Raw genomic sequence first — 57,671 nt, 5'->3', positions numbered from 1 at the left:
CGCACGCGTTAACATCACCGTGCCGTCTTCCAAGAACCCAAGCTGATCCGCCAAATTAAACGTCCAGTTCCGCCCCATCGGACTATCCTTACCTTGCCCCATCGAATTATACGTCCGCGTAATCGTCTGCTCCTTATCAAAATCAAACCACTTCGCGTCCTCCATATCATAAAGCAAATTCCCACTATCAAAATTAATCGGCTCATATCCGAACGTACAATGCTTGCCACGCCCAACCGCCAGCGCATCAAGTCGCATCTTATCCGCCGTAGAATATGTCGCCGTCTGATACGCCTTACCCGCATTCTGTTGCGGATTCCGAATAAACACCACATTCCCCTGAACCAAGAGCTCATCCTTCATATTATTATCCAACATAAACTGCGACCGCTTGTTCGAAATCCCGTAAAACTTCAACAAACGCGGCAACGAGTCCATCCCCGTTACCCGATAAATCTGAAACGTATCATACTTCTTGCTCGCCGACTCGTTCCCGTCCTTAATCTCGGCCTCCACTTGGTATAAATGATTCTCCTTCAAAGCCCCCTTCAAAAGCATCGTATTCGTTTGCCAATTACTCATCAACTCACGATACTCCTGCGTCAAATTATTCAGCTTCGGATAATCCGGGAACAAATAATCCCGCCCAATCGACGGATCCGTCCCGCTAAACGTCACCTTATTTTTATCCGACGTATCGACAATTTTATAATTAATCTTCGCATCCGGACGACCAACCCCGTCCATACCAAGCGCCGTAAAATCAAGCATGCCATCATTATTCGCACTCACAAAAGGACGCAAATACAACGTCGTATCTTTCAGCGGCATATCCGCATCAATCGGCGGACGCTCGCGGTGCTTAAACACCACATACGGCGACTCACTCGTCACACCAGATTTCGGCGCAGCAAACACATCGGCCTGCGAATACGGCAATTCAAATCCATTCACCTTCGCCGTTTTCACCAGAATCCCATTATTTTTCCCGCCATTCACCCAGTCCTTCGCGGCCGTCGTAATATCAAACGAAACCCGACGATTCGCATCATCAATCCCGCCAATATACGTCTCATGACCATCTAGATTCGCAGGCGGACCATACGGAAAACCGAGGCTCTGAAATTTGCCATACGTCAGGTCATCAATCGCCCCAACATCCTTCGTAATCCCGTGCGCTTCGAACTGGCGCTGAATCACTTTGCCATTGCCATCTTTCGCACGATCTCCCCAAAAACCTTCCGTTCCACTTCTAAAAAGAGAAAGCTCCGCCGATTCAATTTCGCGGTTCGTCCCAATTTTTTTAATCTCACTATCCGGAACCTTCACAACACCATACGTGATAAAATGAGCCGCGCCAAGCGTTCCCGAGTTATTCCCATCATCGTATCCAATATACATATACGGCTGAAACGAGTACGCCACATCATCCCGATACTGGCGCAAACTCGTCGCCTCAATCCCATTCGTAATCTTCGTACTCACAAACGAAACCGCGACCTTCGCAAGGCTTCCCGTCACATTCGCCGTACTAAACGCCGCGACCTCGAGCTTATAGCCATCCGCCGTCTTCACCGATTTCGCCGACAACGTATCAATCACAGAACCAGTCTCGTCTTCCAAAACAGGACTTGCAATCGCGCTAATCAAGGTTTTGCCACGATAAATAAGCGTCGCCGCATGTTTCGCGTCATCTTTCAGCGTCACACCATCCGGAACCGTCAAATCAAATGATTAATATTAGTTGTACCTGCCAATATAAAATCTCAATGTAAAAAAAGCTACATATCATTGTTCGATACATAACTTCAGAAATAATTTGCATATAAAATTTTATGTTTACAAATAATTAATTACCCTTTCGTGGAAAACATTGTAGCTGAGTAGTCCCTCATCTATTAATTTATTAATCACATCCTTATCAAAACCATTGCTACTTTCACTGTATCTACTGGATACACAATTAAGCTCAATTACCATAGTTTGAAGCGTATTCTTATCAAATTTATTAACCAGCCTACTCACTTCAGAAATTAATTTATCATTTTTAGCCTGTGATGTCTGAATCATATTACTGATTAATTTATTTTTAATCAAGAGTAACAGCTGCTTATTGTCGCCAATGTTATAGTAATCTTTCAATGCCCTTATTCTCTTTATTTCTGCATCTAGATTTACAACATCGAATCGATTATTACTCAATATAGCTGATAACTCCATGGCTATTTTTAATTTTGCATAGTTAAAAGAATTAATTTTTACTGCCATTTCTAAAATAAAGATTGTACTATAGCTACTTTGAGGTTCCATACTATTTTCCTTCACCGATTCTGAGGGCTCGTATACTTCAATTAAAATATCATCAGAAAGGCTACTTAATTTATCCGTAATCACTACTTTTACATTATTCCAATCCAATCCCCCATTCCCGCTTCCCAACGGAGGAATTGCTATAGAATTGATTCCCCTAGCAACTATTTCTTTTTTTAATGTTTCTAACCCTTCCTGTATATATTCTATTTTTGATTTTTGTCGCCATTTATTTTTAGTAGGAAAATTAACAACTATTTTATCCTCTCCATAAAAAAAATGAAGTTTTCCTGGAATCAACTCACCACTTTTACACAAATCCTTATACTCGCTTTCCATGACAGGGAATTTTTTCTTAAATTGATATGCTAGCCCTTTTCCTAGATATCCTTCACAATTAACTGTATTCACGAGGGCACTTGCTGCAGAATCGAATATATTACCAGTTACGTATTTAATCACCGTCTAACCATACCCCCTTGTTAATGTGAACACCACAGTTACTATATTTTTCAGAAAGGTTTGCATGAATTTTTTCATTGCACCATATAGCAGTGAAATCATTCTTATCTACTTTGTGTTTACTGACACATTCAGCCATTTTCACGTGCTTAACATCCTCTTTTTCAAACCATTCGACCTCTTCATTTTTTACGTTCATATTCATTATATCCCATTCTATAGCTTCAATTCCAGCATCATATGTTAAAAGTTCAAACTCTCCAGATAATGGATGTTTAGGTATAATTTCAAAGCCTTTCCGCCTCGCCAACTCTCTCTTTACTGTTATATATACAAAGTTTTCAGCGCCATATTTATTTTTAACAGCTACATCAAAAGCACTGTAAGGATGGAAATGAAAAAGAACAAAATTATCAAGACTATTTTCTTTCCTTTTGGATAATATCCCCTCATCTGCCACATCTTCAAAAGAACACTGAATTTTTTTCACATCATTTCTAGATAATAGTCCATTTTTCATAATACTAGCCAAGTTATCTTTATGTGTAAGATGATATAATAGCTTTCCCGTTTTAATATCCCCCATAATTAAGCCCCCTCAATTTCTTATATCAAACATTTTTATCTTTATTATAGCATTAGAAGGATTCCATTCCAAACATTTCCACATTGTTATACATTAATTCTATTCATATAACCTTAATAAAGAATTAACTGCCTACTCCCATGATATAATAAAACAAAAAGACAAGGAGTCGAATCCGATGTTTTCTAAAATAACTATCAGCAATTTCTTTTCCATCCACGACCAAGTAAGCCTGACGCTCGATCACAGCTACAGCCCGGCCGATATTTTCAACCAAAACACCCTCTACACCTACTATGATAATCAGAAAAAGCGCAGCATTCTAAACGGAGCAGTCCTATACGGCGCCAACGCATCCGGCAAAACAAATCTACTCTACGCCTTCGAATTCATGCGCACCATGACCCAAAAAAGCCATACCTACACCGAAAAAACAGATTTTGATATCACGCCCAACGCCTTCCAATTTTCAACAGCGAAAGAAACCACCAGCCGCTTCACCATCACCTTTACAGAACCCAACTTCCAGGAAAACCAAGACATCCAATACACCTACGAACTCGCCATCGACGCGGGCACCCTAGAAATCCAAGAAGAATCCCTAACGTACAAAAAAATACTCAAAACAACATTATCCAAGCCAATTATCGTTTTTGAACGCCTAAAAAGCCAAATTCCCAAAAAATGCACCCAACTAAAAAGCCTTTTTATCAAAATCGAGCAAGAAAACATCACGTACAAATCCATCCTATCCATGCTCATCCACGACATCAATAAAGCCTATTTCAGCAAAGAAACCGCGTCTCTAGCCTATAAAATCGTCGAAAGTCTGGCAACCGAAGTTACCAAAGGCTTCCAAACCAAACAATTCGATGGCAATTCCCTAGAAGCATTCGCCGAACAAATCAACAAAGACAGCGGTTTCAAAAAAGAAATACTAGAAACCCTTTACGATTTCGATTTTGCGATTCAAGATTTTTCCGTCACCGACATGACCGATAATCTCGTCGAATCCATTGAACAAGCCACTTTTTCCGATGAGGTCAAAGCCCAACTCATCGCGACGACGAAAAAAAACCGACGCTTTGAAATCAGCACCGCGCATATCGTGGACGACGTGAAATACCCGCTAAGCATGAGCATGGAATCCGATGGCACCAAGAAATTCCTAGAAAGCTCGATCCGACTTTTCGACGCGCTGCAAAACGAAATCCTGTTTATCAGCGACGAATTCGACAACAAATACCATACGAAAATCCAAGAAGGCCTGCTAAACAAATTCATCCATCAAGAAAACGACAAAAAAGCGCAGTTTCTAATCGCTTCCCATAATCCGCTTCTGCTAAATCCCGATCGTTTCGCCAAAGAACAAGTCATTTTCATCCAGAAAGATCGCGAAACCCAGGCCAGCGAAGTTTTCAGCCTCAGCGAATTCCATGAAATCACCTACGACAACCACAATTGGACGAATCTCTATTTAGACGGTCGTTTTGGAGCCGTTCCGGAGGTGTTTTAAATGGCTCGTGAAATCAGGAAAATCGTCCACCTCTTCATACCAGAAGACAGCGGTGGCATCAAACCAAACAGCTGCGAAGCCCACTACTTCAAACTACTTTTCCAGCGCAGACTGAAAAACTACCAACTAAAAATCTACACACACGCCCAAGAAACTAAATTCAAAAAAGCGCTGAAATTCAGCGCCCATCCCGATGATAAATTTTTCATAATAACCGATCTAGATTTCACAGAAGACCGATCCAACCTCCGATACGTCAAGAAAAAGATTCGCAATCTCGCCGCTCTCGGAGAAAACGCCCAACTATTCGTCTCCGGCCGCAGTTTCGAAGTCTGGCTCTGCATGTACCACGGCGTATACACCAAACGCTTCATCTCCCAAAACGCCCTCAACAAAGCAGTCGCCCGAGACTACACAAAAAAAGAGCGCTGGTACATCAAAGAACGCGGGCGACTCTACAACAATTTGAAACCAGCCAGCGCCAACGCAAAAAAATCCCGACGCATCATCCTGTCAGGCGGCTCGCGCGACCAAAAACGCTATGTAACAGAACTTCCCGATTTCAACGATGAAGCCCTGCTCGACTATTTTATTGCTCGCGAAACCTTTACGTATGTGGATTTGTTGGTGAAGGAATTGCAGCATTTGAGTCGGTGATAGGAAAGTTAAAAGTGGAGAACCCTATACCTGGATTTCTCCACTTTTAACTTTCTGAACCATTTGAGCATTATTTATAACCGCTAAATAAGATTCATCCTTAAACCACATCAAAACTCGCTGGATAACGTACCACTCCCGACGGAATCTCTTCCGCCAATGAATACACCATAAAATTCACATCCGGAACTTCAAACGGCGCCGCGATTTGGTAGTTTTTCGCTAATTCAAAGCCGAATCGCGGATAATATGTCTCATGTCCCAAAACACTAATACAGCTATAATTCGTGTTTTTCGCCTTAGCAATCCCAGCCTCAATCAACCGTGCGCCAATGCCCCGCGACTGCCATTCGGGTTTCACGGCAACCGGAGCCAACACAAGAATTCGTTCCTCCCCGACAAAACACTCGCTCAGTAGACTGTAACCAATGACTTCCGCACCATCCTTCGCAACGAGCGCAAGTTCTGGCAAATAGTGCTTGGAAGCCACAATCGCATCCACTAAATCAGCTTCAGCAGGCGTCGGAAAACTGGCCTCCAACACGTCACGAATTCCTTTTGCATCTTCAGCTTTTGCCACCTCAATCAAAATCATGAGGCATGCATCTCCGCGCGTAGTTTTGCTATTAAAACTTCTAAATCTTTCATTGCATCGAAAACTGTCGTCGCCGTGATTTCGCCTGGCATCAAATGAATCGTCTCATCCGCTATCGTCGCGCGTTCCGCCACCTGCTTTAGCGCCTCATCCGATAAACCGTCCAGCCCCATATCAAGCAAACACGTTGGCAATCCCAATTCCTCATAAAAACCACGCAATGTCGCAATCTCGTCTGGCCGATTCTCAATCATCAACTGCACAAAAACACCATATGCCACCTTATTCCCATGCAATAAATGATGTGTCGCGTCAAGCACTGTCAACGCATCATGAATCGAATGCGCGCCAGAAGTCCGGCCGTAATCATCACCGAATCCGCCGACCATGCCACCAATCATAATATTCGTCTCAACCACCTTCACAAACGCCGCACTCAATTTCCCGTCACGCATCGCCTCAAGCGCGCCAACGCTCGATTCCAGCAGAATATCCCGACACAATTTTGCCGTATAATGTGCAATATCAATCGCAACAGACCGTTCTGTGAGCTGCGAAATAATCACGTCCGCCTCATACCATTTCGCCAGCGTATCCCCGATTCCCGCGACCATCAATTCAATTGGCGAGTCCAAAATCACCGCTGGATCAAGCAATACCAACGCATTACTCCGCGCAAAAATATCATATTGCAACATCTCGCCACGCGTATCATACATCACACTAAGCGGCGTCCAAGCAGCACATGTCGCCGCCAACGTTGGCAAAATCACGACCGGCATCGCCAAATAAACCGCCACTGCCTTCGCTAAATCCGCAATTTTCCCACCTCCAACACCAATAATCGCGTCCACATGCCCCGTCTCCGCAAGCACCGCCATCCGGTCCCGCTCCTCAAACGAACATTCTCCGCCATACTGCTCAAAAATCGCGTCCACACCAGCCAATTCAGGAAAAGATCGTCTCGCCTTCTCCCAAGACACACCACCATGAATCACCAAAACCCGCTTCAAACCGCGGCGTTCCAAATGCTCACCAAGCGCATCCCAAGCACCAACCCGACATTCAAATTCCTGCGGCGCACCGCGAACAATCAAATTTTTCTCCATAAGTCCTCAGTCCTTTGCAATTAATAAATAATCCTCTTTTTGCTGGAAGGTAAGCACGATTTCCGTACCAACACCATGCTCCGACGAAATAGCGATTTTATGTCCAAGCTTACAAGACATCTGGCGCGCTAAATAAAGCCCCATTCCCGTCGCTTTTTTCTCCATCCGCCCAATCATTCCAGTAAAACCTTGCTCAAACACACGCGGCAAGTCCTCTTCCTTAATCCCGATTCCATTGTCCTGAATATGTAGCGCCACCGTTCCGCCAGAAGCACTCACATCGCACCAAATCTTGATTTCGCCTCCCGCATCCGTATATTTCAGCGCATTCGTCATCACCTGATCCAAAATAAAACCAAGCCACTTACTATCGCTGCGAACATCCGTCTTAATCTCCGCCAAATCCAGCTTCATTTTTTTTGAAATAAACAGCTTCGAATGCCGCTTCACACACTCACGAACGACAGGTCCGAGCGCCATTTCCTGAATAAAATAGTCCTTCGCAAACGTGTCTAATCGCGAATAATAAAGCGCCTGCATCACGAGTCGATCAATCGAATCCAGCTCTGCCTCCACCCCGCGATAAATCGTCGTAGGATCATTCAAATCTGGATTATTAATCAACATTTTACTTGCCACAATCGGCGTCTTCACCTCATGCACCCAATACAAAATAAAATCATGATATTCCTGCTGCTTATCACGCAATTTCGTCAGCTCTCGTTGCTCCTCCAGATGTTTTTTACGCATCAATTCATTGAAAAAAGCCTGCTCACGCGTCCGCGGTTTTGGCAATAATTCCAGAATATTTTCCTCGATTTCGCCATCTACCAATTCCTTCATTTCATTCCAATACGTGCGTTTAAACGAATAACCGAGCACCAAATACGCGATCAAAAACAGCAACATAAAGACATACAAATAAATAATATTGCCCAGCGTCAACTGACTATTCGGATCAACCGCAAGTAACACACCAATAAAAAACATCACGACCACAAAGAACAGCAAGAAAAACTTCTTATCGCGCACATAGCTCCACCAATTCATGTTAAACCTCCACTTCAATAAATCCAAACTTGTTAAAATCAAATAACCCCTGATCCGTCAACTTCAAATTCGGAATAACTGGCAATGTCAAAAATGATAACGTCAAAAATGGATCAAAACCTTGTTTCGCACTCACATCACGGAAAGCACCATTCAAACGTCCTAACTGTTGCTGAATCTCCTCATACGGTTGCACACTCAAAAGTCCTGCAATCGGTAACGCCAGATCCGCCGCCACTTTTCCGTCCTTCACGACTGCGATGCCGCCACCAATTTTTGTAATATGTTCGATTGCCGCCAGAATATCTGCGTCCGTCGAACCTACCGCTACGATATTATGTGAATCATGCGCGACCGTCGTTGCAATCGCGCCATTTCTAATGCCAAAACCTTTCACGATTCCGACACCGACACACCCTGTGCCCTTATGCCGCTCGACAACAACCATTTTCAGCTGATCCGCTTCGACTGATGTCTGGAATTCGCCGTCCTGCACCGTAACTGTCTCTACCAAATGCTCCGTAAATAAGCTATTCGGTTGCATCCCGATCACATTCGCCGTATTTTTCACCATCTCAAGCTTCAAATCTTCACGCTTTAACGAATGCCTGATCGCTGGTGATACAAATGCACTATCTGTTTTTTGGAACAACGCTTCGACACGCAAACCATCATCCACAACAACCTGACCTCGCTTCATCACCTTCGTAATCGTCACCGTTTCCAAATCACGCAAAAATAAAATATCCGCCTGATATCCCGCTGCAACAGCACCAAGGTGTGGCAACTTATGACACGTCGCAGCATTTATCGTCGCCATCTGAATCGCCATCACCGGATCAATCTCGTTTGCAATCGCGAGCCGTATATTATAGTTAATCGAGCCCTCTTCCAACAAATCATCAATCAGTTTATCATCCGTGCAAAAACAGAAACGATGACTATTCTTCGGATTCACCGCCGGCAACGTATGTATCATATCACGACCAACCGTACCCTCACGAAGCATGACGAACATCCCAGCGCGCAACCGATCCATCGCCTCAACCGCCGTCGTACTCTCATGATCCGTCCGAATCCCGACAGCCAAATAATTGTTTAAATCCGCCTTAGAAAGTCCAGCACCATGCCCATCAATCCTACCACCATGCCGTTCCGCGTCCACAATTTTTTGTAACATATCTTTATGACCTTCCGCTACAGAAGGAAAATCCATCACTTCCGCGAGTCCAATAACTTTTTCATGCTGATAAAGCGCGCGTAAGTCACTCGCATCAAGCGTTGCACCATTATGCTCAAACGGCGTTGCAGGAACCGAAGACGGTAGCATCACATACATATCAAGCGGCGACTCTTTTGCATCATCCAACATAAACTCAATACCCTGCGCACCCGCCACGTTCGCAATTTCATGCGGGTCCGTCACAATCGTCGTCACACCGTTCGGCAATAACACACGCGCAAATTCAGAAGGAGGCACCATCGCGCTCTCCACATGCACATGCGCGTCAATGAAACCAGGCACAATAAACTGGCCCCTCGCGTCAATGATTTCCGCCGCATCATCAAAGTCACCAATCCCAACGATATAACCACTCTTAATCGCGACATCGCCCTCCATGATTTCACCCGAAAAAACATTCACAATCCGGCCATTTTTAATCACAATATCCGCTGCAGCACGCAAATCACTCACCGCAACCCTTTCTTGCAATTGCTTTACTTTCCGCATCAACGTTTCCCCCTTTCACGTCTCACTCGGCTTTACCTCACCGAAAACCTTCGTCCGCCAAATAACCATCCGCCGCTTCACGAGAAGGGAAAATTGCCTCTAAATGATCGTCCGAATAAATCGCCCACATCTTGTTCTCATAACGCAAAATCACGACCGTCCGATACGCATCACGAAACGCTTCCTCGTAACCCTCTTCGAACTCATCCCCATCCGTACTCAAAAACGCGATCGCACCCGTAATCAACTCACGAATCTCACTTTCCGTCGCCTCACGAATGTTAATAAAGCCGTTCTTGTCCGCATCATCCAAATAAGGCGCATACACAAACGCATTCCCATTCGGATGCAAATGATTGACCGCAATTCTTTTCTCACGCACACTCTCCGGGAAATGATAATTAATCCGCCCCATCGAAACGGGATGTGCCTCTAGTTCTGTATATTCATCAATAATATTCTTTTTTTCTTCAAAGGAAAGCATTCCTTCGTCACATCCTTTTTCTCATTTTTCTTCACTGCCTTATTATACACTAAATCCACTGACAAAACGCGGAAAAATAAAAACAAGCGCCTAACCATCAGACACTTGTTTTCGCATGCTCATATTTTTGCATTGATTAATTCTGGCAACCACTCGTGTAAATCTTGAAACGCAAATCCTGCTTCTTTCGCCTTCGTATTATCCAAGTAATACGTCTTTTCTACGCCAAAAGGAGAATCATCATTATCCTCAGTATTCTCTTCCACGATCGCGGTTTTTCCAGTCGTTGTCTCGATCAAGTTCATCAATTCAGACAACTGGTACACCGAATCACTCGCCGCATTAATTGGCCCAACAATATCTGACTTCGTGCCGACCCAACATAAGAAATCCGCCGCTTCATCCGATGAAATAAAGCCCATTTCAGCGTCCTCATTCGGCATGCCAATCTCTTCTCCCGCCTGCACATGCTTGATATGAAACTCGAGTCTACCCGTGTAATCATCCTCGCCAAGCACAATCGGAAAGCGTACCGCTATCACAGGAAAGTTCGCTTTTTGGAAATAAACCGCCTCCGCCAAACGTTTCCCTTCCCCATAATCAAAATCTTCGCGCGAACCCGTCACAATTTCATAATGAAACGGATCAAAATCAGCTTCCACTAGCGCTCGGTCCCGCATCCGATATACCGAAAGCGATGACGTATATACATACTTCCCAACCTTATCTCGAAAAGCAGCGATTGAATACAACGCATCTTGTGGCGAAAAACAAATATTATCATAAACAACATCCCACTGCTCCTGCGCCAAACAAAACAAAGCCTCACGCGACTCCCGATTCATCGTTACACGTTTCACCGTATCGCCAAAATCATCCGCCGTTTTGCCTCGCGTCGCAATCGTCACATCATGCCCATCCGCAAGCAATCTCGTCACCAATTTCTTACCAAAAAAACGCGTTCCACCAAAAACTAGAATTTTCAAACCAAGCACTCCCTTACTCGATCATGTATCCCTGACCTTTTTTAGTTGTAATAAAGTTTACCAAGCCGATTTCCGTCAACTTTTTGCGAATCCGAACAACATTCACCGTTAGCGTATTATCATCCACAAAACTCTCGTCCTCCCAAAGCACACGCATGATCTCATCGCGACTCACAATTCGACCTTTTTGCTTCAATAACTCATATAAAATCAAGAATTCATTTTTCGTCAATTCCACTTTTTCATCGAGATAAGTCAGTGTATTGGTGTCGATATGCAGGAAAACATTATTATGCTCCATCACGTTCGGCTCCTCAAGCTCCACATACGAATACGTGCGACGAATCAGCGCATTAATCCGCGCCATCAGTACATCCAAATCGACCGGTTTTTCAATATAATAATCCGCGCCCATGTTCATGCCCATAATCTGATCCATCCGCGAATCCCGCGACGACAAGAAAATAATCGGCACATTCGACACCTCGCGAATCTGATTACACCAATAAAACCCATCAAAATACGGCAAATTCACATCTAAAATCACCAACTGCGGCTCCACTTCCAAGAACTCATTTAAAATATTATTATAATCAGCCACAACCGCGACCTCAAATCCCCATTTTGACAAGTGTTTCTGAATCGTATCACGAATAACGATGTCATCCTCAACTATATAAACCTTTACCATGCTCATCTCTCCTTCGCCTCACTCCATTGTACAGAAAATTCGGCCACCATTCAAACGTTAATCATCACCACTTGCCACCATCTTCGTATACGTATTCACACAAACAAAATAGTAAACAATGAAAAACACCGTATAAATCGTCGTACTAATCATAACCGGCGCGCCAACACTATATAGTAGATTCACCGACAGACCAATCAACGCCGCGACACTATGACAAATCCCCAAAATAAGCGGAATCAAGAACACCGGCAACACCTGTTTCGCGATAACAGAACGAACCTCTTTCTGGCTCATTCCCAACTTCTGCAATACCTCGAACCGTGGTTTCTCATCCACTGCCTCTGTAATCTGTTTGAAGTAAATAATACTGCCTGTCGCCGCAAAAAATACAATCCCAATAAACATTCCAATATACAAAATAACACCGATAAGCGTACTCATCATATGATAATTTGAATAAAAGCTCGACATGCTAAGGTTATACATATAAGGATTCCCGCCGATTATTTTTTGGATCCTGTGATCTAAAACCTCCGCCCTATCCTCATTTGTCACCTGGAAAATATCAATATGCTTTGGCATCGTTTTCTGACTTATTTCCCGATAAATCCTGTCATTCACGACCAAAGTGGAAGAAACCATGTCCGTATTAAACACCTCATGATTATAAACAGCCTTTATTTCCAAGCTATATTTAACTGGGTTATTCTTAAAAGTCACCATATAAGGGTCCTTCATCCACAAATCGGCGCGCTGCTTATTTTCAAATCCACCAACCGGACTAAGAAAAATAGCCTTCCCATCCGCTAAATACTTTATTCGCTTCGAATCATTGTCTAATTTCGTCGCCAATCGATTGTAATCCGACAAGCCCATCACCGAAAATTGAGACATCCGTTGATCCCTATAAGGAATGCTTTCATCAACTTTATCAATCACTTCCCCCTTAAAAACATCAACTGCTTCATGATACACCAACGTATGCGACTTACTTTCTCGAATAGCCTCCAAAATTTCCTCTCGCTCCGTCTCCGTACTCCAAGCCGTCTGATAACTATTGGGATTCGAGCTCTCCGCAAAAGAAATAATATTCGTATAAAAGGAACTCAGCGTGCCAATAATCGTTAACGTCGTCGCGCTTAGTACCGCAATCATCGTCAATGTCCCCGCCGTTTTTTTCATGCGATACCGTAGCCAAGTAAGCGTTAAAATATTCGTCCCGCTATAGAAAAAGGACTTACGCAAAAATAATTTATAAACAATATATGGAAACAAAAAGCGCAATACTAGCCACGTTCCCAAAATCACGCCAAATAGGACAAACAACATCGACGCAAAGAAAAAATTTTCCGTCCAAAAAATAGAATCTTCAATAGGCCTCGTCGCTAAAAAATAACCAAATCCAATCAAAAGGACACCAACAATCGATAACGTAAGCGAGCCCTTCGCAGGATTTTTTTCCCGAACATCCGCTTTAAAAAGTTCGACCATACTATGCCGGTATACAATCCAGTACCCATTTGCCGTCGTCACAATCAAAATAATTCCGAATACGAGCATGGTAGACAAAATCGCAGACACCGAAAACGTGAAACCACTATCAATCGACAAATCCATAATCCGAAATAACAACATCGAAAAGAATTTAGAAAAGAAGACCCCGATCACAATACCCGAAACGACAGCCACAACATGCATCATTAGGTTCTCATAAAAAATAATCCGCCCAATCTGCGCTTTACGCAAACCAAGCAACGAATAAAGTCCCAACTCCCGCTTCCTGCTTCGCGTAAAATAATTACTAGAATAAAAAACAAAAAAGGCCACAAATAAAATCAACACAATTGCAGCGGCCATAAATACGCCCTGACCACCGATTTGCCATTTGTCAAAAATCACACCGATACTTTTCGTGTACGCCAAAGAAACGAATGTAAAATAAATCAACACGCTCAAAATCAAAGATCCTAGATACATCGAAAACTGGCCGAAATTTTTGCGCATATTCGTAAAAGCAATATTAAATAGTGTCATTCAAACCACCACCAAGCATTGCCAACACATCCAAAATCTTCTGGAAAAACTGCTTCCGAGTCGCCGTCCCGCGATAAATCTCCGTGAACAACTCCCCATCCTTAATAAACAAAATTCGCTCACAAAAACTCGCCGCAAACGCATCATGTGTCACCATCATAATCGTCGCATTCCGCGCTTCCTTCGCCTGCACCAAACCCTCCAACAAATTCGTCGCAGCCTTCGAATCAAGCGCCCCAGTTGGCTCATCCGCAAAAATCAGCGCAGGATTCGTCACCATCGCCCGACTCACCGCCGTCCGCTGCTTCTGTCCACCAGAAACCTGATTCGGATATTTCGCCGCCAAATCTGAAATTCCAAACTGACGCATCACCTCAGCAACACGCGTCTCCACCTCACTCGGCTTCACTTTTGAAAGCGACAACGGCAATGCGATATTATCCTTAATCGTCATCGTATCCAACAAATTATAATCTTGAAAAATAAAGCCCAATTTATCCCGTCTAAAAATCGCCATCTCTTTCGCACGCATATCCTCAAACGATTTTCCAGCGATTTCAATACTACCAGAAGTCGCTTTATCAATCGTTGACAGCACGTTCAATAACGTCGATTTTCCAGCACCACTCGGGCCCATCACCCCGACAAATTCACCCTCATGAACCTCTAAACTCACACTATTTAAAGCAGGAAAAAGCGTACTTTTCGAGCCATATACTTTTCTCACATTTTTTGCTTGTAAAATAACACCCATCCACTGAAACCTCCGCTCCAAAATCTCTCTTCATCCATTGTACACTAAAAGCCATTCTATGCCACCTGACCCTGAGACGTAGTTAGAAAAAAGCCTTTCCTGATGATACTACATCCATCAAAAAAGGCTCTACTTCCTTTATCCCTTTGTTTTATACAATTCCATGCATTCTTTAATCAATATTTCCAAATCTACAAGTGGCATATTCACATCCGCGGCTACGATATCCCACGCCATTTCCTGCTGATCCTTGATTTTCGTATAAACCAACATTCTACCTTGTGAAAAAAGTTTAAACGAAGGTATTGTAACCCGAACTTCTTCCACCCGATTCCAAGCTTGAAAATCCCCACGATAAGCCATTCCTTCTACGGAAAGTTCTAGCGTCGGCGATAGATTAAGCAATCGAAATAATGGCCGCAAAACAATAAACCCAATAAAAATCAGTAAAATCAGTTTTTCAGTTCCATTCACTGCCTTCACATGATCAAAAATAACATATAATAATAATCCAATCGCAATCCACAACAGACTGCTCGAAATAACTAACGTATGATTCACCTTAAACTGTGCTTTTCCCCCACTTGCAATCTTCTCTGCAAAATTTTCTGTCAACATCAAAACCTCATTTAAATTTAGACTTATCTTTATTGTACCTTGAATAAAACAAGAAAGATAGGGCTAATCTAGACAATTTTTCGATTTTTGCGTTAAAATAGACCTATACGGAAGGTGGTTTAAATATGGCTCGAGAAGATTTTTATGAAACAAAGAACGGAAGAACTTCTTTTTTTGACGGCGGCTTACTGCAATTTATAGGTTGGAGTATCCTTGGAATCCTTGTGACTGTCGTAACGCTGGGCATTTGTTATCCCTGGGCGTTGACGATGATTTACGGTTGGAAAATCAATCATACCGTCATCGAAGGCCGCCGGATGCAATTCAACGGCTCCGCATTTGGCTTATTTGGAAATTGGATTAAATGGCTGCTACTTATTATTATCACGCTTGGCATCTACTCCTTCTGGGTCTTCATTAAGCTAGAAGATTGGAAAGCACGGAATACAACGTTTGCAAATTAATTTATGCATTAAGAAAGGCCTCGAGTTTATACTGAACTCGAGGCCTTTCTTAATGCATAATCGCTTCATTTTCTATCGTGAGCTCACCCATAAATACTTCTGGATTCGCGTCAATTAACTGCAAAAGGCGTGATGCTGAGCCATTTGGATTATTTCGACCGCTCTCCCACGCTTCCACCGTTTTGACAGAGATACCCATCAATTCAGCAAAAGCGCTTTGCGTAAGCTCCACTTTTTGACGAAATGCCTTGATGTCTTTCGCTGTATAGGTTGGAAGTTCGGTAATCATGATTTTCTTAGTACGTGCTTTCTTCGTATTGTCCGCGTGAGCAACTGCCTGTTTCAGCCCTTTTTCTAGAGAATCAAATAGTTCCGTCATGTCCATCACTCCTCATGCAAGATATAATTCCTTCAATTGAGATACAAACTTACCGAGATACTTGAGCTGTGCGTCGGTAAGGTTATCCGCCTCGCGCTTATTGATCAACGTTATCAGCAAAATCAAATGATGGCTCTCGATATCCACATAAAAAATCCGAAATCCTCCACTTTTCCCACCTTTTGCATCTATCTTAGAATAGCGCAACTTTCTAAGTCCATTCGTATACTTGAGAACAACGCCTTTCTTAGGTTCTGACAGCAATATTTGCTCGACATTGTAGTAATCTTCGCTCGTAAATCCTACCTTCTTGGTGCTAGTATCAAACTCATCAACATAAACAAATTCTCTGGTTAGATGCATATTCTTCGTCTCGCTTTCTTTTAGTATACCCTACCTAATAGGGTAAGTCAATTTTTTGTGTTTCCTAACTATACTAAAGAAGCTCCCCCAGAAATCTTGTCATTCCCCGCTTACATCTGACATCTCTTACACCAAAGATCTGGCAATACAGATACATATGTCTTATCAAATGTCATCAAATCATACAACATTTTGTCATAATAGCCGAATTCGTCCTCATGTCCTAAAAGATCATTCGTCGCTTTCATCCGACCAAGAGCATCATGCGCCATGTCTTTGAGCGCCGGAATAATATACCCTGTGATTTTAATTTGTCCAAATGCACTTGCCAGAACAACCTGATCCGACTGCCAAACATCGTGCTCACTCGCCGCAACCAATTTAGCAAGTGAACCTTCATCCATGTCTTTCGGAGGGAAATACGTCATGCCCCACTGATCCTCCACAATATGCCGTGGAAAATCGGATAAACTGATTCCCTCAACCTCCTTATCTTGAAAAAATTCCTCCAACGCAATCAATACATCAGCGCCCTCATCACTTCCAAACGGCGCTTCCTCGTCCCCACAATCGAAATAAAAGTCTGATTTAAAATGCGCCACAAAATGCGGATGGCTCGTCTTACGGTCTGGCCCAACTTCTGGATCATCAAAATACATATCAATTGCCATTCTATTCGTCTCCTCTTCACGCTTCTTTTGTGATTCTTTATACAATCCTATTCTATCAAAGCTAACCGAAAAACAAAAGCGTTTCCTCATTGAAAAAAACGGCACAGTATTGTAAGATGAAAGCAGTTTTCAATTAGGAAAGAGGGATTGTCATGGTCAAATTGCTACTCATTATTCCATTTATTTTTATACTAGCCGGAATGCCCTTTGCCAACCGAATCCAGCCGATGGTTCTTGGCATGCCATTCAATCTATTCTGGGTTGCCGCGGGAATACTGCTCTCCACATGCATCCTAGGCATCGTCTACCATTTCGATAAACAAAATAAGGGGGAAGAACAATGATTGCACTCCTCATTCTAACGGCCTTTTTCCTACTCACCTTAGTCATCGGAATCAGAGCGCGCCAAAAACAGAAAATGAACCTAGAAAACTGGGCAGTCGGCGGACGTAGTTTCAACACCGTCTTCGTATTCCTACTCACGGCAGGCGAAGTATACACTACCTTCTCCTTTCTCGGAGGAAGCGGCTGGGCCTACTCCAAAGGGATATCCGCTGTCTACGTCATGGTTTACATCGCGCTATCTTACGTGACATCCTACTTTCTATTACCACTTATATGGAAATACGCACACGAACACCGACTCGTTTCCCAGTCCGACTTTTTCGCGAAAAAATACAATAGTAACTTGCTCGGCGTAGTGGTCGCAGTCGTTGGTGTCATTGCTATCATCCCAATCGTGGTCATCCAATTAAAAGGGCTCGGCATCATTGTTTCCTTGACATCTTATGGCGCAATTCCAATGAAAGTTGCCGTTGTGGTTGGGACCATTGCTATCATTATTTATTCCGTCATCTCTGGTATTCGCGGCATCGCTTGGATTGCGGTCCTGAAAGACTTCATGATTCTGGCGGTTATCGTCTTCATGGGTATCTACTTGCCGATTCATTATTACGGTGGTATCGGCCAAATGTTCGACCAAATTGCAGCGGTAAAACCCGAATTACTAACGTTTCCACATACGACGTACACCGTGACTTGGTTCATTTCGACCGTCCTATTTTACGTGCTCGGTTTCTACATGTGGCCACAAGTTTTCGCGTCGACATTCACGGCCAAAAACGCCCGAACCTTTCGTAAAAATGCGATTATCAGTCCAATCTATACATTAATGCTCTTATTTGTTATTTTTATCGGACTTACCGCTGTTTTGCAGGTTCCAGGGCTCGAAGGTGACGCAAGCGATCTTGCCCTGTTGCAGCTCGCGATGAAGACATTCGATCCATGGTTTGTGGGTATCATTGGCGCAGCAGGCATGCTCACCGCTCTCGTTCCAGGCTCGATGCTCCTCATGAGCGCGGCGACCTTGCTGACCAAAAACATCATTTACAGCTATAAACCCGACACTCCCGACGCAAAAATTGCGAACCTATCCAAGTTTTGCGTCCCAGTCCTTGCGATTATTTCCTGTCTATTCGTTTTTCAAGGTGGAAATGCCCTCGCTGCGATCCTGCAAGTCGGCTATAGCTTGATTGTGCAACTTTGCCCGTCATTATTCGCCAGTCTAATGAAGCATAATCCAGTAACAAAGCAAGGCGCGCTCGCTGGAATTATCGTCGGTATCTTGATTACAATCTTCATCAGTAACTACAGCATGACACTGGCGACACTACTTCCAGGCGTACCAACTGCGATTAGCGATATCAACATTGGCTTCCTGCCTCTAGCCGCAAATATTATTGTGACGCTGGTTGTAAGCCTCCTATCACGCAAAAAACTCGGAACAGACACCATTTGATGTCTGCTCCGAGTTTTTATTTCTTCCTTCGTTTCGTCTCTAAGCGTGATAATCTCTCTGCTTCTTTTAGATGAAGTGGCGTGTCTACGCTCTCATGCACCTTATCATGACTTGGGGCTGTTGCGCTCCATGTGACTGTTTTATTCGAATCTGGTATCTTTTGTTCAACAACAGCCGCATGGACAACTTGTTGCGTATTTAAGAGCATCTCACTCGTCGTACCAAATCCTGAGAAGAAGCTAAGAGCCAGCATGATAGCAGCGCTGAATTTTAAAATCGAGTTTTTCTTCATGACTACCTCCTATTATGTTGTGAAGTTACAGAGCAAGTATAACAGATAGGAGTCTGTTGTATCATGAATAAATGATAATATTTGTGCCATTTTTCTTTCATAATTAATCCCATTCTATAAGCACGTAGAGCATATAGACGAATATCGTCGGTAATATGGATAAAGACTGCTTTTTTCATTATTGATTGAGAATGCATACTTCATTATCGAGTTCCTCCAATGGTATAGCAATTAAGAAATCAGTCTACTAAATCCATGTAATACGTATCATTCACTGCTATCTTTTGCAGAAATTCGGTTAAAGAATCAGCTATCTTAAATTCATCATAATAAATGGGACTTAATTCACTATCCGTCAACTTTATAGATAGCATGGCTGTTTCATTTGCCTCAAAGAAAATTAATTCATCCTCTAAATCATCATATACTTCTATATCAGGGAAAAATTCAAAATCATTTTGCTTGAGTCGAAAATCCCTAACAGATAGCGGGTCCATCAATCGATTGACGTTCTGCCTCGAACCCTTGATGAAACCATAGCCTATTTCTAAATAAAATTGTTTCAATTCCACTGGAAAAGTCAAATTCAATTCCTTTTCAACTTGTTCAATTTCTTCTAAACCAAGCGAATAAAAGCTACTTCTCAAATTATTTCTAACAAAACCAAACTGCATTTTTTTCGCTCCTGCAAATAAAAGTATTTTGGCTTACAGATGAATTACTCATTTTTTATACTTACTGAAACAATTCCAAATAATATTTGTCGTCTTCCATCATTTTAACTAAAAAATCGACCAAGGAGTCGGCAATTGGCACATCATAATAGTAGATTCGATTGTCATCCGCTGTTGTTCCAATCGACATAAGTGCTGTCTCACTTGCTTCAAAAAATATAAGCTTATTTTCTTCATATTCATCATAGATTTCAATGTCTGGAAAATATTCGTAATCATTCACTCTTAAACGAAAATCTCTCACTGACTCTGGGTCCATTAATCTGTTCACGTTATACTCTGAGCTTTTTAGAAAACCATACCCTATTTCATTGTAAAAATCTTTTAATGGCTTTGGCAATGTCATACTTAATTCTGACTCAACTTTTACAATTTCATCTTCATTCAGAGGGAAAAACTCATTCTTCTTGTCTTCATTAATAAAGTTGTATGTCATCACTTGGTCTCTCCTTTAAATAATTCTCTCGCCGGCGAGCCAGCTCCGTGGATACCAGCTTGGTGTTCATTTGGAAATTTTGCTGGATGGATATTCCACCATTCATGTTCTCCACCAAACGTATTTTCAATTAGATGATGCGCATCATACTTTTCTCCAGGACGCCTTATAATTTTCCCTGATTTCTCTGAGTATACATTTTCAGAATACGTTGGCCATTTCTGTTCTAACTTTGCTTCCCATTCAGTTATTAGTTTATTTTTCACTCCATCAAACTTCACTCTATGCTTGACTGTTTCAGCAGGAGTCAATTTCGTATATTCTTTTGTTCTAAGCGCATCTTTCAAAGCATCAATCTGTACTTTGGCTATTTTTCTACTTGTTTGTTGTTCTACATCTCGAACGTAACTTCGCACTAACCCACTATTAATGGATTTTTTGATAACAATTCGTTCACCGTATTCTTTGATTTTCAGTTCGGACTCTACTTTATTGATATTACTTTTTTTATATACTACGCTACGACCCTTCATCGCGACCATTCCAGTCATCACGCCTGCAATAATGGAGAAACTTTGCATCTTGGTTAATGGTTGATCTGGGTTCAGCATATTAATACCTTTTACAGCATTAATCATATACTCCGTCATGAAGTCGCCTGATTCTTCATCCTCTATTTTAATTGTACCATCTTTTAAAACGTCGTTGTAGGCGATCGTTGCTTTGGCACTTTCTTGGTCGGTGATGCCATTTTTACTGAGAACCCAGTAGTTTCCTTCTAACGTTTTCGTATAATCATCGAAGTTATACTGCTTTGTCTTTTTCTCAGGTACCAAACCATCTAGCCAACCCATGCTCATATTTTTAGTATTAAAGGTGTGACTCACTGTGTTGAATGCTTTACTACTCTGAATTTCAGTTAGTCCTTGTTTCACTTGATGTAGCTTTGCTGCCACATCATACATCACATTTTGATGACTGGAATCAAATTCTAAATAACGTTCAATAATTTGCATTTCCTGCTGTAATTGCCCCATTGCTGTTTGCATTCCTAATTGCATCCCGATTTGTTGTCCTAGCGAGGAACCGCCTGCCATCGATTTCATTTTGACTAGCAAGTCTTCATATCGATTTTGACACTTCCTTATCTCTCCTTGGAGCGCCTGTAATTCATCGGAATCAATTCGCGCATTCATGGATGGATCAACCTGATCGTGAAAATCATTCGTGTATTTTTTAAGAATCTCTTCGGCATCTGTCATACATGCCTTGGTGGTGTCCACAATCGGATAATGCACCGTTTGATAGTACTTCTTCGCGCTGTCTGCGATTTCACCCTTTATTTCATCGTCGGCTATAATCTTCGCGACTGCTTTTCGATAATTTGTCAATGCTTCTTTCAGTTGTTGCGACTCTCGTAAAAATTGTTCCACAAAATAACGTACTTCACCAATATCAATGCGTGGCATCTGCTTTCGCCTCTTCCGCTCGTTCGACGTCGACTTTTGCTTGTTTATGTTCTGCTTGTAGTTGGTCATCTAAGTTGTAGAGGCGTTTTTGCGTCATACGTTGTTCCTGCGTCAAATCTAACGCTATCGCACCTAATTTGTTCTCAGAGTGGTTTCCACGCCATGCATTCCCAACTTGTGCGAGTAAATCCTCTTGTTGGCGTTTTAATTGCCGAAACTCGCGCTCTACTTCTTCTAATTCCCGTTGTTTCTCCAAACTCTTTCTAACTGCTTCCTCCTGCTGATTCATCCCTTCTATTCACTCCTCATGTCCTGTTATTTGTCTAAATGGAGCGCTTTACTCCACATATCCGCCATTTCTTTCTCAGAGGCGACAAATGCTTGTTCCACATTTTTTAAGTTCTGTACATCTTTGTTAAAGGCTTCTGGCATCGTTTTTAGCATGTGTGCGACATCCATACTGCTTTGTACGAGTTGGCGCGCGGAACTCGTGGAATAGGACATTGTCGGTTGTAAATGAAATGAAATATCATTTGCGCTGCTGCCTATTTCTTTTGCATGTTCCGATAAGCGTCCACTTGGTAATTGGATTTTCTTTGACATCACTTTGCTTCCTTTCCAGTTGGATTTTCTGTGTAATAATTGGATCATATTCTCATACATATCCTTAATTATATCATTAGGTTTATCAAAAAGAAAAGAAGCGATATATACAATGGTACCTATAAAATGGACACTTCAAAAAAAGAAGTGCATTCTATAGGTACCATTGTAACTACCAAGACTTTTTATTTCCATTTGGCTACTATTTATGACTGATATGCGAAAAGGTTTTTCAACTCATCTCTCTCTATTCCATATCAATCGTCGTTTTCTTTTTCGTCAAGCGCAGAATCGTGTAGTACACAACCCCAATCGCAAGCCATGAAATACCGATGATTTTAGCCAAGTTATCCAGATTAACCATCACATATAGAATAATCAAGAAGCCAATCACGGGCACCACCAAATGTAGCAGATAGTTTTTCGATTTCATTTTGATGATGTAATGGTACACCACCGAAACGTGAATCACTAGAAATGCCGTCAACGCCCCGCAGTTCACAATCGATGACAGAATCCCGATGTCATTTACGAACACAAGTCCAACAACCAACGACACAAAACCAACCATCAATGTACTCAAATAGGGCGTCTGGAAACGAGGATGCACTTTTGCGAGGAACTTAGGTAAATTCTGGTCGCGCGCCATTCCGAACAGAATACGTGAAATAGCGGCCTGTGCTGCAAGTGCGTTCGCGAAGCCCCACGAAAGAATCGTCGCAATAATCGTTACATTTTTCAAAAAAGGTCCGCCAGCTTCTCCCGCAATTTGATAAAACGCGGTGTCAATATTATCAAAATTAAGATAATCCGGATGAATCAACGCCGCAATGTACGTTTGAATGATAAACAAGAATCCGACCAGCATCAACGCCCACAAAATCGCTTTTCCGACCGTCTTATTGCCACCTTTCGTCTCCTCAGCAAGCGTACTAATCCCGTCAAACCCTAGGAAACTAAGCACCGCAACCGAAACCGCAGTCATCACAAATGGCAAATTAAAATCTGCAGCGTTATAAATTGGCTTCATCGTCACACCGTCACCCGCACCATTCGAAATCGCGACAACGCCTACAGCAATGAAAATCGCCAAAACAATCAATTCACCGACAAGGAAAATAATGTTCGCCCGCGCCGTAAACGCAATCCCACGAATATTAATCCAACTGTTCACCAAAATAAAGACCACCAGCCAAATCCAAACCGGCACATCTGGGACAATCGCTTTTAACGAATTTGCCGAAACCACATAGAGTAGCGCTGGAACAAAAACGTAATCCAGCAAAATCATCCAACCTGCGAGAAATCCGACTGTTTTGTTAATGCCACGTTGCGCATAGGCGTAAACCGAACCAGCGATTGGAAAAGCCCGCGACATTGAGCCGTAGCTAAGCGCCGTAAACAGCATCGCGACCATACCAATCATATATGTAAGTACGATCATTCCCTTCGATGCTGTTACCACTTCCCCGTAAATTCCGAACGGGGCAATCGGGACCATAAAAATCAGGCCGTATATCACTAAATCTTTCAACGTTAACGTTCTCTTTAATTCCTGCTTGTAGCCAAAAGACTCCAAACTCCCTTTTTCTGGTTGTGTCATGTTAGTTCAGCTCCTCTGTGCTCCAATTTGTAAGATAAGTAAGTGGTAATTCCATTCGCGCCGTTTTATTCGGATCGACAATTTGACACACCCGCAGATCCGCTGCAAGAGATAATAAATGCGCGGCGTTTCCTTTTGACAAATTCGTGTATTGTTCCACAAAATGAACCATCTGCTTCGTTGCCATCACGCTTGCCTCGTCTAACGTTTTCGCAGAAGCAATCGTCGCGAGCTTCCCATCACGAATTAAAAATGGGGTCGGCCAATCCTTATTTTTGATAACATTCACCGTCACCGTGATGTCACAAGGCACTTCCGCTCCACAAACCGAAACCTCACCGTCTCCCATCGCCGCATGACAATCACCCATCGCAAGCAAAGCACCCGCCACATTTACCGGTAAAAATAGCGTCGTTCCTTCACCAATCTCCTTACAATCCATGTTTCCACCATGCGCATCTGGCGTTCCACACGAAACCGCACCCCCAGCTGGCGCCGTTCCAATCACACCAATCATCGTATTAAGCGGTATATCTATCTTTTCTGAAAACTTAATCGTGCCATTCTCAATCGGAAGACGGCGAATCGTATTTTCCGTCAACTCATCGCCCATCACGCCCGAATCAGGTCCCGTAAATAATGTCGCCGTATCACCGATATCCAGTTTCTCAATCGTCACCGCGAGAATATCGCCAACCTCCGCGCCTTCCACATAAACCGGCCCAGTCGCAGGGTTAATCCGATTCCAGTCCAATTTTTCAAATGCGCCATGTTCGTCTGTAATTTGATCCTCAAAACAGTCATAAGCTTCAAAAATCAGCCGGTCGCCATCTTTTGCCGTTGCGATTGCTTGATTCGCTTTGTCCATCGCATAAATCGGCGCGCCTTTTTTAATTATCTGTACCATTTCTATGTCACCCTCTCCACTTGAATGCATCTATCTTATAGCTAAAATCAGCGTTTGTCAATGTAGATTTTTGACAATTGCGAACATAAAAACTAGACACAGAATACACGCATCCATGTCTAGCCTCTTATTTTATGGTATCACTTCTAAACTCAGCGTACTGTCATTCCAATATAATATCCGCTTTCCTTGTCCAATCAAACGTGATGCCATATGGATTTTTACGATTAAACGTCTTTGTAGCACGCCCAAGCATTACCTCTGGATGCAAAAAGAAGGTGAGATATTTGCTGCTATGTTCAAAACCTTCGCCAACATCATTTCTAGCAATGATTGTAATGTGCGTGTACATCTTCGTACTGTCGGACACTAATCGAATTTGAAAACCATCCATCTTGTCTTGAAAATGAAGTTCCCGCATAGTCCCATCGCCCCTCGCTAAATTATAGGTATATAAGCCTTCTATCACAAAAATTAACATACCAAACAAAAAACACCATACAGAATTCCGTACGATGTCACATTCCTTATTTTTTTGAAAAATATGCACCTTTTTTATCCGTTTATTTGCTTATCTAACTTCTCTTTAAAAGCCATAATCATATCAAAGGCAATCACAAAATCAAAATCACTCATACTGTAATTGCTTACAAATTCGCCGTCACGATAACGAATCATCAACGAAGGCCGAACCGTATCGCCAATCGCATCCTTACTCGTAGCGCCACCATAAAACACCCAATGCGTCGCAGTTGGTGCATTCTCCGATTTCTGAGCCAAATCCGTTTGAACCGTCGACACAATGGATTCTCGCAACGCCGCATCGAGATCCCCTTCTACATAACCATACCAAACTGTACGATAGTATCGAGCCTCCGATTCATGCGTTTCATCGAATAACTTTTTCATTTTTGTAGCCTCCTCAAGTATCTATTAAAAGCGATCGTTCAACCCAATGCCATCCATAATCCGGTCAACATTCTTCTCAATCCGCGACTCCCGCGTTTTCGCTTGTTTCGGCGTTGCAAAAAATAAAATATACGCCCGCTGACGTCCCGGTGTCAATCCCTCAAAAGCCTCTTTAAAAGCCGGCATTTCCTCGAATTTCCGCTGTAACTCTTCCGGAATGCCTACTTCCTCCTGTTTCTTAAATTCCACTTCTGCCCCCGATTTCTCGACGGCAATCGCTTCCTCCATGTAAGCCTTAATAATCGGCTCCATTTCCACAACCTGCTCCAAACTCGTGAACCGGATCTGACGCGCTGACTGCACATTGGGCGTTTGCTGAATTAGAATACCATTCGGATCCTTAAACAGCACACCTTTCATAAATAAAATCGCGAAATACTCTTTAAAACCATGAATCAAAAAAACATTCTTGCCCTCCGACATGAAACAAATATTTTTCCATTTAATATCTTCTGTTACGCCACATTCCAGCGCTATTCTTCTCAATTCCGTAAATTCGTCCTTATACCTCTTCGCCTTGCCTAAATATTCATCTACTTTAGGCGTCATTTCACCTGCTGCCATCCAAGAACACCTCACTCTAAAATTCTATACTATATCAAGTGTTATTTTAACTTAATTTAGGAGGAGTTGCAAATTACGCGTGCCTTTCTAGAACTGTTACACACTCTACATGTGTCGTATGAGGAAACATGTCTACAGGCTGAACAACTTTCGCCATATAACCACCATCCGTCAGCACCAACATATCCCGCGCTAACGTCGATGGATTACACGACACATACACGACCCGCTTCGGTTTCATTTTTAAAATCGTCTCAAGTAGCGCCTCGTCACAGCCTTTACGCGGAGGATCAACGACAAGCACATCCGCCACGACACCATCTTTAAACCAAGCCGGAATCACCTCTTCCGCTTTCCCAACTTCAAACGTGACATTATCCATCTTGTTCAATTTGGCATTCGCGCGCGCATCCTCAATCGCTTGCGGCACAATTTCCACGCCATATACCCGTTTCGCCTCTTTCGCCAAGCACAGCGATATCGAGCCAATCCCGCAATACGCGTCAATCACTGTTTCCTCGCACGTAAGCTCCGCCAAACGCAGCGCCTCTGCATACAAAACTTCCGTCTGCTCCGGATTCACCTGATAAAATGACCGCGCCGAAATCGCAAAAGAAATCCCGTGAATCGTGTCCATAATATACTCATGACCCCACAAAACATCTGTACGGTCACCAAAAATCACATTTGTGTTCGCCGCATTCACATTTTGAACAAGCGATGTCAAACCAGGTATCGCCGTCTGCAACTCCGCCACAATCTGCTCCTTATTCGGAAAATTCGGCTTCGTTGTCACTATCACAAGCATCAATTCACCCGTTGTCGTCGCAAAACGCGTCATCAAATGGCGCAACACACCTTTTCGCGTCGTTTCATCATACGGTTCAATATGGTACTTCGCAAAAACACCACGCGCAATCTGAATCGCCTCGTCATTTTGCGCGTGTTGAATCAAACACGTATCCATATCAATAATCTGATGCGAGCGCTGCTGATAAAATCCCGCGACCAATTTCCCGTTCACAAACCCAACTGGAACTTGCGCCTTATTCCGGTAACGCCAAGGCTCCGCCATACCAAGCGTCGGCAATACCTCGACGTCCTGCTTCCCAATCCGCTTCATCACTTGCGCCACTTGCTTCTGCTTCACGCGCAGTTGCCCGTCATAGCTCAAATGCTGCAACTGACAACCCCCACATTGCGAATAAACAACACAAGACGGCCTCACCCGATCCGCGCTTTCCTTCGTCAACTCAATAATTTTGCCAAATCCGTAGTTCTTATTCGTCTTAATAACCTTAATCCGCGCCGTCTCTTCCGGCAAACCCTGCGGCACAAAAATTGGATAACCATTTATCTTCGCAACAGCATTGCCATCATGCGTTAAATCCTCAAAAACAACATCCATACACTCATTCTTACTCACTGGAGTACCCATATTTGCCCTCCCTTTCCTATCTAGACTCCTCACATTATACCAAAAAAAAGATAGGCGCACACCTATCTTTTTTCCTTAATCACATATTCCAATCCAACTGGTTGCGTAATCTCCTCGTCGCTATCCCCTTTAAAAAAGACAAGCGATGTTTTCTCAGCACTAAACTGATATTCCATCTGTCTAGGATAGGCGGTCACTTTTTCTCCAGCCTTAATATTGAATTCATCTTCTAAATATTGACTCGATATCTTCGGATTGATGCCTAAAACTGGCGCAACTTTTGAAGCAAGGTTACTAGAATACACCGTCTCTAACTTCTCATTAACTTGCATCGTTGTTCCTGATTTTGCGGTAAGCCCAAAGCTTTTCCCCGCCGTTTTATCCAAGGTTCCATTCAAAATCGAATAGCTTGTCAAAAAGCCATCCACTTTGTCATGCGTATATTGGAATGTCGCTGGGTTCATCACTGTTGATACCTTGTTCGCAAAAATCCTAACTCGAAAACGACCCATCGCTTGATATTTCGAATCTACTTTGGCCATTTTGGTTAAAACGGCTTCATTCGTTGTGTCGAGAATTAAATCGCCATTGCTTGCGATGCTCGTTACTGTACTGTCCCCTTTAATAGGAATGACCAGATTCGGTCCAATCGCTATACTTGTGTTCGTTTTAATCCACGTTCTATTACTATCCATTAATTTCGCTTGATCCACCTCAGGCAATACTTCTTCTGCCTGCACATTCCAAAATATAAGAAAGGCTGCACCCCCGATGGCTATGCATGCCAACAAACCAATAATAAAACGGCTTACACGACTGCTTTTCAAGTCGCAAACACCCTCTTCCTTGTTTCTAACTGTGTCATAACAGCTTCCACCATTATATCGCATTTTACGGATTAATACAAGTTCTTTACAAAAATTACATTTATAGCGAAATATATTACACAAGCCGCATGATTTCTTTCCTATCTAGAAGTCATTTGGCTTACCTATTCATGTGCTAGTCAATCATTTCCATTTGTTTATTATTTAGGTCCGACGCTGGAATATCTGCCACATTTGCAAAGAAGGAAATATGTTGTTGCAAGTTTTGGAAGGTCATCGGTGTTTCGCCACCAAGTTCCCCGTCCAAATTGATTAGCATCTGTTCGTCCGAGTGCACAATGACCTTTTCCGACTTCACATAGATTACGTTCGGCTCCTTGATATGATCGCCGCGCAAAGCCAATGTCACCAATCGAATAAACTCCGCTAAGTTCACTTTTTTCACGATAATCAGTGAGAATTTGCCATCATCTAATTTTGCATCTGGCGCAATTTTCTCAAAACCGCCAATTGAATTCGTAAGCCCCAGCAAGAAAAACATCGCTTCGCCTTCAAAAATTCCATCATCATATGCCACTTTCACCTGGGTCGGCTTAAGTGACGGCAACATTTCAATGCCTTTCAGATAGTACGCCAACTGGCCAAGCATCGTTTTCAAACGGCTCGGGACATCATACGTTAGCTCGGTAATCCGTCCGCCGCCGCCAATATTAATAAAATACGTGTCATTCGCTTTTCCAATATCCATCGCGACACTGGCACCGTTCGCAATGATTTCTGTTGCCTTAATCACATCTCGTGGAATTTTAAGCGCCCGTGCAAAATCATTTGTCGTACCAGTCGGAATAATCCCCACTTTCGGTCGATAATCCTGCTCTGCGATGCCATTAATAACCTCGTTAATCGTACCGTCGCCGCCCGCCGCAACAACTAAGTCATAGCGATCTTCCACCGCTTTTCGTGCCTCATTTTTTGCGTCATTTTCCGCTGGTGTCGTCGCATGGGAGCTCGTTATATATCCTGCATTCTCCAATATTGTCAGCACATCGGCCAGGTTTTTCTTGATAATCTCTCGCCCTGATGTTGGGTTGTAAATCACCCGTGCTCGTTTTTGCATAGTATATTCTCCGTCCTCTCAAATCTGAATACAAACGCCTAATCCATATCTTCAGACTATTTTTTACGTTTGTCACAGCCCCGAATACTTACCATTATACCAAATTACTACTCAAAAACCCATTTTGAAGATAAGCAACATGCAAAAAAAGTTACTAGGAGCTGCATCGATACCCCCAGTAACTCTGTATATTATTTAACGTTTGTTCATTTCATCCACTAAAATCTCGTTTACCATCGTTGGATTTGCTTGGCCTTTTGTGGCTTTCATAACTTGTCCAACTAGGAAACCAACCGCGCGATCTTTTCCGTTTTTGAAATCAGTCACGGATTGCTCGTTTTGGTCAAGGATACCAGAAATGATACCTCTTAGTTCGCCAGCGTCGGAAATTTGAATGAGACCTTTCGCTTTTACAACTTCTTCCGCGTCGCCACCGTTCATAATCAACTCACGGAAAACTTTCTTCGCGATTTTAGATGAAATGGTACCTTTTTCAATCAGCCCAATCATGCCCGCTAGATTGTCAGGTGTTAATTTCGTATCTTCAAGCTCTTGTTGCTCTGCGTTTAGATACGCCGAAACTTCACCCATTAACCAGTTAGAAACTTGTTTGGCATCGGCACCTTTTGCGATCGTTGCTTCAAAGAAATCGGACATCTCTTTTGTAAGCGTAAGTACCATTGCGTCATATGCTGGAAGTCCCAAATCAGCAACGTAGCGTGCTTGGCGTTTATCTGGAAGCTCTGGAATTTCAGCACGAATGCGTTCTTTCCAAGCGTCATCAATATATAAATCTACCAAATCCGGTTCTGGGAAATAGCGATAATCATCCGAACCTTCTTTAATGCGCATCAACGTCGTTTTCCCAGTTGCTTCTTCAAAGCGGCGTGTTTCTTGTTCAATAATGCCACCCGCCATCAGAACCTCTGCTTGACGCTTGATTTCATATTCGATACCTTTACGTACATTGGTGAATGAATTCAAGTTTTTAAGCTCGGTCTTCACGCCAAATTCTTCTTGTCCAACTGGACGAATCGAGATATTCGCATCGCAACGCATCGAACCCTCTTCCATTTTTACGTCAGAAACGCCTGTGTATTGGATGATCGATTTGATTTTTTCAAGGTAAGCATATGCCTCGTCAGCTGTACGCATATCTGGTTCAGAAACGATTTCAACAAGCGGTGTACCTTGACGATTAAGGTCAACAAGTGAGTAACCATGCGATGTATGCGTGTTTTTACCAGCATCTTCTTCTAAATGAAGGCGTGTGACACCGATACGTTTCTTCTCGCCATTTACTTCCACGTCAATCCAGCCATGCTCGCCGATTGGTTTATCGAATTGAGAGATTTGGTACGCTTTCGGATTATCTGGATAGAAATAGTTTTTACGGTCGAATTTCGTATGTTCTGCGATTTCACAGTTGATTGCCATCGCTGCTTTCATACCGTATTCCACTGCTTTTTTATTCAAAACTGGTAAGACGCCTGGCATTCCAAGGTCGACCACATGTGTGTTTGTATTCGGTTCAGCGCCAAAATGAGCAGGTGCCGGCGAAAAGATTTTGGATTCTGTTTTCAATTCTACATGGACCTCAAGTCCGATTACTGTTTCAAAATTCATATGTCTCGCCCTCCCTTATAAACTTGGTTTTTCTTTATGGAATTCTGTAGCTTGTTCAAACGCATGTGCGACACGGTAAATTGTTTTTTCATCAAAGTAGTTACCAATCACTTGCAAACCAACTGGCATACCTTCTGAAAGCCCACAAGGAACCGAAATCGCTGGAAGTCCAGCCAAGTTAATCGGAATCGTCAACAAATCGTTCAGATACATCGTGATTGGGTCGTGAATCAATCCACCGATATCAAACGCGACAGTTGGCGCACTTGGACCGATAATAACATCATAATCTTTAAACACATTCGCAAAATCTTGCTTAATCAGCGTACGTGCTTGTTGCCCTTTTTTGTAGTAAGCATCGTAATAACCCGAGCTAAGCGCAAAAGTTCCAAGCATAATACGGCGTTTTACCTCATCGCCAAAACCTTCTGCACGTGATTTTTTGTAAAGTTCTTCTAATGTGTGCGCGTTTGGTGAACGATAGCCGTAACGTACGCCGTCAAAGCGTGCCAAATTCGAAGATGCTTCACTCGATGCTAAAATATAATAACTCGCAACGCCATATTCGGAGTGAGGTAATGACACTTCATCCCAAGTCGCGCCTAAGTCTTCTAATGTTTTCAATGCTTTTAGAACCGCTTCTTTCACGCCAGGTTCCACGCCTTCACCAATATATTCTTTCGGCACGCCAATTCGCAGACCTTTAATGTCCCCTGTCAAATGGGCAGCGAAATTCTCGACTGGTTGATCGATAGACGTTGAGTCATAAGGATCCACACCAGAAATAGCTTCTAACAAATACGCATTATCTTCCACCGTACGCGTAATTGGTCCAATTTGATCAAGCGACGAAGCAAAGGCGATTAAACCGTAACGGGAAACGCGGCCATATGTAGGTTTCATCCCAACAACACCACAGAATGCGGCAGGTTGACGAATCGAACCACCTGTATCTGATCCCAATGAAAATAATACTTCACCAGCGGCAACACTTGCAGCACTACCACCCGAAGAGCCACCAGGTACTTTATTTAAATTCCACGGATTCGTTGTTGTGTGGAAATAAGAGTTCTCCGTTGATGAACCCATTGCAAACTCATCCAAGTTCACTTTTCCGATATTGATTGTTTGTGCCGCTTTCAATTTTTGCATAACCGTTGCATCATAAATTGGATCAAAGTTCTCCAAAATTTTACTTGCAGCAGTTGTACGCAGATTTTTCGTCACGATATTATCTTTAATCCCGATTGGAAGTCCAGCTAACATATTCTTGGGATCGATTCCAGCATCCCCAAGTTCTTCCGCAACATCTAGCGCTTTCTCGCGATTTAATGTAATGAACGATTTGACTTTATCTTCAACAGCATCAATACGGTCAAACGATTCCTTCACAAGATCGTATGGCGCGATTTCTTTTTTCACAAGCTTTTCATGTAAGTCTTTTACCGAATGCTCAAATAATCCCAAATTAATTCCCTCCTGATTTGTCTAAAATTAGTCTTCCATAATTGTCGGTACTTTAAACATGCCATCTTGTTTATCTGGCGCATTCTTCAGTACTTCTTCACGCGGTAAGCCTGCAATCGATGTATCTTCACGTAACACGTTTGATACGTCAATCGCGTGCGACGTTGGCTCAACATTTGCCGTATCTAGCTCATCTAATTTCTCCACCATATGAATAATGTTCCCTAATTGTTTTGCAAAGTTTTCAGCCTCTTGGTCACTCACTTCTAAACGCGCCAAGTTCGCCACTCGCTCTACTGTCTCTTTTGAAATAGTTGTCAAAATTTTTCCTCCTTTAATAAATCGGAAGGAAGCACCGAATTACTCAGTGCTCACCTTCTAAAAATATTTAGTCAAAGATGTGTGCTGTTGGCGTATCATCATTTGCTTTACGTGTGATTAAAGCCGCAGTACCATCAGTTGTAGTAATATTAACCTGAATTGCTGCATTTGTCGAGAGATGTTTTCCGAGTAAATCGGTCACATACTGTGTAAACCCAATAATTTCAGCTTCCCCATAAAATTGTAACGGGATATCAATATTTAAATCTGCCATCTCACCGTCTTCATAGCGAGCACGCCCAACGACGCCTGTATAGTTTGGATAATATTTCTCAATATCCGCTTTAAAATCTTCAAATGATGTGTTATCCGTCTTATGATCCGATTTCGCATCCGCTGACGGCAAGACATAACTTTTCTCGTCGATTGTTTTCCATTTGCCAAGACTCGCGCCATCCGCGTTCGCCGAAGCAATAAAGTTCCCCGGAACAACGCCATCACGCTTCCCTTGCTTATAAATCGCAAATGTGACTGGTACAGAATCCAAGCCTTTTGTCGCCCGAATTCGGTTCAAGACAGTAGCTGCCATTTCTTTACCTTGCGAAAGCAACTGGCTGTCCGAAATATTTTGCTCAAATGTAGCGCCATATTTCTCCTTCTGATAGTAATCCACCGAATTCATCGCCAAAGCAATCGAAATACCGCCAAGTCCTACCGTATTCTTATCTGTTTTCTTCAAATAATCTTGTTCTAAAATATGCGCCAAATAAATCGGTGCGCGCTGCTCGCCATCTTTACCATTATCTTTCGGATTCAGACCGTCTTTATTCTTATCACTCGAACGATCCAGCCACTTCGTTAATGTCTCTGTCGTCAAATATTGCCCTTCTTGAAAAAGATAATCATCTGGGGAATAACTTTGTTGAGAAACCCGCATCAAGCCTGACTCCAACTCGTTGATGTCATAGCGCGAGTTAATATTCGAAACGACTAATCCACGTGATTTACTGGCCTTATACGGCAAAACCGTTTTATAATAATCCGCAGAAATCTGATTTTTTGTCATGATACCTGTTTCCGCTTGCTTCGTGTCTTTTTTCTGCACAACCTGTTCATCCGAATTGAGGCTCGGGGCACATCCTGCAAGTAAAAGAGCGGCGCTAAGGGAAACGACTAGTAATTTTTTCATTTCTTTTGACCACCTTCATCTGGTAAATATTCCATTAATTTTTGCTCACTCCATATGGCTATCCCTAATTCTTCAGCTTTCGCCAGTTTGGAGCCCGCATCACTTCCTGCTACAACAACATCTGTGTTCTTACTTACACTCCCCGTTACATTTCCGCCTAAACTTTCAATCAAGGCCTTCGCTTCCTCACGCTTCAAATGTTCTAATTTCCCTGTCAAAACAACTTTCTGATTCGCAAAAACAAGCGCCTCTTCTGGCATCAATTCCAATTTTGGACCTGTATACATCATGTTCACTTCGGCTTTCTCCAACTTCGCTAACAACTCATGCACTTCTTCATTCTCAAAATAAGCAACAATCGAGTCTGCCATTTTCTCGCCAATATCAGGCACCTCAATCAGCGCCTCTTTTTCAGCGACACGAAGCGCGTCCATCGTCTCAAAATACTGCGCTAAAACCTTCGCTGCCTTCGCACCAACATGCCGAATACCAAGTCCAAATAGCAGTTTTTCCAAAGAATTCTCGCGGCTTTTATCAATAGAAGCCAATAAATTCTGAACGGACTTCTCGCCCATCCTCTCTAATTCTACCAGTTTTTCACCCGAAAGGAAAAACAAATCTGCCACATCCGTAATTAATTCTTGTTCGAAAAGCTGAACGACTACTTTTTCACCTAAACCGTCAATGTTCATCGCATTACGTGAAACGAAATGAATCAAGCCTTCTTTTAGCTGAGCAGGGCACTTTGGATTAATGCAACGCAAAGCTACCTCGCCTTCCAAGCGAACCAGCTCACTCTCGCACGTTGGACAATGTGTTGGCATGCGATATGGAACTTGCTCCTCCGTCCGGTCTTCCTCCACCACCCGAATCACCTCAGGAATGATGTCACCCGCTTTTTTAATCAAAACGGTGTCACCAATCCGAATATCACGGTCGCGAATCAAATCTTCATTATGAAGCGATGCCCGGCCAACCGTTGTTCCAGCTACACGAACCGGTTCTAGAATCGCGGTCGGTGTCACAACGCCAGTGCGCCCGATGCCAAGCTCGATATCTAACAGTTTTGTAGCAACTTCCTCAGCTGGGAATTTATAAGCAATCGACCAGCGCGGTGATTTCGCGGTGAAGCCTAGCGTCCGTTGCTGTTCCAAGCTGTCCACCTTGATGACAATGCCATCAATATCATAGGCTAATCCAGAACGAGCTGCCGTCCATTCCGCAATATACGCAAAAATTTCTTCAAGAGACTGGCACAATCGACGTTCTTTATTCACCTTCAAGCCTAGTTTCTCTAAGTGCGCCAACCCTTCACTATGTGTCGCGACACCCATATCACCGAAATCGGCAACTGCATATAAGAAAATATCTAAGTTTCGTGATGCCGCAATTTTTGTATCTAATTGACGCAAAGATCCCGCTGCCGCATTTCGCGGGTTAGCAAAGACCTCCAAGCCATCTTCTTCTCGTTTTTCATTCAGTTTTTGAAATGACTGCTTTGGCATGAACGCTTCTCCGCGGACTTCAATCGTGAACGGCTCTTGTAGCGTCATCGGAATCGATCGAATCGTTCTTAAATTCGACGTGATATCCTCGCCAACCGTCCCGTCACCACGTGTTGCACCGCGCTTATACTTCCCTGCTTCATATTGCAAAGAAACCGCTAAACCATCAATTTTGAGTTCGCACATGTAAGCTACGTCCTCGCCAACTTTCTCACGCACGCGACGGTCAAAGTCTTGTAAATCCTCATGATTGAACGCATTGCCAAGACTTAGCATCGGCGTTTCGTGCGCCACTTTCTGAAAACCAGCAAGCACTTCCCCACCAACACGCTGCGACGGCGATTCTGGTGTCACCCAATCCGGATTTTTTTCCTCCAAAGCAATCAATTCATGCAAAAGTTGGTCATAGAGGGAATCCGGAGATGTTGGGTTATCCGCGACATAGTATTCGTAACTAAGCCGCTCCAGTTCCTTTATTAATTCTTCATAACGTTTTCTTTCAGCCATTTCGCTTCACCTACTTATACTTTTTCAACAGGCGCAAATTCCGCCAGCAATCGTTTTACCCCAGTTGGACTCGGGAAGGCAATATCAAGTTCCATGTTGCTTCCAGTTCCTTTCACACTGACAACCGTTCCGACGCCCCATTTCTTATGACTCGCCTTGTCGCCAACCGTCCACGCCTCTTTCTCCGCACCAGACGCACTATAACCAACCACCGATTTACTATGCATCGATGACTTAGCAAATGGCACTTCTGTCAAACTATTTTCATGCGCCATTTCAATCAAATCATCTGGAATCTCATCGATAAAACGCGATTCCTTATTCGCCGTTGAACGACCATATAACATCCGCGAATACGCACTCGTAATATACAACTCCTGTTCAGCACGCGTAATACCAACATACGCCAATCGACGTTCCTCTTCCATCTCATCTTCTTCCATAAGCGCTCGACTATGCGGGAAAATCCCTTCCTCAAGCCCCACTAAAAAGACAACCGGAAACTCCAAACCTTTCGCCGAGTGTAGCGTCATAAGCGTCACCGCACCACGAGATCTGTCCTCTTCATCCAGTTTATCAATATCAGACACAAGCGCTAAATCTTGTAAAAAGGTAACCAAAGATTTGTCCTCGTTTTCCTTTTCAAAATTTTGCGTGACAGATAAGAACTCATCAATATTCTCCAAGCGCGTCTGCGCCTCAATCGTCCGCTCATTTTCTAACATTGCTCGGTACCCAGTTTTCTCAAGCACTTGCTCCACAATCTCCGTCACCGACAAATAATCTTGCATCTGCGTAAAGCCTCTAATCAAGTCGTGGAATTCCACCAATTGTTTCGAAATCTTCGCCGATAACCCGACCATTTCAATCCTGTCTAACACTTCAAAAACCGTCAAATCATAAGCCGCCGCCATGTTCGCCACCTTGTCCATCGAACCCGCACCGACACCACGTTTTGGCACATTAATAATCCGCGATAAACTAATATCATCATCGTTGTTCGAAATCAGACGCAAGTAAGCCAGCACATCCTTGATCTCCTTACGATCATAGAACTTCGTGCCGCCAACCATTTGGTACGCCATATTCGACTTCATGAAAAATTCCTCCATGACACGCGACTGCGCATTCGTCCGGTACAAAATCGCAAAATCCGAAAGCGGACGACTCGTCTCCTTCACGATCTCTTGAATTTTACCAACAACGTACGAAGCTTCTTCCTTCTCCGTCAACGCCTTGTGGTAGAAAATTTTCTTACCTTCATCATTATTCGTCCAGAGATTTTTCGGTTTCCGATTACTATTGTTCTCAATCACACGGTTCGCTGCTGCCAAAATCCGCTTCGTTGACCGATAATTCTCCTCCAACAAAATCGTCTGCGCATTCGGATAATCCTTCTCAAACGTCATAATGTTCGTGATATCCGCACCACGCCAACCATAAATCGACTGATCCGAATCCCCAACAACACACAAATTACGGAATCGTGCCGCCAGCAACTTCACTAAAATATATTGCGAATGGTTCGTATCTTGATACTCATCCACGTGAATATACTGAAACTTCCGCTGATAAAACTCCAACACGTCCGGCACGCGCTCAAACAACTGAATCGTGACCATAATCAAATCATCGAAATCAAGCGACTGATTCTTTTTCAGCTTCTTCTCATATTCCACGTACACATCCGCAACCATCTGATCAAAAAAGCCAAACGCTTCCTTCTTGTACTCCTCGGCGTTCATCAGCTCGTTCTTCGCATTGCTAATCGCTGCCAAAATCCCGCGCGGCTCGAACTTCTTCGTATCGACATTCTTATCTTTCAAAATGCCCTTAATAACTGAAATCTGGTCCCCGCCATCCAAAATCGTAAAATTACGGTTAAATCCAATCCGTTCAATATCGCGACGCAAAATTCGCACACACATCGAGTGAAACGTCGAAATCCAAATCGATTCCGCTTCTGGACCAAGCAAATTACCAACACGCTCTTTCATCTCACGCGCCGCCTTATTCGTAAACGTAATCGCCAAAATATTATAAGGATTCACGCCACGCTCTTTCATCATATACGCGATACGGTGCGTCAAAACACGCGTCTTCCCGCTTCCTGCCCCAGCCATAATCAAAAGAGGTCCTTCCGTCGCTTCAACCGCCTTCTTCTGTTGTGGATTCAAACCTTTTACTAAATCTTCCGCATTTAATTGCATTTTATCCTCACACCGCCAATACAAACATTTGTTCTTATTTTAACTTTTTAAACAACCGAAAGCAAGTGATATTATAAAACCGCACTCACCGTTTCCAACGCCTGCTCAAAATCTTCATACAAAATATTACCGACGATAATCACATCCGCGATTTCACTCATTTCACGCGCCTCGTCAATCGTCCTGATGCCACCACCGTACCAAAGCTTCGTGTTCACAAGCTCATCCCGCGCGGCTTGAACCATTCGACTATCACCAAAAACACCACTATATTCGATATAAAAAATCGGCAATCGCAGCATATTTTCCGCAATACTCGCATAAGCCGCAACATCACTTTCCGTCAAATCCGTATTCGCCTTCGCCAGTTGCGCCGCCTTTGCATCCGGATTTAAAATACAATACCCTTCCACCAAAACATGCGGCCACGGAATAAAGTCACCATACCGCTTGACAATCCCATGATGCGCGCCAAGTAACCACTTCACATCCGTCGTATTCAGCACCACCGGAATCAAATATTGACTCGCACCAGGCACAATCATCGCCTCATCGCTAACCTCCATAAAAACCGGCAACCCCCGACTCGCAAAATCCCGAAACAAGTCCTGCACCGCATCCATCTGCAAACCATCCGATCCCCCGATAATAAAACCATCCGTACCAGACCGAACCAACCGATCCACAGCCCCCTCCGGCAAAACCTTCGCAGGATCCAACTTAAATAAATGTCTCACTAATAGCCCCTCCACCATGAACTCCCTACGAACTAGCGTGACGCGACAAATGCTCAGATTCTAGGCAAAGCCGAGCACCGAAACGGAGCGTACGACTGTACAAGAGTATCGGAGCACAGGTTTTAACGACGAAGATGAGCGTTTGTCGCGTCACGCACCACCTATAAGTATACCATTTTTGAGTTGTTCCCGCACCACTTCCTAGACGCTTTTATGAAAATCTTTAACTTTTCCCAAAAAGAGGGATGCAATCAGAAAAATTCTGTGCTATGATAAACCTATAAAATCAGATTCTATAGCGATAGGAGTCTGGCGCATAGCTCAGATAAATCGACAATACGTGTTCGATTTGTATCAAGTGACGTTTTCATCCCTTCCCTCAGCAAAGAGGTAGGCGTTTTCTCCTTAGTTAGAGTTGTGTCCCAGTCTTTTTTGATATGAAAGGAAGTCGGCGATGAATAGAAATAGAGAACAATGGAGTTCGAAATGGGGATTCGTTTTAGCTTCTGCTGGTTCCGCCATCGGAATCGGTGCTATTTGGAAGTTGCCGTACATCGCTTCTACTGCTGGCGGCGGCGCATTCTTTCTTTTATTTACAGCACTTACTTTTTTAGTCGTTCTGCCAATCTTGATCGGTGAATTTATTATTGGACGCAGCTCACAAAGCGATGCTATCAATGCTTACAAAGTCCTTGCACCTAATACGCATTGGAATTTACTTGGAAAAATGGGCGTTTTTGGCTCTATTCTAGTTCTTGCTTTTTACGGTGTCGTAGGCGGTTGGATTCTGGGTTACATTGTAAAAGCAATTAGTGGCTCCGTCAGTCACGGCAATCAAGCACAACTAGCCCTTCAATTTGATTTAGTAACAGCCAATACGGCCATCGCCATCGCAGGAACTGGTATCTTTCTTCTATTAGTTGTACTCGTTGTAACACAAGGCATTCAGGCTGGAATTGAGCGCATAAGTAAATTTATTCTTCCAGCGCTATTCATTCTTTTTATTATTCTAATTATTCGGTCCTTAACGCTACCTAACGCATTGGATGGTCTTCACTATTTCCTAAGTCCCGACTTCTCAAAAATCGATAGCAAGACCATCATTATTATTCTAGGCCAGGCTTTCTTCTCGTTAAGTGTAGGAATTTCTCTCATGGTTACTTACGGCTCTTACCTGAATCGCAAAACAAGTATTCCTGGTTCTTCGGCTGTTGTTGCCATTTTAAGTCTCATTATATCTCTTTTCGTCGGGTTAGCCATCTTTCCAGCCGTATTTTCATTTGGCATTGTCCCAAATATGGGGCCAGGTATCCTGTTCGTGATATTGCCTTCTATTTTCAACCAACTACCATTCGGGACATTCTTTTTTATCGTCTTCCTGATTCTATTCTTTTTCGCGGCTCTGTCATCTAGCTTTTCCTTACTCGAAACAGCAACGGCGCCATTTATGAAGCGACTCGGGGGAAGAAAAATAGCGACTTGGGTGATGGGCGGAATCATCTTCTTGCTTACTATTCCAGCAGCGCTAAGCTTTGGAATTTGGAGTCATATCACCATTTTCGGCATGACAATATTCGGAGCCTCAGATTATTTAGCATCCAACATCATTCTACCATTAGGGGCCCTGTTCACAGCCATTTTCGTCGGATTCCGCTTACCTCGCCAACTACTATGGGACGAATTTACAGCAAACAGCCGATTTGGTAAGAAGTTTTTCTTCATCTGGCTATTACTCCTAAAATACGTAGCGCCACTCGCGATTATACTCGTTTTCCTGTATGCGATTGGCATCTTACCTTTTTAATTTAATAACAAAAAGCGTTCCATTTCGGGACGCTTTTGATTTCACCTAAAAACATAATTTTCGATACCAATTTATCTTAGTTATCCTTCATCCGATCAAAAACTACTTCATACATATCGTTTCCATAATTTAAAGAACGTTTTACGCGAGAAATCGTTGCCGTGCTGGCACCGGTTTCTGCTTCAATAACATTATATGTCTTGCCGTCGTGTAGCATTCTAGCCACTTGAAAGCGTTGCGACATTGATTGAATTTCATTTACTGTGCATACATCATCAAAGAAAGCATAACATTCTTCTAAATTCTCCAGTGCCAAGATCCCTTTAAAAAACGTGTCTAGACCTTCACCACGCAGTTTTTCTATTTGCATGCGTATACCTCCATTTTACTCAGACTCTTCTTTACCATTTTAACGTACTAGTGTGAATAACACAACAAGAAGGTTCAAAAAGGAACGCGAACATGCTATACTAATTCTATAAAAAGGGAGGTCCAGCATGAAAGCAAAAATTATCTTATTTTTCTCACTCTTATTCATCATTCTCATAACATTCCATCTGCCAGTATCGGCGGATCGTTCTTTTACAATACCAAAATATGAAAACTATGTCCAGATTCAGCAAAACGGAACAGCAAGAATCACTGAAAATGTCCGCTATGATTTCGATGGTGCATTTAATGGCGCCACGATGGACATTGATACGTCAGGGTTGCCACAGATTACAGACCTGCAAGTAGCAGTAGATGGTCAAGCCTTTGTTAGCAGTAACTCCGAACAAACTGGCACTTTTAACGCAAATTATGTTGGCGATACATTGAAAATTCGCGTTTACTCCCCAACAGATACAGCAAAAAAAGATTTTACCTATACGTATACGCTAAAAAATGCGATTACCAATTATAATGATACCGCAGAATTCAATCGTAAACTAGTCGGAAGTAATTGGCAAGAGTCGCTAGATCATGTCGCGATCACCATTATGCTTCCTAAAGCAACACAAAATGGAGAACTTCAAGCATGGGCGCATGGACCGCTAGACGGAGAGGTTTCACTACAAGATAATAAAACCGTGAAGCTAACCGCCGATAATGTCAAAGCTGGACAATTTGTTGAAGCTCACGTTATTTTTCCAAATAATATTGTACCTTTCAATCAAAATATCCAAGCAGTCGATAAAAAGGCCGCCATTCAAGCGCAAGAAGCCAAGTTGGCGGATCAAGCTAATTTTAAACGAACAGTCGCAAAAACCGTTTTTTATGGTGGCAGTTTGCTTATTTTATTAATTATTCTCACCACCGTTATTGTGACGTATGTGAAGTACACGAAATCAAAAACAGCTGTTTTCAAGGATAAGTATTTCCATGATATTCCGCTTGACATGTCGCCTGCTGTTATGAATAAGCTCATTTTCATGCAGACAGGAGCTAACGATCTCGTGGCGACCATCATGGATTTAGTTCGCAAAAGACAGCTCACCATCGAAGAACTTCCACACCCTTCTGGCAACAAGAAAAAAGCAACATACACCATCACAAAATTACCAGTTCCCGCTCCAATAGAGCTTTTATCACACGAAACCAGACTCATTACATGGCTCATAGATAAAATTGGGGACGGCGAAAAAGTCACGCTAAAAGAAATAAACGCCTACGCAAAAAAAAATACGACTACTTTCCGAAGCACTTTTACCAGCTGGAAAAACAGTGTAAGTAACGAAGCAAATAAATATGACTACTTCGATAAGGAAGCAAGTTCCAAAGCAACGAAACTACTAATTGGTGCTTTGACAGCTAGTATTTTGATTGGCATCGCTATCATTATTTTCAGCATTTTTGCGAGTATTTTCTCCCTATTTGCTTGTATTGTTAGCATTGTCGCTTTCGTTATTCTGATTATTTTTTGGGTTACTCAGTTTCCTATTAAAAACCAAGAAGGGACAGAGGAGTTTGCGAAATGGCACGCATTTAGACACTACATGAAAGATGTTGCGAATATGGATATCGCAGACGTTGGTTCCATCGCAATTTGGGATCATTACCTTTCCTACTCCATTTCACTAGGGCTAACAAAAGAAGTCCTAAAAGCAGCATCGATTCACTTCACATCGGAGCAAGTACAACAGCATTCTGGACTACTTTACTATTACTATGGTGGCGCAATGCTGGGCAGTGTAAATCACGCCAATATGGACACAGCGTTTGCAGAAAGCTTCCAAAACTCTTTCGAAAGCTCCTTTAGCGGCGCATTGGCAAGTAGCGCATCGTCTAGCAGCGGTAGCGGCGGTGGATTCAGCGGAGGCTCCAGTGGTGGTGGCGGTGGCGGTTCAGGCGGCGGCGCTTTCTAAGCTATACAAAAAAACGTGCAGTACATCTCAAAAGCTTTGAGGTATACTGCACGGTTTTCCTATTTTACAGCTTTCGTCCCAATATCCATCCGATAAAAGAAATCTGGGTTATCAAGCTTCTTCATTTCTTTATAAAGCTGCGTCTGGGCTTCTGTCATCGATTCAGCGGTTGCCGAAACAAGCAACACGCGCCCACCGTTTGATAGAAAAACATCGCCTTCTTTTGCTCGCTTCGTTCCCGCATGAAAAACCTCAGCCTCCACATCTGAAAGCCCAGTTATCACGTTGCCTTTCGCATAATCCTCAGGATATCCAGCACTCGCCAAGACGACACCAAGCGTAACCCCTTCCGATTCCCATTCAAGCACTGGTTCCCGGTCGTGCAACAAAGCATCGATAACCTTCGCAAAATCAGATTTTAAGCGAGGCAACACCACTTGCGTTTCAGGATCTCCAAAGCGCGCGTTAAACTCAATCACTTTTGGCCCATCTTCGGTCACAATTAAGCCTGCATACAAAATGCCAGAAAACGAACGATCTTCTGCAACCATCCCTTTTGCCGCTGGAAATAAAATTTTCTGAATCGCTTCATCGACAATGGTTTGCGCTATGTGCGGTACAGGCGAATAGGCTCCCATTCCACCCGTATTTGGCCCTTTATCGCCTTCATATGCCCGTTTATGATCTTGCGCAATCGCCATCGGGTACACTTTTTCACCGCGTACGAAAGCCATCAGTGAAAATTCCTCCCCAGCTAAAAAGTCCTCAATCACCACTTTCGCCGATGCCTCGCCAAACTTACTGTCCAGCATCATATCTTTTAAAGCAAGTACCGCTTCTTCCATATCAAAAGCGACCACAACACCTTTTCCAGCCGCCAAACCATCCGCTTTTATCACGATTGGCACACCTTTTTCTTGTAGGTATAGATACGCTTTCTCGTAATCCGTAAATGACTCCGAATCAGCTGTCGGAATCGCGTATTTTTTCATGAACTGCTTCGCGAAATCCTTGCTTCCCTCAATCAAAGCCGCTTTTTTCGATGGTCCGAAAGCTTTGATCCCAGCTTCTTCAAACTCATCCACCAAACCGTTTAGCAGTGGCACTTCTGGACCGACAATGACCCAATCGACAGCCTGCTCTTTCGCAAAAAGAATCAAAGCCGTCGCGTCTGTCTCTGAAATAGCGTGCGTTTCAATACCATCGCCCAACATCCCGTCATTTCCAGGCGCGCAAAATACCGTTTCTACATCGTTACTTTCAAGCAATTTCTTACTGATCGCATGCTCACGACCACCGCTTCCAACAACTAAAATTTTCATCGCATTGACACGCTCCTTTAATGTTTGAAATGGCGGACATGTGTGAGAACCATTGCAATACCATACTTATTCGCCATCGCAATCGAATCTTTATCCTTGATCGAGCCACCTGGTTGGATAATCGCTTTAATCCCAGCTTTAGCCGCAGCTTCCACCGTATCGTCCATCGGGAAGAAGGCATCCGAAGCCAGAACTGCTCCCTGCGCCTTATCTCCCGCTTGATTCAAGGCAATCAGCGCCGAACCAATCCGATTCATCTGACCCGCGCCAATGCCAAGCGTTTGTGAAGCATTCCCAACAACAATCGCATTCGACTTCACGTGCTTCACAATTTTCCATTGGGCAACGAGAGCTTTCCACTCACTTTCTGTCGGTTGCGCATCTGTCACGACTTCATACGTCGCCACATCCTCTGCCACCGCGTCGCCATCTTGCAACAACAATCCACCAATCACCGACGTTTTTTCCACCGCATTCACAGGACCCGCAAAAGGAACTGTCAACAAGCGAATATTCTTCTTCTGCGCTAAAATCGCGAATGCTTCCTCCGAAAAACTCGGCGCAATAATGATTTCCAGGAAAATCTGACTCATATGTGTCGCCGTCGCCGCATCGACTTCCCGATTAATCGCAACAATGCCACCAAAAATCGAAGTCTCATCCGCTTCATAGGCCTTCAAATACGCTTCTTCTGACGTTTCACCAACACCGACACCGCACGGATTCATATGTTTTACAGCCACCGCTACAGGTTCCGTAAATTCTGATGCAATTCGAAGCGCCGCATCCGTATCACGAATATTATTATACGACAACTCCTTGCCGTGCAGTTGTTTCGCCTCACTAATCGAGTTTTGCGTACCCAATGGTTCTGTATAAAAAGCCGCCTCCTGATGCGGATTCTCGCCATATCGCAAATCTTGTTTCTTATTATAAGTCAATGTTAATTTTTCAGGGAATTCCTCACCGACAATCTCCGTTAAATAACCCGCAATCAACGCATCATAAGCCGCCGTATGACGGAAAACCTTCGCGGCCAAACGCTGATTCGTTTCAAAAGTGACCGCGCCATGATCGCCAAGTTCCGCTAAAACAGGCGCATAATCCGTGCTATCAACTACGACTGTCACCGCCGCATAGTTTTTCGCCGCCGAACGTAACATCGAAGGACCGCCAATATCGATATTTTCAATCGCCTCACCCAGCTTCACGCCAGGCTTCGCAATCGTTTCTTGGAACGGATATAAATTCACACAAACGAGATCAATTTTAGCAATATCATGATCCGCGATCGCCTGCATGTGCGCCGCATCATCGCGACGAGCAAGCAAACCCCCATGAATCGCCGGATGTAGCGTCTTTACACGCCCGTCCAACATCTCCGGAAAATCAGTCACTTCCTCAATTCCAATCACTGGAACCGCACTATCCTCAAGCGCCTTCTTCGTTCCACCCGTTGAAATAATCTCAAAACCAAGCCCCACAAGCGATTTCGCGAACTCCACGACACCAGTTTTATCTGACACACTAATTAACGCTCTTTTCATGATTGTCCCCCTATTATTTTTTTGACCACTTCTGGATAAAACGCATGCTCAACCTTATGTATTCTCGTCGCAAGCGATTCCACCGTATCATCTGGCAAAATAGCAACCGACTGCTGTGCGATAATCGGCCCCGTGTCCATTCCAGCATCTACAAAATGCGCGGTGACACCCGTTTCCGTTACACCCGCGACAACCGCCTGTCCCATCGCATCTTTTCCAGGAAACGACGGAAGTAACGACGGATGCAAATTGACAATCTTGTTTTCATACGCTCCCAATAACGTCGGCCCAATCAAGCGCATATATCCCGCCAAAACGAGAAATTCTACCTCTGATTCCTGCAATTTAGCCACGATTTCCCGTTCAAAAGCCGCTTTATCCGCGAAAGCCTTCGGAGCAAAGACAAACACTGGAATTCCAGCTGCCTCTGCCCGTTCCAACACATACGCGCCCGGTTTATCACAAACAAGCAACGCCACCGATTCTTTAATCATCGCATCGTCCACAAGCGCCTGAAAATTACTACCCGATCCCGAAGCAAAAATCGCTATTTTCATCCTAGTTGCCCCCTGTAAAAACGACTTGTGCGCTAGCTTCTTTCGGTGTCACTTTTCCAATCGTATACGCTTTTTCACCTTGTTCTGCTAAAATAGCAAGCGTCTGTTCCGCATCGTCTGCCGCAACGACAAGCACCATGCCGATTCCCATGTTAAAAATGCCATACATCTCGTCCGCATCAATTTCACCATAACTTTGCAACGCATCAAAAATCGGCAAAACCGGCCATGCATCACGCGTAATCGACACCGCCAAATCCTCTGGCAATACCCGTGGCAAATTCTCGATAAAACCGCCACCCGTAACATGCGAAATCCCGTGCACCGTTACATTTTTAATCACTTCCAAAACAGGCTTCACATAAATCCGCGTCGGCGTCAACAACTCATCACGAAGCGTCTTGCCCCCAAGCTCCGGCAAAACCGTATCCAGCGCAAAGTCATGCTCCTTAAAGAAAATTTTGCGTACCAATGAGTATCCATTGCTATGAATCCCAGAAGAAGGCAAGCCAATCAAAACATCACCAGCCGCCACCTTTTCGCCCGTAATCACATCCGCCTTCTCGACCGCACCGACCGTGAATCCAGCCAAGTCATAATCATCCGCACCATACATGTCCGGCATCTCCGCCGTCTCACCGCCAACAAGCGCGCACCCAGCCAACTCGCAGCCATCCGCAACCCCTTTGACAATCTGCTCCATCTTGCCCGGAATCGTTTTTCCCGTCGCAATATAATCCAAGAAAAACAGCGGTTCCGCGCCCTGCGCCAAGATATCATTCACACACATCGCGACACAATCCACGCCGATCGTATCATGCTTATCCGCCTCAATCGCAAGCAGCAACTTCGTACCAACGCCATCCGTCCCCGAAACGAGCACCGGTTCACGCAAGCCCAGCCCGCTAAGATCAAACATCCCGCCAAACGAACCAATCGCGCCCATCACACCGTTACGCTTCGTGCGAGCCACATGCTTTCGAATCCGCTCCACAACCTCATAACCCGCCTCTACATCAACGCCAGCCTTACTATACGCATTCTCTGCCATCTGCAAAATTCCCCTCTCAACGTGACTCAGCTTCTAAACTCGCCAAATATTCTTTTTCATAATCAAATAATTCCGTCGGGTAATCCCCGTTAAAATACGCCATACAAAGTCCGCCATAAGGCTCATCCGGATACGGCTTACCAACCGCCTCAACTAGGCCGTCCTCCGACAAATACGTCAGCGAATCCGCACCGATAATCCGGCAGATCTCATCCACCGAATAATTCGCCGCAATCAACTCACTCCGCGTCTGAATATCAATCCCGTAAAAACACGGAAAAGCAAGCGGTGGAGAAGCAATTCGGACATGAACTTCCGCAGCACCTGCCTCACGCAACAACTGCACAATCCGGCGACTCGTCGTTCCGCGCACAATCGAATCATCAATCATGACCACCCGTTTGCCCTCGACAACACCGCGCACCGCCGACAATTTCATTTTCACACCTTGTTCCCGTAATTCCTGCGAAGGTTCAATAAACGTCCGCGCCACATACCGGTTCTTAATCAAGCCCAGCTCATACGGAATACCCGTTTCCTCCGCATAACCAATCGCCGCCGAGATACTCGAATCAGGAACACCCGTCACCACATCCGCCTCAATAAAAGCCTCCTTGGCCAACCGTTTCCCCATCCGTTTTCGCGCCGAATGGACATTAATTCCCGCAATATTCGAGTCAGGACGCGCAAAATACACATATTCCATACTACAAATCGAATGCTTCACGTCTTCCGTAAATTTCTCAATATGCAAGCCATCATCATCAATAATAATCAGCTCACCCGGCTCCACATCACGCACAAACTCCGCGCCAACCGTATCAAACGCACATGTCTCTGAAGCAATCACATACGAATCCCCAATTTTCCCAATCGAAAGCGGCCTAAAACCATTCGGATCAAGCGCTGCAATCAACTCATTCTCCGTCAAAAGCATATACGCAAAACCGCCCTTGACCTTGTTCAGCGCCACCTTCAAATCCTCCACAAACGATCCCGTCTGGCTACGTTTGAGCAAATGCGCCAGCACCTCCGTATCCGAACTCGTCTGAAAAATCGCGCCTTCTTCTTCCAACTCCTGACGTAGCGTCTGCGCATTAATCAAATTCCCATTATGCGCCAGCGCCAGACTCGAATTATGGAAGTGGAATAAAAACGGTTGAACATTACTCAAACTCTTGCCACCAGCCGTCGCATAACGCACATGCCCAATCGCCGACTTCCCAACAAGGTCATCCAGTTCCCCATGCTTAAACACATCCGCAAGTAAGCCTAAGTTACGATGCCCTTTTAGCGTCACGCCATCCGTCGACACAATTCCAGCACCCTCTTGCCCACGATGCTGCAAACTATGCAAACCATAATACGTAATATGCGCCGCACTCGGATGATTCCAAATCCCGAAAATACCACATTCCTCGTTCAATCCTCTTATTTCAGTAGACATGGAATAGCCCCTTCCCAAACTTGTTTTAACTCACTAAGTTCGGCTGTAATTGCTGATTTTTCCGTTTGCACCACCAATTGCGGCACCTCTGTGACCTCGCCTAAACGCACCACTTTTTCCGTTTCAAACAACTGCTCGAATTTCGCAGCATCATCCGCTTTCACCGATACCAAGAAACGCGATTGCGATTCACTAAACAGCAATTCCTCCGCAAAAGGCACTTGGATCGCCGCGCCCAAATCGTTCGCAAAACCTGCCTCAGCAAGCGCTACCGCAAGTCCGCCTTCCGCCAAATCATGCGCCGAAGCAACAAGACCTTCGCGAATCGCCGTCAACAAGAACTGCTGATAACGTTTCTCCACTTGCAAATCAAGCTCAGGCGCGCGTCCACTAATTTTGCCTTGCTCCAGTTTTTGCAATTCCGAACCACTAAATTCCGGCTTCGTTTCGCCGATTAAATAAATCACATCGCCCGCCGCTTTGAAACCTTGCGTCGTAATATGCGCCACATCCTCGACCAAACCAACCATTCCAATCACCGGCGTTGGATAAATTCCTTCGCCATCCGTCTCATTATACATCGAAACATTCCCCGAAATAACTGGCGTATCAAGCTCTAAGCAAGCCGCACTAATACCGTCCGCCGCCTTCTCAATCTCCCAGAAAATTTCTGGTTTTTCCGGATTCCCAAAATTCAGACCATCCGTAATCGCCAGCGGTTTCGCGCCCGAACAAACAATATTCCGCGCAGCTTCCGCAACCGCAATTTGGCCACCTTTTTCAGGATCCAAATACAAGTAACGCGAATTACAATCCGTCGTCATCGCAATCGCCTTATTCGTGCCACGAACCCGCAAAACTGCCGCATCCGAACCTGGCGCAACCGCCGTATTCGTCCGAACTTGGTAATCAAACTGCTCATAAATATGACGTTTACTCGCAATCGTTGGCTGTCCAAGTAGCGCTTTCCAAGTCGCCACAACATCCGTCACAACCGGCGCAAAAGCCTCTTCCGCTTGGAAATCACGATAACGCTGCGGCTCCGATGAAGGCTTATGATACACAGGCGCATCCTCAGCAAGCGCATCAACCGGCACATTCGCTACAACTTCCCCGTGATGTACAATTTTATACATCTTATCATCCGTCACCGTTCCAATCGTCACAGCCTCCAAGCCATAACGCTCAAACAACGCCTTGATTTCCGCCTCATGTCCTTTTTTCACACATAAAAGCATCCGTTCCTGCGACTCCGAAAGCAACATTTCATACGCCGACATATGCGTTTCCCGTTGCGGCACATCATCCATAATAAGCTCCAAGCCAGACCCAGCCTTCGATGCCATCTCCGAACTCGAACTCACCAAGCCCGCCGCGCCCATATCCTGAATCCCAATCAAAATATCCGAATGATCGCGAATCAAATCCAGACACGCCTCCATCAACAATTTCTCCATAAACGGATCGCCTACCTGAACCGCCGAACGCTGCTGCTCGCCCTCTTCACTAAATTCCACCGAAGCAAAAGTAGCCCCATGAATCCCGTCGCGCCCCGTTTTCGCACCAACGTACATCACTGGATTACCAACGCCAACCGCCTGACCTTTTTGAATATCCTCTTTTGCAATCAGGCCAACACACATCGCGTTTACGAGCGGGTTCTTCGCATAACACGGATCAAACTGCACCTCGCCGCCAACCGTCGGAATCCCGATCGAATTCCCGTAACCAGCAATCCCAGCCACAACCTCATTCACCAAATATTTCGTATGTGGATTATCAATCTCACCAAAACGAAGCGAGTTCAGCATCGCAATCGGACGCGCACCCATCGAAAATACATCGCGGATAATGCCACCAACACCAGTCGCAGCGCCTTGATACGGCTCCACATAAGACGGATGATTATGACTCTCCACTTTAAAAGCAACACCAAGTCCATCACCAATATCCACAATTCCAGCACCCTCACCAGGACCTTGCAACACTTGTGGGCCCTCCGTCGGGAACTTGCGCAACACCGGTTTTGAATTTTTATAACTACAATGCTCCGACCACATGACCGAAAACAAACCCGTCTCCGTATAGTTCGGTTTTCTCTTCAAAATATCACAAACAAGGCCATACTCACTCTCACTGAGCCCCATCGTCTCATAAATTTTCTGTTCCTCAATTTGCGCCGCTGACGGTTCCTGATTCACATTAAGCATGTACTTGTTCCTCCTTCCAAGCCTTCAACATCGATTTAAAAACGCCAAGTCCAGCCGTTCCACCAACAACATCCTCCACAGCACGCTCCGGATGTGGCATCATACCAAGTACGTTCCCAGCCTTATTCGTAATCCCAGCAATATTCGCAATACTTCCATTAGGGTTTTCCGAAGCATAGGTGAACACAATTTGCCCATTCGCTCGCAATTCCGCAAGCGTCTTTTCATCACAATAATAATTCCCCTCACCGTGCGCCACAGGAATCCGAATCTCTTCCCCCGCCACATATTCCGACGTAAACATCGTCTCCGCATTCTCCACACGCAAACTCACTGTTTTACAAACAAAATGAAGATTATTATTCCGAATCAAAGCCCCAGGAAGCAACCCACTCTCCGCCAAAATCTGAAAACCATTACAAACACCAAGCACCGGCTTACCAGTTTCCGCAAACCGCACCACTTCCGGCATAATGTTCGCAAATTTCGCAATCGCACCCGTCCGCAAGTAATCCCCATACGAGAATCCACCAGGAAGCAGCACCGCATCAAAACCGTCTAAACTCGTCTGGGCATGCCACACATATTCCGCCTCTTCCCCGAGCGCATCTTCTATCGCATGCAACATATCTAAATCACAATTCGAACCTGGAAATTGAATGACAGCAAATTTCATCCTTAAGCCTCCTCGATTTCATAACGATAATCTTCCATCACTGGGTTTGTCAGCAACTTATCACACATTTCATCCAAGACCGCATGAATATCACGATCCGATTTCGCCACTTGAAGCTCCATATATTTTCCAATCCGCACATCCTCAACCTCGCCGTAATTCAAACTCTTCAGCGATCCCATCACAGCCGTCCCTTGCGGATCCAACACACTTTTCTTCAACGTCACAAACACCTTCACGTTATACATTCAAACAACCTCCTTTAATCTTTTCAAAACTTCCTCATAAACCGCAGTTAAATTTCCAATATTCCGACGAAAGACATCCTTATCCAGCTTGGCATTCGTATCCCGATCCCATAATCGGCACGTATCCGGCGAAATCTCATCCGCAAGCAAAATATTCCCATTCTCATCACGCCCAAATTCCAATTTGAAATCAATCAACGTAATATTCATTTTTGCGAATAATTCACATAACACCACATTTATCTCAAGTGCTGCCTGTTTCAAAATCGCAATCTCATCCTCCGTCGCCGCCTCCAAATAAAGCACATGCGCGTCATTAATAAACGGATCATCAAGCGCATCTTCCTTATAATAAAACTCCACAATAGGCTTCTTTGTCGGCGTCCCCTCAGGAACCCCAAGACGTTTAGCAAGACTTCCCGCAATCACATTTCGCACGACAACCTCAAGCGGAATAATCTCCACCGAGCGCACCAACTGCTCCGTATCCGACAACTGCTCCACAAAATGACTCTTAATCCCAGCATCTCGCAAATATGTAAAAATCCGCGACGTAATCTCATTATTCAAGCGCCCCTTACTCGCAAAACTCTCCTTACGCTCCCCATTCAGCGCCGTTGCATCGTCCTTATACGCCACTCGCAACACACCATCCTGATCCGTACTAAACAACTGTTTTGCCTTACCCTCATACAATAAATTCGCCACGATAAAAAGTCTCCTTTTAATTTCGAATTTTGAATCCATAAAGCATGAAAAACCATGAAGACACCGCAATCCCTCATAGTTTTTCATGATGCATTTCCTTAAAGCCCCAAACGTTTAAAAATCATATCCACCTGTTTCAAATGATAATTATAATCAAAACAGCCATCAATCTCAACCTGAGAAAGCAAATCCGTAATCTTAGGTTCCGCCTCAACTAGCGTCTTAAACGGCACTTGCGTCTCCCAAGCTTCCATCGCTTTAGGTTGCACTGTGTCATACGCTTCCTCGCGAGCCATTCCCTTGTCAATCAGCGTCAACAACACACGCTGCGAATAAATCAGACCCAGCGTCCGGTCCATATTGCGCTTCATATTCTCCGGGAACACCGTCAAATTCTTCACGATATTACCAAACCGATTCAAAATATAATCAAGCAAAATCGTCGCATCCGGCAAGATAATCCGTTCCGCAGAAGAATGCGAAATATCACGCTCATGCCATAGCGGCACATTCTCATACGCCGTCACCATGTGCCCACGAATCACACGCGCTAAGCCAGTCACATTCTCCGAACCAATTGGATTACGCTTATGCGGCATCGCAGAAGACCCCTTTTGCCCCTTCGCAAAAAACTCTTCCACTTCACGGACCTCACTCTTTTGCAGGGCACGAACCTCCACAGCAAATTTTTCAACAGAAGTCGCAATCAAAGCCAGCGTCGCCATATAATCCGCATGACGATCCCGTTGCAACGTCTGCGTCGAAATCGGAGCCGGCGTCGTACCTAACTTCTCGCATACGTACTCCTCCACAAACGGATCAATGTTCGCGTACGTCCCAACAGCCCCAGAAATCTTCCCGAACTCCACACCATCCGCAGCACGATTAAACCGCTCCAAATTCCGCTTCATTTCCTCATGCCAAAGCGCTAATTTCAAGCCAAACGTCGTCGGTTCCGCGTGCACACCATGCGTCCGCCCCATACAAACCGTATGCTTATACTCCTTCGCCTTGTTCGCCAAAATCTCGATAAACCGCTCCAAATCCGCACGCAAAATCTCATTGGCTTGTTTCAAAATATACGAATTAGCCGTATCCACAACATCTGTTGACGTCAAACCATAATGTACCCACTTACGCTCAGCACCAAGCGATTCCGACACACTTCTCGTAAACGCCACTACATCATGACGCGTCTCAAACTCAATCTCCTGAATCCGCGCCACATCAAATGTCGCATTTTCACGAATCTTCGCTACATCCTCTTTCGGAATTTCACCAAGCTCCGCCCAAGCCTCACAAGCTAGAATCTCAACTTCCAACCACGCCTGAAAACGATTTTGCTCCGTCCAAATATTGCCCATTTCTTCTCTCGTATACCGTTCAATCATTGTTTCTCAAATCCCCCAATTAACTCCAAATTTGCATTGCACGTAATTTTTCTATCTCCACAAGCGGATTATCACTGAGCACCGTTATATGCCCCATTTTGCGATCAATCTTCGCCTCTTGTTTTCCATAATAATGAACAAACCATTCCGGATGCGCGTCCAACACCTCATTCACACCGTCCACATGTTGCCCCAAAATATTCACCATCATCGCCGGACGCAACAACTCCACTTCCAAAAGCGGCAATCCAGCAATCGCCCTGATATGCTGCGTAAACTGCGAAATATTACAAGCCTCAATCGAAAAATGTCCCGAGTTATGCGGTCTAGGAGCCAGCTCATTTACATAAATCGCACCCGAACTCGTCACAAACATCTCAACAGCCAGCACACCTTCTAAATGAAGATATTCAGCCAACTTCACCGCAATCGACTCCGCCTCATGAACCGATTCCGTATCAAGCGTCGCCGGCACAACCGTCGTGTGCAATATATTATTTTTATGATCATTCTCCGCTACAGGAAACGTCTCAATTTGCCCAGCAGCATTACGCGCCACAATCACCGAAACCTCCCGCTCAAACGGAATCCAAGCCTCCAGCACACACGTCCCAAAACGCAGTAAGCCAAGCGCCTTATCAATATCATCCTCACTCTGAATCACATACTGCCCCTTACCATCATAACCACCCTGCGTCGTCTTAAGCACCGCCGGATAGCCCAAACTGCTAATATGCTGAACAATATCATCCTTATCCACAATCACCGCATAAGGCGCCAAATTAATATTAATCGACTCCAAATACGCTTTTTCTAAAATACGATCCTGCGTAATCGACAATAACTCCGAACCTTGCGGAACACGAACAATGTCCTCTATCGAACGAATCGCATCATTATCCACATTTTCAAATTCATATGTCACAACATCACTTTTCTCAGCCAATTCCTTCAAAGCCGCCAGATCCGTATAATTCGCAACAATCTGCTCATCCGCCACTTGCCCACACGGAGCATCCACAGTCGGATCAAGTACAATCACTCGGAATCCCATCGCTTTTGCAGCCAAAGCCATCATTCGGCCTAACTGCCCACCTCCGATAATTCCAATCACGCTGTTTGGTAATAAATACGTTTTACTCAAGAGAATCACTACTTTCTAGAACATTTTCTTCTAGTGTATCACGTCTATTTTCCAAACGGCTAGCAATTACCTCATTTTCGACCGATAAAATTTGCGCAGCGAGCAACCCAGCATTTACCGCACCCGCCTCACCTATTGCGACAGTAGCGACTGGAACCCCTCCAGGCATCTGTACAATCGATAATAAAGAATCCAGTCCATTTAACGCTTTTGACTTCATAGGAACACCAATAACAGGCAAAGTCGTTTTCGCAGCAACCATACCTGGCAAATGAGCCGCCCCTCCAGCCCCTGCAATAATGACCTTAATCCCGCGACTTCTCGCATTTTCTGCATATGTAAACATCAAATCCGGTGTGCGGTGTGCAGAAACAACCTTCTTCTCATAAGCAATTTCAAGTTCTTCCAATACCTCACATGCCTTCCTCATCGTCTCCCAATCAGAAGTACTTCCCATAATGACACCAACTTGTGCACACATTCAATGTTCAACTCCTCAACATTCTTATTTTATCCAACACTATTTGACCTCTCCATTCTAACAATACCTGTCAGCAAAGTCAACCACAAAATCGAACAATAAAAAGAAAGTCTGTTTTAACGTTCGTGTTTAGTCCCGTTTTTAACAAAAAAAAGAAACTCTCCGTAGAAAGTCACTTTCTCTTAACCCCACCACGTACCTGCTTAACCCAAAATCCACCATAAATCTGCTTAGGCTCCGATGATACAATAAAAGCCTTATCATCAATCGCAATAATACGCTGATACAATTTATTCTCATTTTTACGAGGTGTTAATATCTCCAACATCATTCGCTCTCCGTCACGTCCACTAGCAATCCAGCTAGTAACCCCATAACCCGCGTTCCTAATCTGATTAGCTAAATCCAAGTTATAGTCCTTCGTGATCACATTGACCGTAATATACCCTAGAGCAAGTCGCTCCTCAATCTTCATACCTACAATAATACCTACTCCAAAACCAAGCGCATACGCCGCAATGTTAGCAATATCATTCAAATTACTCATGACCATACCAAGAGCAACAATATAGACCACAATCTCAAATACACTCACAATAGCCGCACGATAACGATACCCTTTCATCGTCATCAATAATCTCACCGTATTCAGCGACACATACAAAATATTAATAATAAAAATCGTGAGCACCATTCCAACAGCATCTCCCACATCAATTCCCCCTCATACACAGCTCTTACCTATATTTTCACTAATTACAATATCTCAAACCTAATCCTACCTTAAAATCTTATAACTATCAATAACCCCTTAACAATACCAACAAAAAATTTATGAAAGACAAATAAAAAAGCACTCAACAAAAAGTGAGTACTTCATATACATTGCCCGGCGACGACCTACTCTCACAGGGGGAAGCCCCCTACTACCATCGGCGCTGAAAAGCTTAACTTCCG

The 57,671-nt window shown here is 44.0% G+C and carries 58 protein-coding genes and 1 rRNA gene (1 of these 59 running past the window's edge); 7 read left to right on the top strand and 52 right to left on the bottom strand.

Annotation, left to right across the window (positions count from 1 at the left end; translation table 11 throughout):
* The 3 genes from HCJ66_RS16215 to HCJ66_RS13525 all read right to left on the bottom strand — a co-directional run.
* Window positions 1-1,725, bottom strand: the 5' portion of a protein-coding gene (locus tag HCJ66_RS16215; protein ID WP_246438684.1) for a DUF6531 domain-containing protein. Its footprint begins 24 nt before the window's first position; only the first 1,725 of its 1,749 coding nucleotides appear in the window; it begins with the start codon at window positions 1,723-1,725; its stop codon lies off the left edge, out of view.
* 114 nt (window positions 1,726-1,839) lie between these two features.
* Complete coding sequence (locus HCJ66_RS13530) at window positions 1,840-2,772, bottom strand: macro domain-containing protein (RefSeq protein ID WP_187133613.1); 933 nt, start codon at window positions 2,770-2,772, stop codon at window positions 1,840-1,842.
* A complete protein-coding gene (locus tag HCJ66_RS13525) occupies window positions 2,765-3,358 on the bottom strand; it encodes a DarT ssDNA thymidine ADP-ribosyltransferase family protein (protein ID WP_187133612.1) in 594 nt (197 codons plus the stop codon). Before HCJ66_RS13525 ends, HCJ66_RS13530 begins: the two co-directional genes overlap by 8 nt.
* 178 nt (window positions 3,359-3,536) lie before the next feature.
* On the opposite strand from HCJ66_RS13525, the gene HCJ66_RS13520 reads away from it, so the two are divergent.
* Together HCJ66_RS13520 and HCJ66_RS13515 are read left to right on the top strand one after the other, a co-directional pair.
* Window positions 3,537-4,874 carry an AAA family ATPase gene (locus HCJ66_RS13520; protein ID WP_187133611.1) on the top strand — a complete coding sequence of 446 codons (1,338 nt, stop codon included), beginning with the start codon at window positions 3,537-3,539 and terminating at the stop codon, window positions 4,872-4,874.
* Entirely contained in the window at window positions 4,875-5,531 is a 657-nt protein-coding gene (locus HCJ66_RS13515) for an RloB domain-containing protein (RefSeq protein WP_187133610.1), read from the top strand.
* 100 nt (window positions 5,532-5,631) lie between these two features.
* Here the strand turns inward: HCJ66_RS13515 and HCJ66_RS13510 are convergent, their stop codons facing one another.
* The 10 genes from HCJ66_RS13510 to HCJ66_RS13465 form a co-directional block, all read right to left on the bottom strand.
* On the bottom strand, window positions 5,632-6,126 hold the full coding sequence (locus HCJ66_RS13510) for a GNAT family N-acetyltransferase (RefSeq protein WP_187133609.1): 495 nt from the start codon (window positions 6,124-6,126) through the stop codon (window positions 5,632-5,634).
* A complete protein-coding gene (locus HCJ66_RS13505) occupies window positions 6,123-7,235 on the bottom strand; it encodes an iron-containing alcohol dehydrogenase family protein (protein WP_187133608.1) in 1,113 nt (370 codons plus the stop codon). The genes HCJ66_RS13510 and HCJ66_RS13505 overlap by 4 nt, the downstream gene beginning before the upstream one ends.
* Window positions 7,236-7,241: 6 nt before the next feature.
* The gene (locus HCJ66_RS13500) at window positions 7,242-8,285 is read right to left on the bottom strand and encodes a sensor histidine kinase (RefSeq protein WP_187133607.1); all 1,044 of its coding nucleotides are present in this window, start codon (window positions 8,283-8,285) and stop codon (window positions 7,242-7,244) included.
* 1 nt (window position 8,286) lies between these two features.
* The gene (gene ade / locus HCJ66_RS13495; RefSeq protein ID WP_187133606.1) at window positions 8,287-10,017 is read right to left on the bottom strand and encodes an adenine deaminase; all 1,731 of its coding nucleotides are present in this window, start codon (window positions 10,015-10,017) and stop codon (window positions 8,287-8,289) included.
* A gap of 37 nt (window positions 10,018-10,054) precedes the next feature.
* Window positions 10,055-10,501: a hypothetical protein gene (locus tag HCJ66_RS13490; protein ID WP_187133605.1), complete on the bottom strand. Its 447-nt coding sequence runs from the start codon at window positions 10,499-10,501 to the stop codon at window positions 10,055-10,057.
* Window positions 10,502-10,620: 119 nt separating this feature from the next.
* The gene (locus HCJ66_RS13485; protein WP_187133604.1) at window positions 10,621-11,487 is read right to left on the bottom strand and encodes an NAD-dependent epimerase/dehydratase family protein; all 867 of its coding nucleotides are present in this window, start codon (window positions 11,485-11,487) and stop codon (window positions 10,621-10,623) included.
* A gap of 13 nt (window positions 11,488-11,500) precedes the next feature.
* Entirely contained in the window at window positions 11,501-12,178 is a 678-nt protein-coding gene (locus HCJ66_RS13480) for a response regulator transcription factor (protein ID WP_187133603.1), read from the bottom strand.
* Window positions 12,179-12,235: 57 nt separating this feature from the next.
* The gene (locus tag HCJ66_RS13475; RefSeq protein WP_187133602.1) at window positions 12,236-14,215 is read right to left on the bottom strand and encodes an FtsX-like permease family protein; all 1,980 of its coding nucleotides are present in this window, start codon (window positions 14,213-14,215) and stop codon (window positions 12,236-12,238) included.
* Complete coding sequence (locus tag HCJ66_RS13470) at window positions 14,202-14,969, bottom strand: ABC transporter ATP-binding protein (protein WP_187133601.1); 768 nt, start codon at window positions 14,967-14,969, stop codon at window positions 14,202-14,204. The genes HCJ66_RS13475 and HCJ66_RS13470 overlap by 14 nt, the downstream gene beginning before the upstream one ends.
* 138 nt (window positions 14,970-15,107) lie before the next feature.
* The gene (locus tag HCJ66_RS13465; RefSeq protein ID WP_425489674.1) at window positions 15,108-15,584 is read right to left on the bottom strand and encodes a hypothetical protein; all 477 of its coding nucleotides are present in this window, start codon (window positions 15,582-15,584) and stop codon (window positions 15,108-15,110) included.
* Between the two features lie 128 nt (window positions 15,585-15,712).
* On the opposite strand from HCJ66_RS13465, the gene HCJ66_RS13460 reads away from it, so the two are divergent.
* On the top strand, window positions 15,713-16,051 hold the full coding sequence (locus HCJ66_RS13460) for a DUF898 family protein (protein ID WP_187133599.1): 339 nt from the start codon (window positions 15,713-15,715) through the stop codon (window positions 16,049-16,051).
* Between the two features lie 49 nt (window positions 16,052-16,100).
* On the opposite strand, the gene nadS is transcribed toward HCJ66_RS13460, so the two are convergent.
* From nadS to HCJ66_RS13445, 3 genes are all read right to left on the bottom strand, one after another.
* Window positions 16,101-16,430, bottom strand: a complete 330-nt coding sequence (gene nadS / locus HCJ66_RS13455) for a NadS family protein (RefSeq protein WP_187133598.1) — start codon at window positions 16,428-16,430, stop codon at window positions 16,101-16,103.
* Window positions 16,431-16,442: 12 nt separating this feature from the next.
* The gene (locus HCJ66_RS13450; RefSeq protein ID WP_187133597.1) at window positions 16,443-16,793 is read right to left on the bottom strand and encodes a hypothetical protein; all 351 of its coding nucleotides are present in this window, start codon (window positions 16,791-16,793) and stop codon (window positions 16,443-16,445) included.
* 110 nt (window positions 16,794-16,903) lie between these two features.
* A complete protein-coding gene (locus tag HCJ66_RS13445; RefSeq protein WP_222717509.1) occupies window positions 16,904-17,464 on the bottom strand; it encodes a molybdate metabolism regulator in 561 nt (186 codons plus the stop codon).
* 152 nt (window positions 17,465-17,616) lie between these two features.
* On the opposite strand from HCJ66_RS13445, the gene HCJ66_RS13440 reads away from it, so the two are divergent.
* On the top strand, window positions 17,617-17,808 hold the full coding sequence (locus HCJ66_RS13440) for a DUF3311 domain-containing protein (RefSeq protein WP_220132321.1): 192 nt from the start codon (window positions 17,617-17,619) through the stop codon (window positions 17,806-17,808).
* A complete protein-coding gene (locus tag HCJ66_RS13435) occupies window positions 17,805-19,262 on the top strand; it encodes a sodium:solute symporter family protein (RefSeq protein ID WP_187133596.1) in 1,458 nt (485 codons plus the stop codon). The genes HCJ66_RS13440 and HCJ66_RS13435 overlap by 4 nt, the downstream gene beginning before the upstream one ends.
* A gap of 16 nt (window positions 19,263-19,278) precedes the next feature.
* Here the strand turns inward: HCJ66_RS13435 and HCJ66_RS13430 are convergent, their stop codons facing one another.
* The 21 genes from HCJ66_RS13430 to pcrB all read right to left on the bottom strand — a co-directional run bounded on the left by HCJ66_RS13430 (window position 19,279) and on the right by pcrB (window position 39,783).
* The gene (locus HCJ66_RS13430) at window positions 19,279-19,554 is read right to left on the bottom strand and encodes a hypothetical protein (RefSeq protein WP_187133595.1); all 276 of its coding nucleotides are present in this window, start codon (window positions 19,552-19,554) and stop codon (window positions 19,279-19,281) included.
* 239 nt (window positions 19,555-19,793) lie between these two features.
* On the bottom strand, window positions 19,794-20,228 hold the full coding sequence (locus HCJ66_RS13425) for an SMI1/KNR4 family protein (RefSeq protein ID WP_187133594.1): 435 nt from the start codon (window positions 20,226-20,228) through the stop codon (window positions 19,794-19,796).
* Window positions 20,229-20,289: 61 nt separating this feature from the next.
* Complete coding sequence (locus HCJ66_RS13420) at window positions 20,290-20,724, bottom strand: SMI1/KNR4 family protein (protein WP_187133593.1); 435 nt, start codon at window positions 20,722-20,724, stop codon at window positions 20,290-20,292.
* Entirely contained in the window at window positions 20,724-22,193 is a 1,470-nt protein-coding gene (locus HCJ66_RS16365; protein ID WP_187133592.1) for a T7SS effector LXG polymorphic toxin, read from the bottom strand. Before HCJ66_RS16365 ends, HCJ66_RS13420 begins: the two co-directional genes overlap by 1 nt.
* On the bottom strand, window positions 22,180-22,482 hold the full coding sequence (locus tag HCJ66_RS13410; protein ID WP_187133591.1) for a hypothetical protein: 303 nt from the start codon (window positions 22,480-22,482) through the stop codon (window positions 22,180-22,182). The genes HCJ66_RS16365 and HCJ66_RS13410 overlap by 14 nt, the downstream gene beginning before the upstream one ends.
* Before the next feature lie 26 nt (window positions 22,483-22,508).
* Window positions 22,509-22,796, bottom strand: a complete 288-nt coding sequence (locus tag HCJ66_RS13405) for a TIGR04197 family type VII secretion effector (RefSeq protein WP_187133590.1) — start codon at window positions 22,794-22,796, stop codon at window positions 22,509-22,511.
* A gap of 247 nt (window positions 22,797-23,043) precedes the next feature.
* Entirely contained in the window at window positions 23,044-24,399 is a 1,356-nt protein-coding gene (locus HCJ66_RS13400; RefSeq protein ID WP_187133589.1) for an APC family permease, read from the bottom strand.
* Between the two features lies 1 nt (window position 24,400).
* Window positions 24,401-25,306 carry an acetamidase/formamidase family protein gene (locus HCJ66_RS13395; RefSeq protein ID WP_425489673.1) on the bottom strand — a complete coding sequence of 302 codons (906 nt, stop codon included), beginning with the start codon at window positions 25,304-25,306 and terminating at the stop codon, window positions 24,401-24,403.
* A 163-nt stretch (window positions 25,307-25,469) separates the two neighbouring features.
* Window positions 25,470-25,727, bottom strand: a complete 258-nt coding sequence (locus tag HCJ66_RS13390; protein WP_187133588.1) for a hypothetical protein — start codon at window positions 25,725-25,727, stop codon at window positions 25,470-25,472.
* A 134-nt stretch (window positions 25,728-25,861) separates the two neighbouring features.
* Window positions 25,862-26,215 (bottom strand): hypothetical protein, encoded by a 354-nt coding sequence (locus HCJ66_RS13385; protein WP_187133587.1) that lies wholly within the window; start codon window positions 26,213-26,215, stop codon window positions 25,862-25,864.
* 24 nt (window positions 26,216-26,239) lie between these two features.
* Window positions 26,240-26,839, bottom strand: coding sequence for a YdeI/OmpD-associated family protein (locus HCJ66_RS13380; protein WP_187133586.1), 600 nt, complete (start codon window positions 26,837-26,839; stop codon window positions 26,240-26,242).
* A 73-nt stretch (window positions 26,840-26,912) separates the two neighbouring features.
* The gene (gene rlmD / locus HCJ66_RS13375) at window positions 26,913-28,277 is read right to left on the bottom strand and encodes a 23S rRNA (uracil(1939)-C(5))-methyltransferase RlmD (protein ID WP_187133585.1); all 1,365 of its coding nucleotides are present in this window, start codon (window positions 28,275-28,277) and stop codon (window positions 26,913-26,915) included.
* A 62-nt stretch (window positions 28,278-28,339) separates the two neighbouring features.
* Complete coding sequence (locus HCJ66_RS13370; RefSeq protein WP_187133584.1) at window positions 28,340-29,104, bottom strand: hypothetical protein; 765 nt, start codon at window positions 29,102-29,104, stop codon at window positions 28,340-28,342.
* Between the two features lie 175 nt (window positions 29,105-29,279).
* Complete coding sequence (locus HCJ66_RS13365) at window positions 29,280-30,221, bottom strand: diacylglycerol kinase (protein ID WP_187133583.1); 942 nt, start codon at window positions 30,219-30,221, stop codon at window positions 29,280-29,282.
* A gap of 195 nt (window positions 30,222-30,416) precedes the next feature.
* Entirely contained in the window at window positions 30,417-31,847 is a 1,431-nt protein-coding gene (gene gatB / locus HCJ66_RS13360; RefSeq protein ID WP_187133582.1) for an Asp-tRNA(Asn)/Glu-tRNA(Gln) amidotransferase subunit GatB, read from the bottom strand.
* A gap of 15 nt (window positions 31,848-31,862) precedes the next feature.
* Window positions 31,863-33,314 carry an Asp-tRNA(Asn)/Glu-tRNA(Gln) amidotransferase subunit GatA gene (gene gatA / locus HCJ66_RS13355; protein ID WP_187133581.1) on the bottom strand — a complete coding sequence of 484 codons (1,452 nt, stop codon included), beginning with the start codon at window positions 33,312-33,314 and terminating at the stop codon, window positions 31,863-31,865.
* Between the two features lie 27 nt (window positions 33,315-33,341).
* Window positions 33,342-33,635, bottom strand: coding sequence for an Asp-tRNA(Asn)/Glu-tRNA(Gln) amidotransferase subunit GatC (gatC, locus tag HCJ66_RS13350; RefSeq protein ID WP_187133580.1), 294 nt, complete (start codon window positions 33,633-33,635; stop codon window positions 33,342-33,344).
* 67 nt (window positions 33,636-33,702) lie between these two features.
* Window positions 33,703-34,824 (bottom strand): CamS family sex pheromone protein, encoded by a 1,122-nt coding sequence (locus HCJ66_RS13345; protein WP_187133579.1) that lies wholly within the window; start codon window positions 34,822-34,824, stop codon window positions 33,703-33,705.
* The gene (gene ligA / locus HCJ66_RS13340) at window positions 34,821-36,836 is read right to left on the bottom strand and encodes an NAD-dependent DNA ligase LigA (protein ID WP_187133578.1); all 2,016 of its coding nucleotides are present in this window, start codon (window positions 36,834-36,836) and stop codon (window positions 34,821-34,823) included. Before ligA ends, HCJ66_RS13345 begins: the two co-directional genes overlap by 4 nt.
* Window positions 36,837-36,850: 14 nt before the next feature.
* The gene (gene pcrA, locus HCJ66_RS13335) at window positions 36,851-39,046 is read right to left on the bottom strand and encodes a DNA helicase PcrA (protein ID WP_187133577.1); all 2,196 of its coding nucleotides are present in this window, start codon (window positions 39,044-39,046) and stop codon (window positions 36,851-36,853) included.
* Between the two features lie 71 nt (window positions 39,047-39,117).
* Window positions 39,118-39,783: a heptaprenylglyceryl phosphate synthase gene (pcrB, locus tag HCJ66_RS13330; RefSeq protein ID WP_187133576.1), complete on the bottom strand. Its 666-nt coding sequence runs from the start codon at window positions 39,781-39,783 to the stop codon at window positions 39,118-39,120.
* Window positions 39,784-40,237: 454 nt separating this feature from the next.
* Here pcrB and HCJ66_RS13325 point away from each other — a divergent pair, with 454 nt between their 5' ends.
* Window positions 40,238-41,587: a sodium-dependent transporter gene (locus HCJ66_RS13325; protein WP_187133575.1), complete on the top strand. Its 1,350-nt coding sequence runs from the start codon at window positions 40,238-40,240 to the stop codon at window positions 41,585-41,587.
* Window positions 41,588-41,663: 76 nt separating this feature from the next.
* Here the strand turns inward: HCJ66_RS13325 and HCJ66_RS13320 are convergent, their stop codons facing one another.
* Window positions 41,664-41,957, bottom strand: a complete 294-nt coding sequence (locus HCJ66_RS13320; RefSeq protein ID WP_187133574.1) for a YerC/YecD family TrpR-related protein — start codon at window positions 41,955-41,957, stop codon at window positions 41,664-41,666.
* A gap of 127 nt (window positions 41,958-42,084) precedes the next feature.
* On the opposite strand from HCJ66_RS13320, the gene HCJ66_RS13315 reads away from it, so the two are divergent.
* Window positions 42,085-43,932, top strand: a complete 1,848-nt coding sequence (locus HCJ66_RS13315) for a DUF2207 domain-containing protein (RefSeq protein WP_187133573.1) — start codon at window positions 42,085-42,087, stop codon at window positions 43,930-43,932.
* Between the two features lie 59 nt (window positions 43,933-43,991).
* Here the strand turns inward: HCJ66_RS13315 and purD are convergent, their stop codons facing one another.
* The 14 genes from purD to rrf all read right to left on the bottom strand — a co-directional run.
* Entirely contained in the window at window positions 43,992-45,254 is a 1,263-nt protein-coding gene (gene purD / locus HCJ66_RS13310; RefSeq protein ID WP_187133572.1) for a phosphoribosylamine--glycine ligase, read from the bottom strand.
* Window positions 45,255-45,271: 17 nt separating this feature from the next.
* Window positions 45,272-46,801, bottom strand: a complete 1,530-nt coding sequence (gene purH, locus HCJ66_RS13305; protein WP_187133571.1) for a bifunctional phosphoribosylaminoimidazolecarboxamide formyltransferase/IMP cyclohydrolase — start codon at window positions 46,799-46,801, stop codon at window positions 45,272-45,274.
* Window positions 46,798-47,358 carry a phosphoribosylglycinamide formyltransferase gene (gene purN, locus HCJ66_RS13300; RefSeq protein WP_187133570.1) on the bottom strand — a complete coding sequence of 187 codons (561 nt, stop codon included), beginning with the start codon at window positions 47,356-47,358 and terminating at the stop codon, window positions 46,798-46,800. The genes purH and purN overlap by 4 nt, the downstream gene beginning before the upstream one ends.
* 1 nt (window position 47,359) lies before the next feature.
* Window positions 47,360-48,409, bottom strand: a complete 1,050-nt coding sequence (gene purM, locus HCJ66_RS13295; protein WP_187133569.1) for a phosphoribosylformylglycinamidine cyclo-ligase — start codon at window positions 48,407-48,409, stop codon at window positions 47,360-47,362.
* Window positions 48,410-48,425: 16 nt separating this feature from the next.
* Window positions 48,426-49,856 (bottom strand): amidophosphoribosyltransferase, encoded by a 1,431-nt coding sequence (gene purF / locus HCJ66_RS13290; RefSeq protein WP_187133568.1) that lies wholly within the window; start codon window positions 49,854-49,856, stop codon window positions 48,426-48,428.
* Window positions 49,841-52,066 carry a phosphoribosylformylglycinamidine synthase subunit PurL gene (purL, locus tag HCJ66_RS13285; protein WP_187133567.1) on the bottom strand — a complete coding sequence of 742 codons (2,226 nt, stop codon included), beginning with the start codon at window positions 52,064-52,066 and terminating at the stop codon, window positions 49,841-49,843. Before purL ends, purF begins: the two co-directional genes overlap by 16 nt.
* Window positions 52,059-52,742 (bottom strand): phosphoribosylformylglycinamidine synthase subunit PurQ, encoded by a 684-nt coding sequence (gene purQ / locus HCJ66_RS13280; RefSeq protein WP_187133566.1) that lies wholly within the window; start codon window positions 52,740-52,742, stop codon window positions 52,059-52,061. Before purQ ends, purL begins: the two co-directional genes overlap by 8 nt.
* A 2-nt stretch (window positions 52,743-52,744) precedes the next feature.
* The gene (gene purS, locus HCJ66_RS13275; protein ID WP_036066366.1) at window positions 52,745-52,990 is read right to left on the bottom strand and encodes a phosphoribosylformylglycinamidine synthase subunit PurS; all 246 of its coding nucleotides are present in this window, start codon (window positions 52,988-52,990) and stop codon (window positions 52,745-52,747) included.
* Window positions 52,991-53,737: a phosphoribosylaminoimidazolesuccinocarboxamide synthase gene (purC, locus tag HCJ66_RS13270; RefSeq protein WP_187133565.1), complete on the bottom strand. Its 747-nt coding sequence runs from the start codon at window positions 53,735-53,737 to the stop codon at window positions 52,991-52,993.
* A gap of 59 nt (window positions 53,738-53,796) precedes the next feature.
* The gene (purB, locus tag HCJ66_RS13265; protein WP_187133564.1) at window positions 53,797-55,089 is read right to left on the bottom strand and encodes an adenylosuccinate lyase; all 1,293 of its coding nucleotides are present in this window, start codon (window positions 55,087-55,089) and stop codon (window positions 53,797-53,799) included.
* A 19-nt stretch (window positions 55,090-55,108) separates the two neighbouring features.
* Entirely contained in the window at window positions 55,109-56,233 is a 1,125-nt protein-coding gene (gene purK, locus HCJ66_RS13260) for a 5-(carboxyamino)imidazole ribonucleotide synthase (protein ID WP_036061605.1), read from the bottom strand.
* Entirely contained in the window at window positions 56,226-56,714 is a 489-nt protein-coding gene (purE, locus tag HCJ66_RS13255; RefSeq protein ID WP_036061604.1) for a 5-(carboxyamino)imidazole ribonucleotide mutase, read from the bottom strand. Before purE ends, purK begins: the two co-directional genes overlap by 8 nt.
* Before the next feature lie 172 nt (window positions 56,715-56,886).
* Complete coding sequence (locus HCJ66_RS13250; protein WP_222717510.1) at window positions 56,887-57,408, bottom strand: DUF2179 domain-containing protein; 522 nt, start codon at window positions 57,406-57,408, stop codon at window positions 56,887-56,889.
* Window positions 57,409-57,601: 193 nt separating this feature from the next.
* Window positions 57,602-57,671 (bottom strand): 5S ribosomal RNA (rrf, locus tag HCJ66_RS16510); the annotation flags it as partial.

It is taken from the genome of Paenilisteria portnoyi, assembly GCF_014322795.1.
Classification (GTDB): Bacteria; Bacillota; Bacilli; order Lactobacillales; family Listeriaceae; genus Listeria_A; species Listeria_A portnoyi.
Note: the sequence above shows the minus strand (reverse complement) of the source record. Positions and strands in the feature narration are given on the sequence as shown.

Excerpts from the sequence above, each read along its gene's own strand:
- HCJ66_RS13525 (WP_187133612.1), bottom strand. The coding sequence starts at position 3,358 with ATGGGGGATATTAAAACGGGAAAGCTATTATATCATCTTACACATAAA.
- HCJ66_RS13520 (WP_187133611.1), top strand. The coding sequence starts at position 3,537 with ATGTTTTCTAAAATAACTATCAGCAATTTCTTTTCCATCCACGACCAA.
- HCJ66_RS13515 (WP_187133610.1), top strand. The coding sequence starts at position 4,875 with ATGGCTCGTGAAATCAGGAAAATCGTCCACCTCTTCATACCAGAAGAC.
- HCJ66_RS13510 (WP_187133609.1), bottom strand. The coding sequence starts at position 6,126 with ATGATTTTGATTGAGGTGGCAAAAGCTGAAGATGCAAAAGGAATTCGT.
- HCJ66_RS13505 (WP_187133608.1), bottom strand. The coding sequence starts at position 7,235 with ATGGAGAAAAATTTGATTGTTCGCGGTGCGCCGCAGGAATTTGAATGT.
- HCJ66_RS13500 (WP_187133607.1), bottom strand. The coding sequence starts at position 8,285 with ATGAATTGGTGGAGCTATGTGCGCGATAAGAAGTTTTTCTTGCTGTTC.
- ade (WP_187133606.1), bottom strand. The coding sequence starts at position 10,017 with ATGCGGAAAGTAAAGCAATTGCAAGAAAGGGTTGCGGTGAGTGATTTG.
- HCJ66_RS13490 (WP_187133605.1), bottom strand. The coding sequence starts at position 10,501 with ATGCTTTCCTTTGAAGAAAAAAAGAATATTATTGATGAATATACAGAA.
- HCJ66_RS13480 (WP_187133603.1), bottom strand. The coding sequence starts at position 12,178 with ATGGTAAAGGTTTATATAGTTGAGGATGACATCGTTATTCGTGATACG.
- HCJ66_RS13475 (WP_187133602.1), bottom strand. The coding sequence starts at position 14,215 with ATGACACTATTTAATATTGCTTTTACGAATATGCGCAAAAATTTCGGC.
- HCJ66_RS13470 (WP_187133601.1), bottom strand. The coding sequence starts at position 14,969 with ATGGGTGTTATTTTACAAGCAAAAAATGTGAGAAAAGTATATGGCTCG.
- HCJ66_RS13460 (WP_187133599.1), top strand. The coding sequence starts at position 15,713 with ATGGCTCGAGAAGATTTTTATGAAACAAAGAACGGAAGAACTTCTTTT.
- nadS (WP_187133598.1), bottom strand. The coding sequence starts at position 16,430 with ATGACGGAACTATTTGATTCTCTAGAAAAAGGGCTGAAACAGGCAGTT.
- HCJ66_RS13450 (WP_187133597.1), bottom strand. The coding sequence starts at position 16,793 with ATGCATCTAACCAGAGAATTTGTTTATGTTGATGAGTTTGATACTAGC.
- HCJ66_RS13445 (WP_222717509.1), bottom strand. The coding sequence starts at position 17,464 with ATGGCAATTGATATGTATTTTGATGATCCAGAAGTTGGGCCAGACCGT.
- HCJ66_RS13440 (WP_220132321.1), top strand. The coding sequence starts at position 17,617 with ATGGTCAAATTGCTACTCATTATTCCATTTATTTTTATACTAGCCGGA.
- HCJ66_RS13435 (WP_187133596.1), top strand. The coding sequence starts at position 17,805 with ATGATTGCACTCCTCATTCTAACGGCCTTTTTCCTACTCACCTTAGTC.
- HCJ66_RS13430 (WP_187133595.1), bottom strand. The coding sequence starts at position 19,554 with ATGAAGAAAAACTCGATTTTAAAATTCAGCGCTGCTATCATGCTGGCT.
- HCJ66_RS13425 (WP_187133594.1), bottom strand. The coding sequence starts at position 20,228 with ATGCAGTTTGGTTTTGTTAGAAATAATTTGAGAAGTAGCTTTTATTCG.
- HCJ66_RS13420 (WP_187133593.1), bottom strand. The coding sequence starts at position 20,724 with ATGACATACAACTTTATTAATGAAGACAAGAAGAATGAGTTTTTCCCT.
- HCJ66_RS16365 (WP_187133592.1), bottom strand. The coding sequence starts at position 22,193 with ATGCCACGCATTGATATTGGTGAAGTACGTTATTTTGTGGAACAATTT.
- HCJ66_RS13410 (WP_187133591.1), bottom strand. The coding sequence starts at position 22,482 with ATGAATCAGCAGGAGGAAGCAGTTAGAAAGAGTTTGGAGAAACAACGG.
- HCJ66_RS13405 (WP_187133590.1), bottom strand. The coding sequence starts at position 22,796 with ATGTCAAAGAAAATCCAATTACCAAGTGGACGCTTATCGGAACATGCA.
- HCJ66_RS13400 (WP_187133589.1), bottom strand. The coding sequence starts at position 24,399 with ATGACACAACCAGAAAAAGGGAGTTTGGAGTCTTTTGGCTACAAGCAG.
- HCJ66_RS13395 (WP_425489673.1), bottom strand. The coding sequence starts at position 25,306 with ATGGTACAGATAATTAAAAAAGGCGCGCCGATTTATGCGATGGACAAA.
- HCJ66_RS13390 (WP_187133588.1), bottom strand. The coding sequence starts at position 25,727 with ATGCGGGAACTTCATTTTCAAGACAAGATGGATGGTTTTCAAATTCGA.
- HCJ66_RS13385 (WP_187133587.1), bottom strand. The coding sequence starts at position 26,215 with ATGAAAAAGTTATTCGATGAAACGCATGAATCGGAGGCTCGATACTAT.
- HCJ66_RS13380 (WP_187133586.1), bottom strand. The coding sequence starts at position 26,839 with ATGGCAGCAGGTGAAATGACGCCTAAAGTAGATGAATATTTAGGCAAG.
- rlmD (WP_187133585.1), bottom strand. The coding sequence starts at position 28,277 with ATGGGTACTCCAGTGAGTAAGAATGAGTGTATGGATGTTGTTTTTGAG.
- HCJ66_RS13365 (WP_187133583.1), bottom strand. The coding sequence starts at position 30,221 with ATGCAAAAACGAGCACGGGTGATTTACAACCCAACATCAGGGCGAGAG.
- gatB (WP_187133582.1), bottom strand. The coding sequence starts at position 31,847 with ATGAATTTTGAAACAGTAATCGGACTTGAGGTCCATGTAGAATTGAAA.
- HCJ66_RS13345 (WP_187133579.1), bottom strand. The coding sequence starts at position 34,824 with ATGAAAAAATTACTAGTCGTTTCCCTTAGCGCCGCTCTTTTACTTGCA.
- ligA (WP_187133578.1), bottom strand. The coding sequence starts at position 36,836 with ATGGCTGAAAGAAAACGTTATGAAGAATTAATAAAGGAACTGGAGCGG.
- pcrA (WP_187133577.1), bottom strand. The coding sequence starts at position 39,046 with ATGCAATTAAATGCGGAAGATTTAGTAAAAGGTTTGAATCCACAACAG.
- HCJ66_RS13325 (WP_187133575.1), top strand. The coding sequence starts at position 40,238 with ATGAATAGAAATAGAGAACAATGGAGTTCGAAATGGGGATTCGTTTTA.
- HCJ66_RS13320 (WP_187133574.1), bottom strand. The coding sequence starts at position 41,957 with ATGCAAATAGAAAAACTGCGTGGTGAAGGTCTAGACACGTTTTTTAAA.
- HCJ66_RS13315 (WP_187133573.1), top strand. The coding sequence starts at position 42,085 with ATGAAAGCAAAAATTATCTTATTTTTCTCACTCTTATTCATCATTCTC.
- purD (WP_187133572.1), bottom strand. The coding sequence starts at position 45,254 with ATGAAAATTTTAGTTGTTGGAAGCGGTGGTCGTGAGCATGCGATCAGT.
- purH (WP_187133571.1), bottom strand. The coding sequence starts at position 46,801 with ATGAAAAGAGCGTTAATTAGTGTGTCAGATAAAACTGGTGTCGTGGAG.
- purN (WP_187133570.1), bottom strand. The coding sequence starts at position 47,358 with ATGAAAATAGCGATTTTTGCTTCGGGATCGGGTAGTAATTTTCAGGCG.
- purM (WP_187133569.1), bottom strand. The coding sequence starts at position 48,409 with ATGGCAGAGAATGCGTATAGTAAGGCTGGCGTTGATGTAGAGGCGGGT.
- purF (WP_187133568.1), bottom strand. The coding sequence starts at position 49,856 with ATGTCTACTGAAATAAGAGGATTGAACGAGGAATGTGGTATTTTCGGG.
- purL (WP_187133567.1), bottom strand. The coding sequence starts at position 52,066 with ATGCTTAATGTGAATCAGGAACCGTCAGCGGCGCAAATTGAGGAACAG.
- purQ (WP_187133566.1), bottom strand. The coding sequence starts at position 52,742 with ATGAAATTTGCTGTCATTCAATTTCCAGGTTCGAATTGTGATTTAGAT.
- purS (WP_036066366.1), bottom strand. The coding sequence starts at position 52,990 with ATGTATAACGTGAAGGTGTTTGTGACGTTGAAGAAAAGTGTGTTGGAT.
- purC (WP_187133565.1), bottom strand. The coding sequence starts at position 53,737 with ATGGATTCAAAATTCGAAATTAAAAGGAGACTTTTTATCGTGGCGAAT.
- purB (WP_187133564.1), bottom strand. The coding sequence starts at position 55,089 with ATGATTGAACGGTATACGAGAGAAGAAATGGGCAATATTTGGACGGAG.
- purE (WP_036061604.1), bottom strand. The coding sequence starts at position 56,714 with ATGTGTGCACAAGTTGGTGTCATTATGGGAAGTACTTCTGATTGGGAG.
- HCJ66_RS13250 (WP_222717510.1), bottom strand. The coding sequence starts at position 57,408 with ATGGTGCTCACGATTTTTATTATTAATATTTTGTATGTGTCGCTGAAT.